General features: G+C 72.0%; 50 protein-coding genes, 1 tRNA gene and 1 pseudogene (2 of these 52 cut by a window edge). 21 read left to right on the top strand and 31 right to left on the bottom strand.

The window, feature by feature from the left end:
- The 4 genes from PUR53_RS34985 to PUR53_RS34970 all read right to left on the bottom strand — a co-directional run.
- Positions 1-145, bottom strand: the 5' portion of a protein-coding gene (locus tag PUR53_RS34985; protein WP_329897622.1) for a DUF202 domain-containing protein. 188 nt of this gene lie to the left of the window's left edge; only the first 145 of its 333 coding nucleotides appear in the window; its start codon is at positions 143-145; its stop codon lies off the left edge, out of view.
- Positions 142-534, bottom strand: a complete 393-nt coding sequence (locus tag PUR53_RS34980; protein ID WP_329897623.1) for a YidH family protein — start codon at positions 532-534, stop codon at positions 142-144. The genes PUR53_RS34985 and PUR53_RS34980 overlap by 4 nt, the downstream gene beginning before the upstream one ends.
- Positions 535-544: 10 nt before the next feature.
- A complete protein-coding gene (locus PUR53_RS34975; protein WP_329910868.1) occupies positions 545-1,078 on the bottom strand; it encodes an NUDIX hydrolase in 534 nt (177 codons plus the stop codon).
- A 229-nt stretch (positions 1,079-1,307) separates the two neighbouring features.
- The gene (locus PUR53_RS34970) at positions 1,308-2,201 is read right to left on the bottom strand and encodes a DMT family transporter (protein ID WP_329910867.1); all 894 of its coding nucleotides are present in this window, start codon (positions 2,199-2,201) and stop codon (positions 1,308-1,310) included.
- Between the two features lie 313 nt (positions 2,202-2,514).
- On the opposite strand from PUR53_RS34970, the gene PUR53_RS34965 reads away from it, so the two are divergent.
- From PUR53_RS34965 to PUR53_RS34955, 3 genes are all read left to right on the top strand, one after another.
- Positions 2,515-4,170: an FAD-binding dehydrogenase gene (locus PUR53_RS34965; protein ID WP_329897626.1), complete on the top strand. Its 1,656-nt coding sequence runs from the start codon at positions 2,515-2,517 to the stop codon at positions 4,168-4,170.
- A 105-nt stretch (positions 4,171-4,275) separates the two neighbouring features.
- Positions 4,276-5,055, top strand: a complete 780-nt coding sequence (locus PUR53_RS34960; protein ID WP_329897627.1) for a molybdopterin-dependent oxidoreductase — start codon at positions 4,276-4,278, stop codon at positions 5,053-5,055.
- On the top strand, positions 5,039-5,662 hold the full coding sequence (locus tag PUR53_RS34955; RefSeq protein ID WP_329897628.1) for a cytochrome b/b6 domain-containing protein: 624 nt from the start codon (positions 5,039-5,041) through the stop codon (positions 5,660-5,662). Before PUR53_RS34960 ends, PUR53_RS34955 begins: the two co-directional genes overlap by 17 nt.
- Before the next feature lie 52 nt (positions 5,663-5,714).
- Here PUR53_RS34955 and PUR53_RS34950 read toward each other — a convergent pair.
- Both PUR53_RS34950 and PUR53_RS34945 read right to left on the bottom strand, forming a co-directional pair.
- Positions 5,715-7,111, bottom strand: a pseudogene (locus tag PUR53_RS34950) (GntP family permease).
- A gap of 72 nt (positions 7,112-7,183) precedes the next feature.
- Positions 7,184-7,702, bottom strand: a complete 519-nt coding sequence (locus PUR53_RS34945) for a gluconokinase (RefSeq protein WP_033531625.1) — start codon at positions 7,700-7,702, stop codon at positions 7,184-7,186.
- Positions 7,703-7,845: 143 nt separating this feature from the next.
- On the opposite strand from PUR53_RS34945, the gene PUR53_RS34940 reads away from it, so the two are divergent.
- The gene (locus PUR53_RS34940; RefSeq protein ID WP_329897630.1) at positions 7,846-8,547 is read left to right on the top strand and encodes a FadR/GntR family transcriptional regulator; all 702 of its coding nucleotides are present in this window, start codon (positions 7,846-7,848) and stop codon (positions 8,545-8,547) included.
- Between the two features lie 28 nt (positions 8,548-8,575).
- Here PUR53_RS34940 and PUR53_RS34935 read toward each other — a convergent pair whose 3' ends face one another.
- The 5 genes from PUR53_RS34935 to PUR53_RS34915 all read right to left on the bottom strand — a co-directional run bounded on the left by PUR53_RS34935 (position 8,576) and on the right by PUR53_RS34915 (position 15,261).
- A complete protein-coding gene (locus PUR53_RS34935; protein ID WP_329910866.1) occupies positions 8,576-9,103 on the bottom strand; it encodes a ferredoxin in 528 nt (175 codons plus the stop codon).
- A complete protein-coding gene (locus PUR53_RS34930; protein ID WP_443078126.1) occupies positions 9,100-9,537 on the bottom strand; it encodes a YchJ family protein in 438 nt (145 codons plus the stop codon). The genes PUR53_RS34935 and PUR53_RS34930 overlap by 4 nt, the downstream gene beginning before the upstream one ends.
- Positions 9,538-9,556: 19 nt before the next feature.
- Positions 9,557-10,939, bottom strand: a complete 1,383-nt coding sequence (locus PUR53_RS34925; protein WP_329910865.1) for a M1 family metallopeptidase — start codon at positions 10,937-10,939, stop codon at positions 9,557-9,559.
- Positions 10,940-11,016: 77 nt separating this feature from the next.
- The gene (locus PUR53_RS34920; protein WP_329910864.1) at positions 11,017-14,892 is read right to left on the bottom strand and encodes a Pls/PosA family non-ribosomal peptide synthetase; all 3,876 of its coding nucleotides are present in this window, start codon (positions 14,890-14,892) and stop codon (positions 11,017-11,019) included.
- 284 nt (positions 14,893-15,176) lie between these two features.
- Positions 15,177-15,261, bottom strand: a tRNA-Leu gene (locus PUR53_RS34915).
- A gap of 199 nt (positions 15,262-15,460) precedes the next feature.
- On the opposite strand from PUR53_RS34915, the gene PUR53_RS34910 reads away from it, so the two are divergent.
- From PUR53_RS34910 to PUR53_RS34900, 3 genes are all read left to right on the top strand, one after another.
- Positions 15,461-16,786 carry a M20/M25/M40 family metallo-hydrolase gene (locus PUR53_RS34910; RefSeq protein ID WP_329897635.1) on the top strand — a complete coding sequence of 442 codons (1,326 nt, stop codon included), beginning with the start codon at positions 15,461-15,463 and terminating at the stop codon, positions 16,784-16,786.
- A gap of 155 nt (positions 16,787-16,941) precedes the next feature.
- Positions 16,942-17,175: a chaplin ChpH gene (gene chpH, locus PUR53_RS34905; protein WP_033531632.1), complete on the top strand. Its 234-nt coding sequence runs from the start codon at positions 16,942-16,944 to the stop codon at positions 17,173-17,175.
- Positions 17,176-17,308: 133 nt separating this feature from the next.
- A complete protein-coding gene (locus PUR53_RS34900) occupies positions 17,309-18,280 on the top strand; it encodes a chaplin (protein ID WP_329897636.1) in 972 nt (323 codons plus the stop codon).
- 70 nt (positions 18,281-18,350) lie between these two features.
- Here PUR53_RS34900 and PUR53_RS34895 read toward each other — a convergent pair whose 3' ends face one another.
- Positions 18,351-18,539: a DUF5703 family protein gene (locus PUR53_RS34895; RefSeq protein WP_005485166.1), complete on the bottom strand. Its 189-nt coding sequence runs from the start codon at positions 18,537-18,539 to the stop codon at positions 18,351-18,353.
- 48 nt (positions 18,540-18,587) lie between these two features.
- Here PUR53_RS34895 and PUR53_RS34890 point away from each other — a divergent pair, with 48 nt between their 5' ends.
- Positions 18,588-19,274 carry a hypothetical protein gene (locus PUR53_RS34890; protein WP_329897637.1) on the top strand — a complete coding sequence of 229 codons (687 nt, stop codon included), beginning with the start codon at positions 18,588-18,590 and terminating at the stop codon, positions 19,272-19,274.
- A gap of 145 nt (positions 19,275-19,419) precedes the next feature.
- On the opposite strand, the gene PUR53_RS34885 is transcribed toward PUR53_RS34890, so the two are convergent.
- Positions 19,420-21,744 (bottom strand): helix-hairpin-helix domain-containing protein, encoded by a 2,325-nt coding sequence (locus PUR53_RS34885; RefSeq protein WP_329910863.1) that lies wholly within the window; start codon positions 21,742-21,744, stop codon positions 19,420-19,422.
- Positions 21,741-22,724: an aldo/keto reductase gene (locus tag PUR53_RS34880; RefSeq protein WP_329897639.1), complete on the bottom strand. Its 984-nt coding sequence runs from the start codon at positions 22,722-22,724 to the stop codon at positions 21,741-21,743. The genes PUR53_RS34885 and PUR53_RS34880 overlap by 4 nt, the downstream gene beginning before the upstream one ends.
- Positions 22,725-23,039: 315 nt before the next feature.
- Between PUR53_RS34880 and PUR53_RS34875 the strand changes: the two genes are divergently transcribed.
- Complete coding sequence (locus tag PUR53_RS34875; protein ID WP_329897640.1) at positions 23,040-24,095, top strand: LLM class F420-dependent oxidoreductase; 1,056 nt, start codon at positions 23,040-23,042, stop codon at positions 24,093-24,095.
- Positions 24,096-24,374: 279 nt separating this feature from the next.
- On the top strand, positions 24,375-25,163 hold the full coding sequence (locus PUR53_RS34870) for a ferritin-like domain-containing protein (RefSeq protein ID WP_329897641.1): 789 nt from the start codon (positions 24,375-24,377) through the stop codon (positions 25,161-25,163).
- Between the two features lie 94 nt (positions 25,164-25,257).
- On the opposite strand, the gene corA is transcribed toward PUR53_RS34870, so the two are convergent.
- Positions 25,258-26,253 (bottom strand): magnesium/cobalt transporter CorA, encoded by a 996-nt coding sequence (gene corA, locus PUR53_RS34865; RefSeq protein WP_329910862.1) that lies wholly within the window; start codon positions 26,251-26,253, stop codon positions 25,258-25,260.
- A 73-nt stretch (positions 26,254-26,326) separates the two neighbouring features.
- On the opposite strand from corA, the gene PUR53_RS34860 reads away from it, so the two are divergent.
- From PUR53_RS34860 to PUR53_RS34840, 5 genes are all read left to right on the top strand, one after another.
- A complete protein-coding gene (locus PUR53_RS34860) occupies positions 26,327-27,013 on the top strand; it encodes a histidine phosphatase family protein (protein WP_329897643.1) in 687 nt (228 codons plus the stop codon).
- Between the two features lie 96 nt (positions 27,014-27,109).
- Positions 27,110-27,700 (top strand): DUF3090 domain-containing protein, encoded by a 591-nt coding sequence (locus PUR53_RS34855; protein WP_086797757.1) that lies wholly within the window; start codon positions 27,110-27,112, stop codon positions 27,698-27,700.
- On the top strand, positions 27,664-28,521 hold the full coding sequence (locus PUR53_RS34850; protein ID WP_329910861.1) for an SCO1664 family protein: 858 nt from the start codon (positions 27,664-27,666) through the stop codon (positions 28,519-28,521). Before PUR53_RS34855 ends, PUR53_RS34850 begins: the two co-directional genes overlap by 37 nt.
- 248 nt (positions 28,522-28,769) lie before the next feature.
- Entirely contained in the window at positions 28,770-29,999 is a 1,230-nt protein-coding gene (mshC, locus tag PUR53_RS34845; protein ID WP_329897645.1) for a cysteine--1-D-myo-inosityl 2-amino-2-deoxy-alpha-D-glucopyranoside ligase, read from the top strand.
- Between the two features lie 389 nt (positions 30,000-30,388).
- Positions 30,389-31,414 carry an SMP-30/gluconolactonase/LRE family protein gene (locus PUR53_RS34840; protein WP_443078127.1) on the top strand — a complete coding sequence of 342 codons (1,026 nt, stop codon included), beginning with the start codon at positions 30,389-30,391 and terminating at the stop codon, positions 31,412-31,414.
- Between the two features lie 120 nt (positions 31,415-31,534).
- Here the strand turns inward: PUR53_RS34840 and PUR53_RS34835 are convergent, their stop codons facing one another.
- From PUR53_RS34835 to PUR53_RS34800, 8 genes are all read right to left on the bottom strand, one after another.
- Complete coding sequence (locus PUR53_RS34835; RefSeq protein WP_329897647.1) at positions 31,535-32,557, bottom strand: PAC2 family protein; 1,023 nt, start codon at positions 32,555-32,557, stop codon at positions 31,535-31,537.
- A 158-nt stretch (positions 32,558-32,715) separates the two neighbouring features.
- Positions 32,716-33,387, bottom strand: a complete 672-nt coding sequence (locus PUR53_RS34830) for a FadR/GntR family transcriptional regulator (protein WP_239752981.1) — start codon at positions 33,385-33,387, stop codon at positions 32,716-32,718.
- 158 nt (positions 33,388-33,545) lie between these two features.
- Positions 33,546-34,844: an amidohydrolase gene (locus PUR53_RS34825; protein WP_329897648.1), complete on the bottom strand. Its 1,299-nt coding sequence runs from the start codon at positions 34,842-34,844 to the stop codon at positions 33,546-33,548.
- A complete protein-coding gene (locus PUR53_RS34820; protein ID WP_329910860.1) occupies positions 34,841-35,668 on the bottom strand; it encodes a nucleoside phosphorylase in 828 nt (275 codons plus the stop codon). Before PUR53_RS34820 ends, PUR53_RS34825 begins: the two co-directional genes overlap by 4 nt.
- A complete protein-coding gene (locus PUR53_RS34815) occupies positions 35,665-36,615 on the bottom strand; it encodes an ABC transporter permease (protein ID WP_329897650.1) in 951 nt (316 codons plus the stop codon). The genes PUR53_RS34820 and PUR53_RS34815 overlap by 4 nt, the downstream gene beginning before the upstream one ends.
- Positions 36,615-37,676 carry an ABC transporter permease gene (locus PUR53_RS34810; RefSeq protein WP_329910859.1) on the bottom strand — a complete coding sequence of 354 codons (1,062 nt, stop codon included), beginning with the start codon at positions 37,674-37,676 and terminating at the stop codon, positions 36,615-36,617. The genes PUR53_RS34815 and PUR53_RS34810 overlap by 1 nt, the downstream gene beginning before the upstream one ends.
- Position 37,677: 1 nt before the next feature.
- Positions 37,678-39,234 (bottom strand): ABC transporter ATP-binding protein, encoded by a 1,557-nt coding sequence (locus PUR53_RS34805; RefSeq protein WP_329910883.1) that lies wholly within the window; start codon positions 39,232-39,234, stop codon positions 37,678-37,680.
- Between the two features lie 139 nt (positions 39,235-39,373).
- Positions 39,374-40,474: a BMP family ABC transporter substrate-binding protein gene (locus tag PUR53_RS34800; protein ID WP_329897652.1), complete on the bottom strand. Its 1,101-nt coding sequence runs from the start codon at positions 40,472-40,474 to the stop codon at positions 39,374-39,376.
- Between the two features lie 346 nt (positions 40,475-40,820).
- Between PUR53_RS34800 and mtnA the strand changes: the two genes are divergently transcribed.
- Positions 40,821-41,852, top strand: a complete 1,032-nt coding sequence (gene mtnA, locus PUR53_RS34795; protein ID WP_329910858.1) for an S-methyl-5-thioribose-1-phosphate isomerase — start codon at positions 40,821-40,823, stop codon at positions 41,850-41,852.
- A 94-nt stretch (positions 41,853-41,946) separates the two neighbouring features.
- Here mtnA and mtnB read toward each other — a convergent pair whose 3' ends face one another.
- From mtnB to PUR53_RS34780, 3 genes are read right to left on the bottom strand one after another with little or no spacing between them, the layout of a single operon-like run.
- Entirely contained in the window at positions 41,947-42,555 is a 609-nt protein-coding gene (gene mtnB, locus PUR53_RS34790; protein ID WP_329910857.1) for a methylthioribulose 1-phosphate dehydratase, read from the bottom strand.
- Positions 42,552-43,286 carry an acireductone synthase gene (gene mtnC, locus PUR53_RS34785; RefSeq protein WP_329910856.1) on the bottom strand — a complete coding sequence of 245 codons (735 nt, stop codon included), beginning with the start codon at positions 43,284-43,286 and terminating at the stop codon, positions 42,552-42,554. The genes mtnB and mtnC overlap by 4 nt, the downstream gene beginning before the upstream one ends.
- A complete protein-coding gene (locus tag PUR53_RS34780; RefSeq protein ID WP_329897656.1) occupies positions 43,283-43,882 on the bottom strand; it encodes a 1,2-dihydroxy-3-keto-5-methylthiopentene dioxygenase in 600 nt (199 codons plus the stop codon). The genes mtnC and PUR53_RS34780 overlap by 4 nt, the downstream gene beginning before the upstream one ends.
- A 530-nt stretch (positions 43,883-44,412) precedes the next feature.
- On the opposite strand from PUR53_RS34780, the gene PUR53_RS34775 reads away from it, so the two are divergent.
- The 4 genes from PUR53_RS34775 (at position 44,413) to mtnK (ending at position 49,394) form a co-directional block, all read left to right on the top strand.
- On the top strand, positions 44,413-45,522 hold the full coding sequence (locus PUR53_RS34775; RefSeq protein ID WP_329910855.1) for a substrate-binding domain-containing protein: 1,110 nt from the start codon (positions 44,413-44,415) through the stop codon (positions 45,520-45,522).
- A complete protein-coding gene (locus tag PUR53_RS34770; RefSeq protein WP_329910854.1) occupies positions 45,509-47,062 on the top strand; it encodes a sugar ABC transporter ATP-binding protein in 1,554 nt (517 codons plus the stop codon). The genes PUR53_RS34775 and PUR53_RS34770 overlap by 14 nt, the downstream gene beginning before the upstream one ends.
- A gap of 94 nt (positions 47,063-47,156) precedes the next feature.
- Positions 47,157-48,203, top strand: a complete 1,047-nt coding sequence (locus PUR53_RS34765) for an ABC transporter permease (protein WP_329910853.1) — start codon at positions 47,157-47,159, stop codon at positions 48,201-48,203.
- Between the two features lie 15 nt (positions 48,204-48,218).
- Entirely contained in the window at positions 48,219-49,394 is a 1,176-nt protein-coding gene (mtnK, locus tag PUR53_RS34760) for an S-methyl-5-thioribose kinase (protein ID WP_329910852.1), read from the top strand.
- On the opposite strand, the gene PUR53_RS34755 is transcribed toward mtnK, so the two are convergent.
- From PUR53_RS34755 to PUR53_RS34735, 5 genes are all read right to left on the bottom strand, one after another.
- On the bottom strand, positions 49,380-49,952 hold the full coding sequence (locus PUR53_RS34755) for an SMI1/KNR4 family protein (protein WP_329897661.1): 573 nt from the start codon (positions 49,950-49,952) through the stop codon (positions 49,380-49,382). The genes mtnK and PUR53_RS34755 overlap by 15 nt on opposite strands.
- A 204-nt stretch (positions 49,953-50,156) precedes the next feature.
- Positions 50,157-51,773, bottom strand: a complete 1,617-nt coding sequence (locus PUR53_RS34750; RefSeq protein WP_329897662.1) for a glycerol-3-phosphate dehydrogenase/oxidase — start codon at positions 51,771-51,773, stop codon at positions 50,157-50,159.
- Between the two features lie 56 nt (positions 51,774-51,829).
- The gene (gene glpK / locus PUR53_RS34745) at positions 51,830-53,368 is read right to left on the bottom strand and encodes a glycerol kinase GlpK (protein WP_329897663.1); all 1,539 of its coding nucleotides are present in this window, start codon (positions 53,366-53,368) and stop codon (positions 51,830-51,832) included.
- A 101-nt stretch (positions 53,369-53,469) separates the two neighbouring features.
- Entirely contained in the window at positions 53,470-54,267 is a 798-nt protein-coding gene (locus PUR53_RS34740) for an MIP/aquaporin family protein (RefSeq protein WP_329897664.1), read from the bottom strand.
- Positions 54,268-54,589: 322 nt separating this feature from the next.
- The gene (locus tag PUR53_RS34735) at positions 54,590-55,354 is read right to left on the bottom strand and encodes an IclR family transcriptional regulator (RefSeq protein ID WP_239752964.1); all 765 of its coding nucleotides are present in this window, start codon (positions 55,352-55,354) and stop codon (positions 54,590-54,592) included.
- Between the two features lie 394 nt (positions 55,355-55,748).
- Between PUR53_RS34735 and metH the strand changes: the two genes are divergently transcribed.
- Positions 55,749-56,852 carry the beginning of a methionine synthase gene (gene metH / locus PUR53_RS34730; protein ID WP_329897665.1) on the top strand. The gene runs 2,424 nt beyond the window's last position, so only the first 1,104 of its 3,528 coding nucleotides appear in the window; its start codon is at positions 55,749-55,751; its stop codon lies off the right edge, out of view.

Genomic DNA, 56,852 nt, shown 5'->3' with positions numbered 1-56,852 from the left:
GCTCGCCGTGCAGCGCGGACTTCACCGCGAGCACGGCGATCACAGCCCCCGTGAGGGTCGTACGGCGCCAGGCGAGCCGGGTGCGCTCGGGCTGGAGGCCCGGGTCGCGGTCGGGGGACGCCGGGGGAGCGGCCGGTGTGCTCACCCCTCCCACCCGAGCAGTACGACGGCGACCATCGCGACGGCGACCACGGCGACGACGAGGCCGAGCAGCGCCGGGAACCGCGACACCGGCAGGTCCTCCCCGCGCCGCATCGCCCGCTCGCAGCGCACCCAGTGGTTGACCGCCCGGAGCGCGCACAGCACCCCCGCGGCCAGCAGGGCGAGCGCGAGCCCGACCCGCCAGCCCCAGCGCAGGTCCGGCAGGAACTGGTCCACCGCGAAGCCGCCGCCGATCAGCGCGAGCGAGGTGCGCAGCCACGCCAGGAACGTCCGCTCATTGGCCAGGGAGAAGCGGTAGTCCGGGGTTCCGCCGTCCTTCCGTACGTCCTCGGGGACGAACCAGAGCCGGACGTTCCGTACAAATTCGATCACGTGCAGGACACTACCGGTCGGCTTCGAAGCCTCCGCCGCCCCTGTGCTCCTTCAGCCGCTCGTACGCCGCCGTCCCGTCCGGCACCCACTCCCACTCGCCCAGCCGCCGCTCCACCTCGGCCTCCGTGAGGAACTCGTGCCAGGCGACCTCCTCGACCTGCGGGCTCACCGGCGACGTGCAGCGGACCTCGTACACGGCCGACCACCAGGTGCGTCCCGCCCCGTCGTCGTACAGGAACTTGAACAGCGGGTCGGGGCGCGGCAGCCCCGGGACCCCCAGCTCCTCCTCGGCCTCGCGCAGCGCCGCGTCGTCGTAGGACTCGCCCGCGCCGACGACGCCGCCCACGAACATGTCGTACAGCGACGGGAAGACCAGCTTCGTCGCGGTACGCCGATGCACGAAGACCCGCCCCTCGGCGTCCCTGGCCAGCACGAACACGGCCCGATGCCGCATCCCCCGGGCATACACCTCCCCCCGCGGTGCCTGCCCGATGACCTGGTCCTTCTCGTCCACGATGTCGAGGATCTCGTCGGCGGCGCTCATGCCCCCATCCAAGCAGGGCGGAACGAGGAAGAGCTTTTCGGCTGCCGGCCCGGTGGGGCTTCTCGCGCAGTTCCCCGCGCCCCTAAAAACCCAGGCCCTGCGGGCCTGAAAAGCACGGGGCGCAGCCCCTGCTTTTCAGGGGCGCGGGGAACTGCGCGAGCAACCACGACCCACCCGCACCCGCCGACGAACCCGCACCCCCACCCCCTCACGCGCCCGCCCCGCCCCCTCACGCACCCCGCAGCTCCCGAACCCGCCCCACCCCGGCGGAGCCGCATGGCATGGCCGGATGCATCCCGAGCAGCACCACCCCCACCACCACCCCCGCCAGCCCCACGCCCTCCCACGCGAGCGCCCCCGCATCCATCCGCAACCGGTCCCCCAGGAACCCCACCCCGCACACGATCCCCGCCAGCGGCTGCGCCGCCGTGAGCGCCGGCAGGGACATCCGCAACGGCCCCGTCTCGAACGCGCTCTGCACCAGCACCAGACCGGTCACGCCGAGCGCAGCGACCCCGTACGGCTGCCACGAGGTGAACAGCCCGCCCCAGCCGGACTCGACGAACAACTGCCCGCTGACCCGCGTGAGCGCGTCCTGCACGCCGTACAGGAGCCCGGCGGCCACCGCCGGCAGCACCGGCGCGGCACTCAGCCGCGACCGCTTCGCGTACGCCGCGAGCAGCAGCGCGAGCCCCACCATCATGCCGATGATCAGCCACTGCCGAAACGGTCCGCCGACCGCCGCCCCGCCCTCCGGCCGCCCGGCGACGATGAACGCGGTGACACCGCCCGCGAGCAGCAGCAGCCCCGCCCAGCCCTGGCGGCCCAGCGGCTGCCGGGTCTGCCGGCGGGAGAGGGCCAGCGCGAAGAGCAGGTTCGTGGCGAGGAGCGGCTCGACGAGCGTGACCTCGCCCTGACCGAGCGCGATCGCCCCGAGTGCCATGCCGCACACCATCAGGGCGATGCCGCCGAGCCAGCGCGGCACCCGGATCAGGTCGAGCAGCAGGCGGAACGAGAGGAAGTCGCCCAGCGGGGCGCGCTCGGCGGCCTGCTGCTGCAGCACGAAGCCGAAGCCCAGACAGCAGGCGGCGCCCACCGAGAGAAGGAGAACGAGAACCGACACGCGGAATACCTCGGGTCGTCGGACGGGCCGCGGCGGACGTCCCCGAGGGGTTTCCGCTCGGCATCCCGATCGGAGGGTGATTTGTGCCCCGATGGGTGGCCCGCTATGTATTCGGCCGACTGTAGCGGCCTCACCGGGGGCTGTCCGTAAGAGGAGACACATCTCGGCAGTTGACTAGGTCACGCCTTCTGCCGAAGGATCTGATCCCAAAGCTGCTGACCGGCCGGTAACAAAGCGGGGGTCGTGCCCGGCCCGTTCGGCGTGCCCCCGTTCGCCCCCGCTTGCCTGACCCGTTCCCGAGAGGACGTCCTCCATGTCGTACGACGCAGATGTGATCGTGATCGGGGCGGGCCTCGCCGGGCTCGCGGCGACCGCGGAGCTCGTCGACGCGGGCCGCAAGGTGATCCTCCTCGACCAGGAGCCGGAGCAGTCGATCGGCGGCCAGGCGCACTGGTCGTTCGGCGGGCTCTTCTTCGTCGACTCGCCCGAGCAGCGCCGACTGCGGATCAAGGACAGCCACGCCCTCGCCCTCCAGGACTGGATGGGCACGGCCGCGTTCGACCGCGAGGAGGACCACTGGCCGCGCAAGTGGGCCGAGGCGTATGTGAACTTCGCGGCCACCGAGAAGCGGTCCTGGCTCCACCAGCAGGGCGTCCGCTTCTTCCCGGTGGTCGGCTGGGCCGAGCGCGGCGGCTACGACGCCAACGGCCACGGCAACTCCGTCCCGCGCTTCCACATCACCTGGGGCACCGGCCCCGGCCTCGTGGCCCCCTTCGAGCGGCGGGTGCGGGAGGGTGTGGCCCGGGGGCTGGTCCAGCTGAAGTTCCGGCACCGCGTGACGGGCCTGTCGCGCAGCGCGGGCTCCGTCGACACCGTCACCGGCGAGATCCTGGAACCGTCGACGATCGAACGCGGTCAGCCGAGCGGCCGTGAGGTCACCGGCGCCTTCGAACTGAAGGCGCAGGCCGTGATCGTCACCTCCGGCGGCATCGGCGGCAACCACGACCTGGTCCGCGCCAACTGGCCCGAGCGCCTCGGCAAGGCACCGGAGAAGATGATCTCCGGTGTCCCGGCGCACGTCGACGGCCGGATGCTCGGCATCGCCGAGGAGGCGGGCGCGCGCCTCATCAATCGCGACCGCATGTGGCACTACACCGAGGGCATCCAGAACTGGAACCCCATCTGGGAGAACCACGGCATCCGCGTCCTCCCGGGCCCGTCCTCGCTCTGGCTGGACGCCCGCGGCAAGCGCCTGCCGGTGCCCCTCTTCCCCGGCTTCGACACCCTCGGCACCCTCGAACACATCATGAAGACCGGTTACGACTACACGTGGTTCGTGCTCGACCAGAAGATCATCGGCAAGGAGTTCGCCCTCTCCGGCTCCGAGCAGAACCCCGACCTGACGGGCAAGTCCATCAAGGACGTCTTCATCCGGGCCCGCGCGGACGTCCCCGGCCCGGTGAAGGCCTTCATGGACCACGGCGTCGACTTCGTCGTGGAGAAGGACCTCGGCTCCCTGGTCCGCGGCATGAACGCGCTCACCAAGGAACCACTGATCGACGAGGCCGAGCTGCGCCGCGAGATCGTCTCCCGGGACCGCGAGGTCGCCAACCCCTTCACCAAGGACCTCCAGGTCATGGCGATCCGGGGGGCCCGCAACTACCTCGGCGACAAGCTCATCCGCACCGCCACCCCGCACCGCATCCTCGACCCCAAGGCGGGCCCGCTGATCGCCGTCCGCCTGAACATCCTGACCCGCAAGACCCTCGGCGGCCTGGAGACCGACCTCTCCTCCCGGGTTCTCACCGAGGGCGGCGACCCGCTGGAGGGCGTGTACGCGGCGGGCGAGGCCGCCGGCTTCGGCGGCGGCGGCGTCCACGGCTACCGCTCCCTGGAGGGCACGTTCCTCGGCGGCTGCCTGTTCTCGGGCCGCACGGCGGGCCGGGCCGCGGCGAAGGCGACGGGCTGATCCGCGTCCCGCGGGCCCCTTCGCGGAGGTTCCGGCGGGTGAGGAATTCCGTCGAATTTCCGCCGTTCCTGGCACGACGGGGGCGGCGGATGTTCGAATCAGTGGGTGAACCCTGAACATCCCGAAGCGCGGGAAGCGCCGACGGAGCACCTCGAAGACCAGGAGGAGCGGGGCGGCCGGGAGCCGGGCCGGCCGATCGGCCGCCGTATCCTCCTCGGAACCCTCGGGCTCGGCGCCCTCGGTGTCGTCTCCGCGCCGGTCCTCCAGCGCGGCATGGAGGCGTTCCTCGGCGAGGCGGCCCAGAAGGACCCCACCGGACTGACCGGCCTGCTCCCCAACGGCGGCGGCTTCCGCTACTACTCGGTGACGGCGTCCGTTCCCCGCAAGTCCGCCGCGAACTACCGCCTCACCGTCGACGGACTGGTGGACAAGCCCGCCTCGTACAGCCTCGCCGACCTGCGGGCCCTCCCGCAGACCCGAATGGTCAAGGACGTCCAGTGCGTCACCGGCTGGCGCGTGCCGGACACCCCGTTCGAGGGCGTACGGCTCTCCGTGCTGCTGGACGCGGCCGGGGTGCGCCCCTCGGCGACGGCGGTCCGCTTCACCTGCTTCGACGGGGCGTACAGCGAGAGCCTCACCCTGGAGCAGGCCCGCCGCGCGGACGTCCTGGTGGCCCTGCGGATGCAGGACAAGGACCTCGGCCACAACCACGGCGGCCCGGTTCGCCTCTACGTCGCCCCCATGTACTTCTACAAATCGGCGAAGTGGCTCTCCGGCATCGAGGTCACCGAGGAGGTCGAGCCCGGCTACTGGGAGGAGCGGGGCTATGACATCGACGCGTGGGTCGGCCGATCGAACGGGCGGGACGATGAACCGACGACTTGAGGAGCGGCCGGTCGTCACGGACTCCCGCGTCCCGCGCTTCACCGCCGCCGAACGCTGGATCCACCGGACGACCGCCGCCCTGATGGGCATCTGCGTGGCGACGGCGGCCTGCCTCTACCTCCCCGCCCTCGCGGAACTGATCGGCCGCCGGGCCCTGGTGGTGACGGTCCACCAGTGGACGGGCCTGCTGCTGCCGGTCCCGGTCCTGGCGGGCCTCGCCTCCCGCGCGTTCCGCGCGGACGTCGGCCGCCTCAACCGCTGGGGCCCGCACGACCGCCTCTGGCTCCGCGCCGCCCGCCGCCGGGCCCCGGGCCCGCGCCCCGCCGCCAAGTTCAACGCCGGGCAGAAGCTCTACGCCGCCTGGATCGCCGGCGCCACCCTCGTCATGCTCGCCACGGGCCTGATGATGTGGTTCACCCATCTCACCCCCCTGATGTGGCGCACCAGCGCGACCTTCGTCCACGACTGGCTGGCCCTGACCATCGGCATCGTCCTGGCCGGCCACATCGGCATGGCCCTGGGCGACCCGGAGGCCCGCCGGGGCCTGCGGACGGGGTCGGTGAGCAGGGAGTGGGCGGAGAGCGAACACCCGCTGTGGCGGCCGTAGACGCGACGGTCACAGCGGATGCTCCCTCGGACAGGACCTGCTCCCGTACCGCCTAGATGATCAGCGACAGCAGCAGCACGATCGCCCCTGCCACCACCGAGATGATCGTCTCCATCACCGACCAGGTCTTGATGGTCTGGCCGACGCTCATCCCGAAGTACTCCTTCACCATCCAGAAGCCGGCGTCGTTGACGTGGCTGAAGAAGAGGGAGCCGGCGCCGATCGCGAGGACCAGCAGGGCCGTGTGCGTGGTCGACATGTCCGCGGCGAGCGGGGCCACCAGGCCCGCCGCCGAGATCGTGGCGACCGTGGCCGACCCGGTCGCCAGCCGGATCGCCACCGCGATCAGCCAGGCCAGGACGAGCGCGGGGATCGACCAGTCCTCGGAGATCTCCAGGATCATCTGCCCGACCCCGGAGTCGATGAGTGTCTGCTTGAACCCGCCGCCCGCGCCGACGATCAGCAGGATGCCCGCGATCGGCGCGAGGGACTTCTCGACGGTCGACCCCAGCCGCTCCTTGGTGAACCCGGCCGCCCGCCCCAGCGTGAACATGCCCACCAGCACGGCCGCGAGCAGCGCGATGAGCGGTGAGCCGACGACGTCGAAGACCCGCTGCACCATGGTCTCGGGGTCGTCGACGACGATGTCCACGAGCGCCTTGGCCAGCATCAGGACGACGGGCAGGAGGACGGTCGCCACGGTCGCGCCGAAGCCGGGCCGCTTCTCCAGCTCCTCCGAGGGCCTCGCCTGGATCATGCGCTCCGGCACCGGGACGTCCACCCAGCGCGCCGCGTACTTCGAGAACAGGGGACCGGCGATGATCACGGTCGGTATCGCGACGAGCAGGCCCAGCGCCAGCGTGACGCCCAGGTTGGCCTGCACCGCGTCGATCGCGACCAGCGGTCCGGGGTGCGGCGGGATCAGCCCGTGCATGACCGACAGACCGGCCAGCGCCGGGATGCCGATGCGCATCAGCGAGTAGTTGCCGCGCTTGGCGACCATCAGCACCACCGGGATCAGCAGCACGATCCCGACCTCGAAGAACAACGGCAGCCCGATCACCGAGGCGATCGCACCATCGCCCACGGCATCGCCCGCCCCTGGGCCCTGGCGAGGATGGTGTCGACGATCTGGTCGGCGCCCCCGGAGTCCGCCAGCAGCTTGCCGAGGATCGCGCCCAACGCGATGAGCACACCGACCCCGGCCACGGTCGTCCCGAGCCCGGTGGTGAAGCTGGCGATCGCCTTGTCCAGCGGCGCCCCGGCGAACGCGCCGAGCGCGAGCGAGCCGATGGTCAGCGCCAGGAAGGCGTGCACCTTGAACCTGGTGATGAGCACGACGATCACGGCGATGCCCGCCAGTACGGCGATGCCCAGCTGTGCGTGCCCCGCCGAGGTGATCGGCTCGACGGGGTCCGCTGCCAGCAGCTCGACGTTGAGTCTGGTCACGGTGATTCCTTGGTCGGTGGGTTTCGGGGGAGGTGGGGGAGGGACGGAAGGAGGAGGCGGCGCGCCGAGGGCCTACGACGACGCCGGATCGAACTCCCGCAGCGCTGCGACCGCCCGCTCGGCGATCTCCTCGGGCGCGCCCGACACGTCGACCGTGACGCCCGCCTCGTCCGCCTCCAGCGGCTGCAGCGTGGCGAACTGCGAGTCGAGCAGCGCCGTGGGCATGAAGTGGCCCTGCCGGTGGGACATCCGGTCCTCGATGAGGGCCCGGTCACCGGCGAGATGCACGAAGACGACATCGGGCGCCGCCGCCCGCAGCCGGTCCCGGTAGGCACGCTTCAACGCGGAGCAGCTGACCACCCCGCCGAGTCCCGCCCGGTCGTGCGCCCAGGTGCCGATGGCGTCCAGCCACGGCCCCCGGTCCGCGTCGTCCAGGGGTGTCCCGGCCGACATCTTGGCGATGTTGGCCTCGGGGTGGAAGTCGTCGCCCTCGGCGTAGGGCACGCCGAGCCGGGCCGCGAGCAGGGGACCGATCGTGGTCTTCCCGGTCCCCGCCACGCCCATCACCACGACGACCTGAGGGGTACGCATCACTACCTCGCTGTCTTCGTCGACATCTGAGACGTCACCCGACGTCGACGACACTGAAACCCATTAGGTACGACGAATTCAAGCCCTCGACACAAATAAGTCTGACTTTTTCTCCGTTGCCCCCTCCTCGTACCCTGATCCCCATGACCACACCGGGCCGGGGGCTGCACGGCCGAGTTCTGGAGACCCTCGGACCGGCGATCACGGCGGGCGAGTACCCACCGGGCAGCGTGCTGCGCACGGACGAACTCGCCCAGACCTTCGAGGTCTCCCGCTCCGTGATGCGCGAGGCGGTCCGCGTGCTGGAGTCCATGCACCTGGTCGAGTCCCGCCGCCGGGTCGGCGTGATCGTCCGCCCGTCCGCCGAGTGGAACGTCTACGACCCGCAGGTCATCCGCTGGCGCCTGGCGGGCGCGGACCGCGCCCGCCAGCTGCGCTCCCTCACGGTCCTGCGATCCGCCGTCGAACCGATCGCCGCGGGCCTCGCCGCGCGGCACGCCACCGCCGAGCAGTGCGCCGCGCTCACCGAGTGCGCCATCGGCATGGTCGCCAACTCACGCGGCCACAAACTGGAGGGCTATCTCCGGCACGACGTCGTCTTCCACCGCCTGATCCTCGACGCCTCCGGCAACGAGATGTTCGCCCGCCTCGGCGACGTCGTCGAGGAGGTCCTCGCCGGCCGCACCCACCACGCCGTGATGTTCCACGACCCCGACCCCGTCGCCGTCACCCTCCACGTCCAGGTCGCCGAGGCCATCCGCGAACGCGACGCCTCCCGAGCCGAACGACTCACCAGGGAGATCACCGAGGGCGCCCTCCAGGAGCTGGACATCCTGGCGCCGTGAACGCACGACCACGGCAGGACGCCCGGTCCTACAGCGCGGGCAACCGGTCCTCGGCGCCCGGCGACCGCCGCTCCTCCAGCCAGTACAGATACACCCGCAGGTCCGTGGCCAAGCCGTCCGCGATGTACGCCTCGAAGTCCCGAACGGCCGCAACGATCCCCTGCCCCGACCGGGCGTCGAACTCCGCCCACTCGCCCCTGCGACCGGCCAGGTACTCCGTGACCCGTGCCCGCCCCCGCCACCACTCGCGCACCAGGTCCGACGTCCACCACGCGTCCCCGTCGCAGGCGTAGCAGGCGAACGGATCCGATCTCGCCGCCTCGACCAGCCGGGCCGTCTCCGCGGGCGTCCTGGGCTGGCGGTACACGTACTCGGACGCGTGCTCGCCGCCGTAGAGCACATGGGCGGGCGCGTGCAGCCGCCCGGTCCAGCAGTTGTCGGTGTCGGCGCCGTACAACGGCCCCGGCACGTTCAGCCAGAGCCGGTCCTCCCAGCGCCCCTTGAACGCCTCCCGGTCGTCGCCGACGGACGTGAGCGGGTCGAAGTAACGGGTCATGACTCCGGGAACTCGCCGTCCACGTACACCCACGCCCCGTCCACCCGCTCGAAGCGGCTGCGTTCGTGCATCGAGCCGCCGCGGTACGAGGCGCGGAAGGTGACGGTGCCGCTGGTGTGGAAGGCGGAGCCGTCCCGGGTCTCCAGGATCTCCAGGCCGGTCCAGCGCATCGTCGTGTCGAAGGCGACGTCGGCGGGCCGGGTGCGGGGATGCCAACTGCGCAGCAGATAGGCCTCGTCGCGCACGACGAACGCGCTGTACCGGGACCGCATCAGGGCCTCGGCGGTCGGCGCGGCGGCGCTCCCGGAGTGGTAGCGCCCACAGCAGTCCTCGTAGGTCCGCGGCAGCCCGCACGGGCACGTGCGAGGGACCGGCGAAGCGGCCCGCGAAGCACTCTTCGACCTGGCCCTGGAACCACTGCGGCGCGACGACATGGCAGTCATTGTGCCCGCTCTACGCCGAGCCCGCGTTCGTCGGCGGATACGGCGGTCGCGCCGGCGTCCCGGGCGCCCTCGGGGAGGGCAGGGGCGGCAGCGCCGGCTCCCGCAACCAGGCCCGGAACAGGGCGTCCAGCGGCCCGTCGGCATAGCGGCCGGCGTGCGCCGTGAAACCGGCCGTCGTCACGGCACCGCCGCGGTGGACGGTCGCCCAGCCGCGCAGCATCCGGAAGAACGCCTCGTCACCGAGGGCACAGCGGACAGCGTGGACGGTGAGACCGCCGCGCTCGTAGAGCCGGTCGTCGAACATCAGCTTGCGGCCCGGGTCGGCCAGCCGCAGGTCCTGCGGCAGCGCGGCGAGCTTCTGGTGCGCGGCGGCGGCCAGTTGCTGCGCGCTGCGCCCGCCGGAACGCTCCGACCACAGCCACTCGGCGTACTTGGCGAACCCCTCGTTCAGCCAGATGTGCCGCCAGTCCGCGATGGACACGCTGTTGCCGAACCACTGGTGCGCCAGCTCGTGCGCCACCAGCCGCTCCGAACCCCGCGCCCCGTCCACGTGGTTGGCGCCGAACAGCGACAACCCCTGGGCCTCGACCGGGACATCGAGCTCCTCCTCGGTCACCACCACCGCGTACTCCCCGAACGGGTACGGCCCGAAGAGCTCCTCGAACAGCTCCATCATGGCGGGCTGCCGCGCGAAGTCCCGCGAGAACTCGGTGAGCAGGTGCGCCGGGATGTGCCCGTGCTGCGGCACCCCGCCCGGCCGCGGATCGCCCAGCAGCACCGTCTGGTACCGCCCGATCGACAGCCCCACCAGATAGCTCGACGTCGGCGCCGACTGCTCGTACACCCACGTCGTCGTGGACGCCTTCGCCGTACGGGTGAGCAGTCGCCCGCCCGCCACCACCTGGTACGCCGAGGGCGTCGTCACCGAGATCTGGTACGAGGCCTTGTCGGCGGGCCGGTCGTTGCACGGATACCAGGACGGCGCCCCGACCGGCTGGCTCGCCACCAGTGCCCCGTCGGTCAGCTCCTCCCAACCGAGCCCGCCCCAGGGGCTGTTGACCGGCTTGGGATTGCCCGACCAGTGCACCTCGACCGTGAACGCGGCCCCGGGCCGGATCGGCTTGGCCGGCCGGATCCGCAGTCTGCCGCCCCGGTGCGAGTAGTGCGGCGCCCGCCCGTCGACCCGCACCCGCCCGATCTTGAAGTCGGCCAGGTTCAACTGGAACTCGGCGAGCGCTGCCCGGCCCGCTATGGCGTTGAGCCGCGCGGTGCCCGACAGCCGGTTCGGCCCCGGCCGGTAGTCCACAGCCAGCTCGTACCGATGCACCCGGTAACGGGAATCGCCGTTCGCCGGGAAGTACGGGTCCGGACCCACTGACTGCTGAACCGCCACTGCCGCTTCTGCTCCCCGCTCCGCTCTCGTACGACGTCCATCGTCCCCCGGGTTCCCCGGCGCCGCACGAGCCGCGTTCAGCGGCGCCATGACTCGATCGGGTTGCCCAGCCACCGGGTGTCGTCGGGAACGGACTCCGCGGCCATGACCAGCGACGCCGGACCCAGCGTGGTGCGGGCCCCGACCACGCTGCCGGGCAGGACGATTCCGCCCGGGCCCAGGGTGGCACCCTCACGGAGCTCCACAGTATCCGTCCGCAAGATCCGGTCGTGGAAGAGGTGGGTCTGCAGGACACATCCCCGGTTCACCGTGGCCCCGTCGCCGAGCGTCACGAGGTCGGCCTCGGGCAGCCAGTAACTCTCCACCCACACCCCCTTGCCGATCCGCGCGCCCAGCCCGCGCAGCCACACGTTGAGCACCGGCGTACCGGGCACCGCCCCGGCCAGCCACGGCACCGCCAGCACCTCCACGAAGGTGTCCGCCAGCTCGTTGCGCCACACGAAACCGCTCCACAGGGGATGCTCACCCGTGCGGTGCCGCCCCACGAGCAGCCACTTCGCGACCACGGACACCAGGCCCGCCTGCACACCCGCCCCCAGCAGCACGACGCCGCCCCACAGCCACGCCCAGCCGCCCAGCGCGCTCAGCGCCGCCACCGTCAGCAGCGCGAGCCCCGCCGAGCAGAACACCGGCACGATCCGGCACAGCTCCACCAGCGCCCGCGCCCACAGCAGCCGCGCCGGCGGCTCGTACGTCAGGCTCTGGTCGCCGCCGGCCGCCGCCCGGGGCAGCTTGACCGGCGGCAGCCCCAGATACGAGCTGCCCTTCTTCGCCTTCTTCGGCGTCGCCGACAGCACCCCCACCAGACCGCCGTCCGGCACGGAACGCCCCGGCGCGGTCATCCCCGAGTTCCCCAGGAACGCCCGCCGCCCGATCTGCGCCCGCCCGATCCGCATCCAGCCCCCGCCGAGTTCGTACGGCGCGGTCAGGGTGTCGTCCGCGAGGAACGCCCCCTCCCCGACCGTCGTCAGACTCGGCAGCGCCAGCACCGTCGACACCTCCGCGCCCCGGCCGATCCGCATCCCGAGCAGCCGCAGCCACACCGGCGTGACCAGGCCCGCGTACAGCGGGAACAGCGTCTCCCGCGACTTGTCCATCAGCTGGGTGACCGTCCACGCCTGCCAGCCGACCCGGCTGTGCGTGGGATGCGTACCCTCCCGCAGCCCGAGGCTCAGCAGCCGCACGGCGATCAGCAGCAGCAGCGCGTACGCCGCCCCGAACGCGAGCGTGGCGGGCACCAGCCCGAGCGCCGCGCCCCGCAGGGCGCCGCCGAGCCCGGCCTCCGGATCCACGAACAGACTCAGCACGGCCAGCGCGGCGACCCCGGCGAGCACCGGCAGCGCGGTCAGCCCGACCCCGCTCACCCCGTACGACGCCCGCCAGAACAGGCCCCGCTGCGGCCGCTCCTTGGGCCAGTTCCGCTTCGCCTTTCCCAGCTTGACCGCCGGCGCCCCGGCCCAGCGCTGCCCGGTGGGCACCTGGCCGACCACGGCCGACCCGGGCGCCACCTCGGCCCGCTTGCCGACCCTGGCCCCCGGCAGCAGCATGCTCCGCGTCCCCACGACCGCGCCGGCGCCCACCTTGACCGGCCCGATCTCCAGCCGGTCCCCGTCGAGCCAGTATCCGGAGAGGTCCACCTCGGACTCCACGGCCGCGCCCCGCCCGAGCTTGAGCATCCCGGTCACCGGCGGCAGCGCGTGCAGATCGACATCGGCCCCGACCTTGGCGCCCAGGGCACGCGCGTACCGTTCCAGCCACACCCCGGTCAGCGAGGTCGCCCCGCTGAACTCGGCCAGCCGCTCGGCCGCCCACAGCCGCAGGTGCACGCCCCCACCGCGCGCGTACCGACCGGGCTCGACGCCGCGCAGCAGCAGCCGCGCCCCGCCCGCCGCGATCGCCAGCCGCCCCGGCGGGGTGAAGAACAGCACCGCCCCGACCGCCACGGCCCACCAGGGCGCGGTCGGCAGCCAGGCGTAGGACCCCAGCAGATTCCCCAGCGCCGTCAGCGGGACGACCCACCGCAGGGCGAGCAGGGTGAACAGGGGGAACAGCAGCGCGAGCTGGACGATCCGCGCCCGCACCGGCACGGGCGCCACGGCCCGCCGCGCCCCGTCCTCGCCGCCCGACTCCTCCAGGTACCGGGCCAGCTTCCTGAGCGTGGGCCGCTGGTAGACGTCCACCACCGCGACGCTCGGGTACCGGGTCCGCAGCCGCGTCGTCAGCTGCGCGGCGGCCAGACTGCCGCCGCCGATGGCGAAGAAGTCGTCGCCCGCGCCGCCGACCGGGATCCCCAGCACCTCGGCCCACTGCTCGGCGAGCCACGCCTCGGTTCCGTACAGCTCCTCGGTGGGACCGGCGGTCTCCAGGTCCGCGAGCGGCCACGGCAGGGCGTTCCGGTCGACCTTCCCGGACGTCCGGGTCGGCAGCTCCGCCACCGGCGCCAGCAGCGGCACCAACGCGGCCGGCAGCTCGGCCCGCAGCTTCTCCACGGCCGCCGCGTGGTCCCAGCCCTCCTGCGTGACCACATAGCCGACGAGCAGCTGGTTGCCGCTCCGCGCGGTCCGTACGGCCGCCGCGGCGCCCGCGACGCCGGGCAGCGCCTGCAACGCGGCGTCGACCTCACCCAGCTCGATCCGCCGGCCGCCGAGCTTGATCTGCTCGTCGGCCCGCCCGAGGAAGATCAGCCCCTCGGGCTCGGCCTTCACCAGGTCACCGCTGCGATAGGCCCGCTCCCAGCCCAGTGACTGAAGCGGCGCGTACTTCTCCGCGTCCTTCTCGGCGTCGAGATACCGCGCGAGCCCGACCCCGCCGATCACGAGCTGCCCGCTGCCGCCCATCGGCACCGGCTCCCCGGCCTCGTCCACGACGGCCAGCTCCCACCCGTCGAGCGGCAGCCCGATCCGGATCGGCTCCGCACCGGACATCAGCGAGGCGCACGCGACGACGGTGGCCTCGGTCGGCCCGTACGTGTTCCAGACCTCCCGCCCCTCCGTCACCAGCCGCTGCGCCAGCTCCGGCGGGCACGCCTCACCGCCGAAGATCAGCAGCCGTACGTCGTTGAGGGTCTCGGGCTCCCACAGCGCGGCCAGCGTCGGCACGGTCGACACGACCGTGATCTCCTGCTCCACCAGCCAGGGCCCCAGATCCGCGCCGCTCCTGACCTGCGCGCGCGGCACCGGCACCAGACAGGCGCCGTACCGCCAGGCCAGCCACATCTCCTCGCAGGACGCGTCGAAGGCCACGGACAGCCCGGCCATCACCCGGTCCCCGGGCCCGATCGGCTCCTCGGTCAGGAACAGCGCCGCCTCGGCGTCCACGAACGCGGCGGCACTGCGGTGGCTGACGGCCACGCCCTTGGGCTTGCCGGTCGACCCGGAGGTGAAGATGATCCACGCGTCGTGCTCGACCCCGGGCCGCGCGGCGGGGGAGTCGGACGCGCCGTGCACGGTCATTTCGTGCCCGGCCCCGATGACGGCCCGCACCTCGGCCTCGCCGAACACCAGCTCGGCCCGCTCGTCGGGGTCCTCGGCGTCCACGGGCACATAGGCGGCCCCGGCGGCCAGCACCGCGAGGATCGCGACATACAGCTCGTTGGTGCCCGACGGCACCCGCACCCCGACGCGGTCCCCGAGTCCGACCCCGGCGGCTCCCAACCGTCGCCGCAGGCTCTCCACCTCGACGGCCAGCGCGCGGTAGGTCAGCCGCCGCTTCCCGTCATCCAGCGCGGGCTCGTCCGGGTACGACCGCACGGACGCCTCGAAGACGTCGACGAGGGTGCGGGGGGAGGCCGCGGGACCGGCCGAGAAACGGGCCACCTTGCCGAACTGCCCGGCTCCCTCGACCAACTCTCCGTCGAGCAGCGTCAGGTCAGGACTTTCGTATACGGCGGCCATCGGATCCTCGCCTCTCGAACCCGGACCATCCGGGGGCGCCGGAGGGGCCACAGGTCTGCCTGGGGATATTTCCGTACCGGTGCCGAACAAGCCCCATACTCTAGTGCTCGGGTGACTACGGCCTGTCGTGTCGGCCAAGCGGAGGCATCCGCAGAGCGGCCCGCAGGGGACGCCCGAACGGGCTGTGACCTGCGCTTTCTCGAGCAGCGAGAGATATGTCCCACATTTCGCCACCATCAACGCACGAAGGCCGCGACCCTGGGGTCGCGGCCTTCGCCACTGTGTGTCCGAGGGGGGACTTGAACCCCCACGCCCGATAAAGGGCACTAGCACCTCAAGCTAGCGCGTCTGCCATTCCGCCACCCGGACAAGGTGTCTGTCGTGCGGGGCTCTCCCCGCGGCGACGAAGGAAACATTACCAGGCTTTCGAGGGCCCCCGATCACACCCCGTCCCCGGGGCGGCCCGGCGTGAACGGCGTGTGACGGGCCGGTCCCGGTCTTGGGACGGGCGGTGGGGCAGGAGGAGGATGAGGGGGAACCACCAGCAGCGACAGCGGGAGGAACCAGCGTGAGTGAGACGGACACGGGCAGGCACGTGACCGGCGAGGACGAGGTCGTCGACCTCTGCCGCGAGCTGATCCGGATCGACACCAGCAACTTCGGTGACCACTCGGGCCCGGGTGAGCGCAAGGCCGCCGAGTGGGTCGCCGAGAAGCTGGCCGAGGTGGGCCTGGAGCCGAAGATCTTCGAGTCGCACCCGGGCCGCGCCTCCACGGTGGCCCGCATCGAGGGCGAGGACCCGTCCCGGCCCGCGCTGCTCATCCACGGCCACACCGACGTCGTCCCGGCCAACGCGGCGGACTGGACCCACCACCCGTTCTCCGGCGAGGTCGCCGACGGCTGTGTGTGGGGCCGGGGCGCGGTCGACATGAAGGACATGGACGCCATGACGCTGGCGGTCGTCCGCGACCGGCTGCGCAGCGGTCGCAAGCCCCCGCGCGACATCGTGCTCGCCTTCCTCGCGGACGAGGAGGCCGGCGGCACCTACGGGGCGAAGCACCTCGTCAAGAACCACGCCGACCTCTTCGAGGGCGTCACCGAGGCGATCAGCGAGGTCGGCGGGTTCTCGTTCACGGTGAACGAGCAGCGGCGGCTCTATCTGATCCAGACGGCCGAGAAGGGCATGCACTGGATGAAGCTGACCGTGGCCGGAACGGCGGGCCACGGCTCGATGATCCACCGCGACAACGCCATCACCGAACTGTCGGAGGCCGTCGCACGCCTCGGCCGCCACCAGTTCCCGGTACGGGTCACCAAGACCACCCGCGCCTTCCTCGACGAACTCGGCGACGCCCTCGGCACCACGCTCGACCCGGAGGACATGGAGGGCACCCTCGCCAAGCTGGGCGGAATCGCCAAGCTCATCGGCGCGACGCTGCGCAACACCGCCAACCCCACCCAGCTCGGCGCCGGTTACAAGGTCAACGTCATCCCGGGTGAGGCCACCGCGCATGTCGACGGACGGTTCCTGCCCGGGTTCGAGGAGGAGTTCCTCGCCGACCTCGACAAGATCCTCGGCCCCAAGGTGCGGCGCGAGGACGTGCACTCCGACAAGGCGCTGGAGACCTCCTTCGACGGAGCGATCGTGGACGCCATGCAGTCCGCGCTGCTCGCCGAGGACCCGGCCGCGAAGGCGGTCCCGTACATGCTCTCCGGCGGTACGGACGCCAAGTCCTTCGACGACCTCGGCATCCGGGGCTTCGGCTTCGCGCCGCTGAAGCTGCCGCCGGAGCTGGACTTCGCGGGCATGTTCCACGGCGTCGACGAGAGGGTGCCGGTGGACGGCCTGAAGTTCGGTGTGCGCGTCCTCGACCGTTTCATCGACGCGTCCTGACCCGTCCTGACCTGTCCGGCACTTAATTCGGCCGGGCGTACGAAGGCCGACCGTGACGAGTGAATCCGACCATAAGCTCGTAGCTCCATTACTCCCTCCTCGTTACAGGTGATGCGACTCGCTACTTGGAGTCGCTTTGCCAACAAGGAGGAACAATGCTCAAGAAGGTCGTCGCCGCTGCGGCTGCCACCGGTGGTCTGGTTCTCGCGGGCGCGGGTCTGGCCGTCGCCGACGCCGGGGCTCAGGGTGCCGCCGTCGGCTCCCCGGGTGTCGCGTCCGGCAATGTCGTCCAGGTGCCGGTTCACGTCCCCGTGAACGTGTGCGGCAACACGATCTCGGTGATCGGGCTGCTGAACCCCGCCTTCGGCAACACCTGCATCAACAAGTGACGTTGTGCCTCACCCGGTGAGGGTCTGAACAAACCGTCGGCCCCGGAGTGCGCGCCATGCACTCCGGGGCCGTTCGGTCTCCCGACAAGGTGTACAAGATCACAACATAGGGCTTAAGGCAGGTAATTCAGCAATGCGACAGGTCACCCGCAAAGGCCTCATGACGGTGGCGGCCGCGTCCGGGGTCTTCGCCGCGGCCGGAGGCATGGCGCACGCCGACTCCGGCGCGCAGGGCTCCGCCACCAACTCGCCGGGAGTGCTCTCCGGCAACACCGTGCAGGCGCCGGTGGAGGCCGAGGTCAACGTCTGCGGCAACACGGTGAACGTGGTCGGGCTGCTCAACCCGGCGGCCGGCAACAAGTGTTCCAACGGCGGCGGCAAGCACGCAGGCGGCGGCCACGGCGACCAGGGCCACGGTTCCTCGCACGGTGGTTCCCAGGCCCGGGGTCACGCCAGTGACTCGCCCGGCGTGGCCTCCGGCAACGTCGTGCAGGCCCCGGTGCACGCGCCGGTCAACGTCTGCGGCAACAGCGTGAACGTGGTCGGCGTCGGCAACACGGCCGTGGGCAACGACTGCTCGAACGGCTCGGGCGGCGGCTACGGCGGCGGTTACGGCGACGACGGCCACGGTCCGTCCTACGGCGGCTCCCACGCCGGCGGTCACACCGGTGACTCGCCGGGTGTGGCCTCCGGGAACCACATCCAGGTTCCGGTCCACGTGCCGGTCAACGTGTGCGGCAACAGCGTCAGCGTGGTCGGCATCGGCAACGGGGTCGCGGACGACGACTGCGGGAACTCGGGCGGCGGAGGGGCGCACGAGAACCCGGGCGGCGGCACGCAGAACCCGCCGGGCGACTCCGAGGAGGCGTCCCCGCAGGCTCCGGGCAAGCCCGGCGGGCCTGGCGGTCCGGGCACGCCCGGCGGCGAGGTCCCCGGCGGTGACACCAACACCCCGGGCACGCAGACCGTCACCCAGCCCGACGGTGCCGCGCAGCTGGCCCAGACCGGCGGCGACCTGCCGCTGGGGCTGATGCTCCCGGTGGGTGCGGGGGCGCTGATCGGCGGTGCCCTGATCTACCGCAAGGCACGCGCCGCCGCGCTGTAACCGGACCCGGCGTCCACGAAACGGAGCGGGCCCCGCACCCGCGGGGCCCGCTCCGTTTTGTTCCGCCCACTCACCATGTGGCGCGCACCTGGCGGATGATCCGTCGGCGCAACCGCACCCTGCGGCTGCCGTCACGCAGCAGGCTCAGTCGGTCCAACTCCCAGTGTCCGTACTCGGCATGGTCCGTCAGCAGGCGTGTGGCGTCCTTGCGGGAGACCCCGCGCGGTACGTACACGTCGACAAATTCGTATTCCGGCATCGGTATCTATTGTGCGGGCTGGGGCCCGGTACGGATAGCGTCTGCACTATGTCTGATGCTGCGCAGCCCACCGCTGCCGAGGTACGCGCCGCCGCCGAGGCGGTCAAGACCGCGCTCGACCGCCACCTGGCCGCGGTCGAACGCCGGTCGGGGGAGGACGACCCGGCCGTCTACGAGGCGTTCAACGAGCTGGCCGCGGCCGCCGAGGAGTACGACGAACTGCTCTACGACCGCTATGACGAGGTCACTCCCTTCGAGATCCCCGGCACCGAGGACAGGCCGCCGTACATCGGCCCCGACGAGCCCGGCGCGCTCAGTGTGCTGATCCGCCGCGACTACACAGTGGGCGAGCCGCAGCGGCTGCTGGCACAGGCGCAGCGCGTGGAGGCGGCCGAGGAGCCGACCGCCTCCGAGGGGGCGGCGAGCACCGTGCTCGGCGCGCTCGGCGTGCTGTTCGGTGAGTTCGAGCCGGACGAGATCGCCTCCCGGCACAAGGAGTTCGGTCTGGAGGAGGGTGACTCCACGCTCTGGGTGACCGCCTCGGACGACGCCGCCGAGCCCGGGGAGTGGCTGGAGGCGCCCTTCGAAGGGGTCGACACGCAGCTGACCGTCTGCCGCTTCGACGTCAGCGCGGTCTTCGACGACGAGCCGGACGACGACCTGGATGACGACATCGCGCCGGAGGCGGAGCTGGACGAGGACGAGGATCTGGAACCGCTGGACGTGGACCGGTAGGGGGTCGTGGGGGCGTCCTGTGGCGGGGACGCCCCATGGGGCTCGGGGCTGCTCGTCGTCGGCGGCCTCGGGTCGTCCGTGGTTGCTCGCGCAGTTCCCCGCGCCCCTGGAGGACGGCCCTGCGGGCCGCCCGAGGGGCGCGCTGTCAATCGGTCGGCGGGACCTGGGCCTTGAGCAGCGCCGGCAGTCGGGTCGTGCGGGGCTTCGGCGGGATCTCGGCGACCGCGCGGGGCAGGGCCTGTTCCACCCCGTGCACGACGGACAGGTGCCGCTCGGCTCGGCCGAAGGCCGTGTAGACCCAGGGGCGCGTGAGGGCCTGCGCCGCGTCACCCGGCAGGACCACCACCGCAGCCGGCCACCGATGCCCCACGGCCTGATGCGCGGTCAGCGCCCACCCGTGCCGCACGGTCTGCTCGACCCGCTCCTTCGGTACGACGACGGCCACGCCCGCGCACTCCAGGTGTAGTCCCTCGGCGTCGGCCTTCACCACGCGGCCGGGCGTCGTACGGCCCGGCGCGGGGGAGTGGGCCACGCGGTCGCCCGGGTCGAAGCCGCCGAAACGGCCCGGACCGGGGTTCAGCCGCTCCTTGAGCGCGGCGTTCAGCGCACGCGTACCGGCGGCGCCCCCATGACCGGGGGTGATCACCTGCACCTGCTCCGCGGGGATCCCGAACGCCCTCGGCACCGAGTCCACGACGAGCTGCGCGGTCCGGTGCACGGCCTCACCGGCGTCCCGCACCGGCACGATCACGACCTCCTTGCCGGGTGCGTCGACCTGGTTCAGCTCGCCGATCCCGATTCCGGAGACCAGTTCTCCGATCGGCCCGGGGTCGGGCGTCCGCGATGCCACCTGCGGGCAGGCCCGGGCGGCGAGCAGGTCGGCGAAGACCCGGCCCGGCCCGGCGGACCACAGCACCCCCGGGTCGCCGCTGAGCACCAGCCGGGCCCCGTCGGGCAGCGACTCGGCGAGCAGCGCGGCCGTCTCGACGTCCAACTGGGGCGCGTCCAGCACCACGAGAAGGTCCAGGTCGAGGGCGCCGTCCACGTCACGGCCGGGTCCCTCGGCACCGGACAGCAGCCCGGCGAGGGTCGCCACGACGGTGTCGCCCGCCTCGACCGTGTCGTCCCCCTCAGCGGGCTCGCCGTCGGCGGAGCCCAGCTGTGAGGCGAAGCGTCGTCTGCCGTCCGCGCTGTGCGTCGCCGCGTACGCCCGCAGGCCCAGCGACCGGGCGGCCGTGACGAGCGCCGCCGGTTCGGCGCGAGCGGCCTCGCCGCCGGTGTGCAGCACGAGCCCGTGTCCGGCGACGGCGCGGATCAGCTCGGCGGCGGAACGCGGGGCCGACGCCGCTGCCGAGGCCCAGTCGGTCGGATCCTCCTTGGGCAGGGAGTTCATGAGGCGGGCGAGTCCGTCGGCGAGGCTCTCCTCGGCGAGGGCGTAACGCTCCAGGCCGATGAGGACACGCACCGGGCGCTCCTCCTCCGCCTCGTCACCTTCACCCTCACCCTCGCCGTCGGTGTCGGTGTGCGCGGAAGCGGATGCGGGGGCCGGTGCGGAACGGGTCGCGGCCGGGGCGTCGTCCAGCGCGTCCTGGAAGACCAGGGCCTCGCCCTCGGCCACGGTGCTCTGGACGGCCTCGTCGGGGTCGGGGACGGCACGCTGACCGAGCGCGGCGACCAGGGCCGGGGCCTCCAGCGCCGTGTGCCCGGCCACGGCCGCCTGCTCCAGCAGCCATACGGTGACCGCCCGGCCCCGTCGCTCGTCGTCCGGGCCGCACTCCGCCCCGAGCAGGGCCCGCGCGAAGCCGTCCGCCTGCTCGGGCCGTACGCCCGGCACGCGCAGCAACTGCCAGGGGTCCTCCCGTAGCCGGGCGCCCGCGCCCTCGCCGAGCGCCTCGGCGACCTGCGGCACCAGCGCCTCGGGTGCACCGCCCTCGGCCAGCACCGCGCGCACCACATCGACCGTCTCGCCGGAGGGGGCCGCCGCGCCGGCCGGGGGCGTCATGGGCTGTGGTCGCCGCACCGGTTCCTCCGCGGGCCGACGCGGCGTCGGCTCCGGCCCGTCGAAGACGGTGGCCGTGGGCTTCTGGCCGCCCTCGACGGCCCGCACGGCGGCCAGCAGGTCGGCAGCCGTCCCGCTGAGCTTGGCCCCGCTCGTGATCGGTGCCCCCTTCTCCGCCTTGCGCCGCTCGATCCGCTCCCGCTCCAGCCGCTGAGCCGCCAACTCGGCCTGGGCCTCGGAGACTTCGGGCGCGGCTCCGGAGGTTTCGGCGGCACCGGCCTGGACCTCGGCACCGGCCTCGGCTTCGCTATCGGCTTCGTTGTCGACTTCGGCGGTGTCGGCCGTCTCGCTGTCCCCGGCAGAGCCTTCCGGAGCGGCCCCGGCGGCTGCGTCGTCGGGCGCGGCGGAGGCCGTCGTGTCGCCTCCTCCTCCCGGCTCGTCCGTCCCCGTGGTCGAGGGCTCCGTGCTCACAGCGTGCTCCAGTCGTGATCGGGATAGCGGTGCACGGGCGCCGACACGTCGTCGAGAGCCCGGCAGATCTCGTCAGGAAGACTAAGGGTCTCCACTGACAATGCCCCCGTGAGCTGCAGCGCGTTGCGCGCGCCGACGATGGGCGCGGCCACGCCCGGCCGGTCGCGCACCCAGGCGAGGGCCACCTGGAGCGGGGTGACGGCGAGACCGTCCGCGGCGGTCTGCACCGCCTCCACGATGCTGGTCGCCGTCTCGTCGAGGTACGGCGCGACGAACGGCGCCATGTGCTCGGAGCCGCCCCGGGAGTCGGGGGGCGTGATGTGGCGGTACTTGGCGGTCAGCACCCCGCGCCCCAGCGGCGACGAGGGCAGCAGACCGACGCCGAGGTCCAGCGCGGCGGGCAGCACCTCGCGCTCGATGCCGCGTTGCAACAGGGAGTACTCCAGCTGCGTGCTGGCCAGGCGGGTGCGTATACCGGGGGCCGCGAGCTGCCAGGTGGCCGCCTTCGCGAGCTGCCAGCCGCAGAAGTTGGAGACCCCGACGTACCGGGCGCGACCGCTGCTGACGGCCAGGTCGAGGGCCTGCAGCGTTTCGTCGAGCGGCGTCTCGGGGTCGTAGGCGTGGATGTGCCAGAGGTCGACGTAGTCCGTGCCGAGGCGGGCGAGGGAGGCGTCCAGGGCGGCGAGCAGGTGGCCCCGGGAACCGTCGAAGCGGCGGTCGGGGTCGGGGACGCTGCCGGCCTTCGTGGAGATGACCAGGTCGCGGCGGGGCACCAGCCCGTCCATCAACTGCCCCAGCAGATACTCGGCTTCGCCGTCCCCGTACACGTCCGCCGTGTCCACGAGGGTGCCGCCCGCCTCCCAGAACACCTTCAACATGTCCGCGGCGTCATGCTCGTCCGTGTCGCGGCCCCACGTCAGGGTGCCGAGCCCGATCCGGGACACGCGCAGGCCGGTACGGCCGAGATGCCTCTGCTCCATGAACGCCGACATTACTGGCCAGGGTTGGTCACGTGGGGGCCTGTGGATAACCGATTTGGCGGTGCGGGTTCGTCGTCCGCGGCCAAGTGGGGGCTGGTCGCGCAGTTCCCCGCGCCCCTCAGGACGGCCCTGCGGGCCGATCTTGAAAGGCCGCAGGCCTTTCAAGGGCGCGGGGAACTGCGCGGGCAACCACGACAGACCCGCGCTCGCCCGACAACCTCCGCCTCCCGAGCTCCCTCGCCCCCTCGGCGGAGCGCAAGGGTAGGGTCGGCGGAAACAAGGACGTTACCGATGGGTAAGGGAAGGCGGGTCTCTATGAAGCTCGGGATCAACCTCGGCTACTGGGGCGCCGGAATGGACGGGGACAACCTGGCCGTGGCCCAGGAGGCCGACCGGCTGGGGTACGCGGTGTGCTGGGCGGCGGAGGCGTACGGCTCGGACGCCGCCACCGTGCTCAGCTGGGTCGCCGCCAAGACCGAACGCATCGACGTGGGCTCGGCCATCTTCCAGATCCCGGCCCGCCAGCCCGCGATGACCGCGATGACCGCCGCGACGCTGGACTCGCTCTCCGGCGGCCGTTTCCGGCTCGGCCTCGGTGTCTCCGGACCGCAGGTCTCGGAGGGCTGGTACGGGGTCAAGTTCGACAAGCCGCTCGCCCGCACCCGCGAGTACGTGGAGATCGTCCGCAAGGCGATGACCCGTGAGCGCCTGTCGCACGACGGCGAGCACTGGACGCTGCCGCTGCCCGGCGGCCCCGGCAAGCCGCTGAAGCTAACCGTGCACCCCACCCGCGAGCACATCCCGCTGTACATCGCCGCGATCGGCCCGAAGAACCTGGAGCAGACCGGCGAGATCGCCGACGGCGCCCTGCTGATCTTCCCCTCGGCCGCGCACCTGGAGGACACCGCGATCAAGTACCTGCGCGCGGGACGGGAGAAGGCAGGCAAGACCCTCGAAGGGTTCGACGTCTGCCCGACCCTGCCGCTGGCCGTCGGTGACGACAAGGACGTCGCGACGCTCGCCGACACCTTCCGCCCGTACACCGCGCTGTACGTCGGCGGCATGGGCAGCCGCAAGCAGAACTTCTACAACCAGCTCGCCCAGCGCATGGGGTACGAGAAGGAGGCCGCCGAGATCCAGGACAAGTACCTGGCCGGCGACAAGACCGGGGCCGCGGCGGCCATCCCGCACGAGCTGATCGACCAGACGACGCTGCTCGGCTCCGTGGAGCGCATCGCCGACCGGATGAAGGCCTACGCCGAGGCCGGGGTCACCACCCTCACCCTCGCCCCCGCGGGCTTCACGCTGGACGAGCGGATCGCCTCGCTCCGGGCCGGCACCGAGGCCATGGAGCTGGCCGGGCTCGCGTAACCCGAACGGCGCAACGGCCGACGCGCGCCGGAACCGGCCGGAATCGGCCGGACGGCGGGGGCGGAAAGTTCAGCGGCCGTGGTGGGGGCTCGGGGGTCTTCCCCGCCACGGCCGTCACGAAGGACAACGCGGCGCGACCCGCTCGGTTACGCGTTCGCGCCGCCCCGGCATCCTTCGTTCGGCGGATTTGTCCGACACAGCTGTTGCCCGGCTCCTGGTACCCCATTTGACTCGTTTTCTGCAGGACCCTGCCAGGCCCCCTGCAGAGAGGTGCCTCCGATGCTTTCGGCCAAGAGTCTGTTCCAGGAGATCGTCGACAACGACGAGTCGTTCCGGCTGTTCTGTTCGATCGCCGCCAGCGGCGAGACGCAGGGCGGCTGGGAGAACGCGCGTATCGCCGCGCTCGTCCCGCAGAGCGAGCGCGCACTCGCACCGAAGATCACCCGCCACGGTGCCGACGAGGACAAACACGGGCGGATCTTCAACGCCCTCATGAAGAAGCGCGGCCTCCAACCGGTGGAGGTCCCGCCCGAGACCGACTACACCGTGCTCCTCGAACGTCGCGGCATCGGTCTCGCGCACGAGAAGCTCAAGGCCGACCAGGCCCTCACCCTGCGGGACATCATCGTCTACCTGTCCCACAGCCGGGTCACCGAACAGCGCGCCGCCGACCAGATGGTGATGCTCCGCAAGCACTTCGCGGACCACCCTGAGATCGGCAAGGCCGTCCGGATGATCTCCGACGACGAGGACAACCACCTCGCCTACACCCACGAGGAACTGCTGCGCTACGCGGCCGCCGGACACGGTCGTCTGATCCAGCGGACCCTGCGCGAGTGCGCCCTCGCGGAGATCGCCGTCTACCGGGACGTCAGCCTCGCCGTGATGGACCGGATGGGGCGCGTCCTCGGCTGGCCCAGGGCGAAGGCGGCCGTCCTCGCCGCGGGCATCCACGCCGCGTACGCGTACGAGCGGGCGGTCGGCTGGCGTCGCATGGTGACGCTGACGATGCCGGAACGCCGCGACGCCCTGGGTGGACCGGCGACCGCCGCCCCCGAGTTCGCCTGAGGATCTCGCACACCCGTCACGCGCGCGTGGGGCCGCACCGTCCGCCCACGCGCGCGTACGGCCCAGGAACGGCGTCCCGGGGGCGGGTTGGTCGCTACAGCCAGCCCCGGCGCTTGAAGAGCCGGTACACCAGCACCTCCGTCATGACCATCAGAGCCATCAGCGCCGGGTACGACCACACCCAGCGCAGTTCGGGCATGTGCTCGAAGTTCATGCCGTAGACCCCGGCGGCCATGGTCGGGATCGCGGCCATGGCCGCCCAGGCCGAGATCTTCCGCATGTCGTCGTTCTGGCGGACGCTCATCTGCGCGAGATGCGCGGAGAGGATGTCGGAGACCAGTCGGTCCAGACCCTCGACGGACTCGTTGACACGGGTGAGGTGGTCGTTGACGTCGCGGAAGAAGGGCTGGGCACTCTCCTCGACGAAGGGCACCGCGGGGGCGGAGGTGCCGTTGCCCGAGAGTCGGACGAGCGGTGCGGCGAGGGGGCCGGTGGCCCGGCGGAACTCCAGGACCTGGCGTTTGAACGTGTAGATCCGGGACGCCGTGTTCCGTGAGCCGCCGACGTCGGGGGAGAAGACCTCCGTCTCCAGTTCCTCCAGGTCGGTCTGGAGCTCGGTCGCCACCTCCAGATAGTGGTCGACGGTGGCGTCCGTGATCGCGTACAGCACGGACGTGGGCCCCTTGCCGAGCAGTTCGGGCTCCCGCTCCAGACGACGGCGTACGACGCCCAGGGGCGAGCCCTCGCCGTGGCGGACGGTCACCACGAAGGCGTGGCCGAGGAAGACCATCACCTCGCCGGTGGTCACGGTGTCGCTGGACGGCTCGTACACGACCGGCTTGAGCACCATGAACAGCGAGTCGTCGTACACCTCCAGCTTGGGCCGCTGGTGGGCCTTCAGGGCGTCCTCCACGGCCAGCGGATGCAGCGCGAACTCCTCGGTGACCAGGGCGAACTCCTTCTCCGACGGCTCATGCAGGCCGATCCACACGAAGCCGCCGGAGGCGCGGGCGGCGGCCAGGGCGTCGGAGAGGTCATCGGGGCCCTCGGTGCGGTGCCCGTCGCGGTAGACGGCACAGTCGACGATCACGGGGAGTTCCTTTCGCAGAGCCTTGTCCACAGGGCCGGGGGACGCCGTCGGGCGGGCGTCTAGGCTGGGGCGCATGCCCACGTTGATCCTTGTCCGGCACGGACGTTCCACCGCCAACACCGAGGGTGTGCTCGCCGGGTGGACGCCCGGGGTCGCGCTCGACGAGCGAGGCGCCGCGCAGGCCGCGGCGCTGCCCGGCCGCCTCGCCGGGCTGCCGATCGCCGAGGTCGTCACCAGCCCGCTCCAGCGCTGCCAGGAGACGATCCGGCCACTGCTGGACGCCCGGCCCGGACTCGCCGCGCACACCGAGGAGCGCATCGGCGAGTGCGACTACGGCGACTGGTCCGGACGCAAGCTCGCCGAGCTGAACGACGAACCGCTGATGGAGGTCGTCCAGGCGCATCCGACGGCCGCCGCGTTCCCGGGCGGTGAGTCGATGCGGGCCATGCAGCACCGGGCAGCGGAGGCGGTCCGGGAGTGGAACGCGCGCGTGGAGCGCGAGCACGGCGCGGACGCCGTGTACGTGATGTGCTCGCACGGCGACATCATCAAGTCGCTCGTCGCGGACGCACTCGGACTTCATCTGGACCTCTTCCAGCGGATCTCTGTCGAACCGTGTTCCATCACCGCGATCCGTTACACCCGACTCAGGCCGTTTCTCGTCCGCCTCGGCGACACCGGGGACTTCTCGTCCCTGGCGCCGCGCGAGGAGCCCCCGAGCGGTGACGCGACCGTGGGGGGCGGTGCGGGGGCACCGTGATCGTCAACCGCAGTAGGGTGAAGCGGTCGCGGCGGCGCTGAGCAAGTCAGCAGCCGACGCGGCCGGTCCCGACGTCGATTCCAATGGAGACAGGACGTGTCCCGTCAGGTGTTCCTCTACGACCCCCCGGACCGCTTCGTGGCCGGTACGGTCGGGCTGCCCGGGCGCCGTACCTTCTTCCTGCAGGCCTCCTCCGGGCAGCGCGTCACCAGTGTCGCCCTGGAGAAGACCCAGGTCGCCGCGCTCGCCGAGCGCATGGACGAACTGCTGGACGAGGTCGTGCGGCGCAGCGGCGGCAGCGCCGCGGTGCCGGCCGTGGCCCCCACCGAGGTGTCGGACACGGCGCCGCTGGAGACCCCCGTCGAGGAGGAGTTCCGGGTCGGCACCATGGCCCTGGCCTGGGACGGCGACGAAGAGCGGATGATCGTCGAGGCGCAGGCCCTGGTCGAGCTGGACGCCGACTCCGAGGAGGACCTGGCCGAGGCGGAGGAGCGGATGCTCCAGGACGAGGAGAACGGACCGCCGATGCTCCGCGTCCGCCTCACCGGCTCCCAGGCCCGGGCCTTCGCCAAGCGCGCCCTCGACGTCGTCAACGCGGGGCGGCCACCGTGCCCGCTGTGCAGTCTGCCGCTCGACCCGGAGGGACACGTATGTCCGCGCCAGAACGGATACCGGCGCGGGGAGTGACCTCCTCCGCCGAGCCGGCGCCCACCCCGCCGGCCGAGCCGTCGGTCAGGCTGCTGGCCGAGGGCGAGCTGACGGTGCGCGGGCAGGTGCGGGAGGCGTCCAACGCGGTGCTGTACTGCACGGTCTCGCACGAGGGCCGCGAGGCCGCCTGCGTCTACAAGCCCGTCGCCGGGGAGCGGCCCCTGTGGGACTTCCCCGACGGGACGCTCGCGCAGCGGGAGGTCGCCGCGTACGAGGTGTCCGAGGCGACCGGCTGGGGGCTCGTCCCGCCCACCGTCCTGCGCGACGGGCCGTACGGGCAGGGCATGTGCCAGCTGTGGATCGAGGGCGCGCCCGGGTCCGAGCTGCTGGCCCTCGTCGACGGCGAGGAGGCCGGGCAGGGCTGGAAGGCCGTCGGCTTCGCGGAGGTCGGGGACGGCGAGACCGCGCTCCTCGTGCACGCCGACGACCAGCGGCTGCGGCGGCTCGCCGTCCTCGACGCGGTCGTCAACAACGCCGACCGCAAGGGCGGGCACCTCCTGCCCGCCGCCGAGGGGCGGCTCTACGGCATCGACCACGGAGTGACCTTCAACGTCGAGAACAAGCTGCGGACGCTGCTGTGGGGCTGGGCGGGGGAGCCGCTCACGGAGGAGGCCGTGGGTGTGCTGGAGCGGCTGCGGGACGGGCTCGGCGAGGGCGGGGCACTGGCCGCGAAGCTCGTCGCGTTGATCACACCGGCCGAGCTGGACGCCACGCGGGAGCGAGTGGCCGCGCTGCTGAAGAGCGGACGCCACCCGGAGCCGAGCGGCGAGTGGCCGGCGATCCCCTGGCCCCCGGTCTGAGGGCGCCCACCGCGGTGGGCCGAGGGCGGTTCCGCTGCTCGGCGGTCACGAGGCGCCGCTGCGCCCACCCGTGCCGCCCCAGCGGCACGACTGCCCGCAGAGAGACAACGACGGGACGCGCGCCCCGTCAGGGGGGCGGGGAACTGCGCGACCAGCCACGTACTGGCCGGCAGCCGCAGAACAAGGCGGTACCCCCGAGTGCCCGGGCGCCCGGCATGGCAACGCGGCGATCGGGTTAGGCTCGTGGCATGCATGCCTGGCCCGCTTCTGAGGTCCCCGCCCTGCCCGGCAAGGGCCGCGACCTTCGGATCCACGACACCGCGACCGATGGGCTCATCACCCTTGACCCCGGTCCCGTCGCCCGTATCTACGTCTGCGGTATCACCCCGTACGACGCGACCCACATGGGTCACGCGGCGACCTACAACGCGTTCGACCTCGTTCAGCGCGTGTGGCTCGACACCAAGCGGCAGGTTCACTACGTCCAGAACGTGACGGACGTCGACGACCCCCTGCTGGAGCGGGCCGAGCGCGACGCCATCGACTGGGTGGCCCTCGCCGAGAAGGAGACCGCCCTCTTCCGCGAGGACATGACCGCCCTGCGGATGCTCCCGCCCCGCCACTACATCGGCGCGGTCGAGGCCATCCCCGGCATCGTTCCGCTCGTCGAACGGCTCCGTGACTCCGGCGCCGCCTACGAACTCGAAGGGGACATCTACTTCTCCGTCGAGTCCGACCCCGACTTCGGCAAGGTCTCACGCCTCGACGCCGCCACGATGCGGCTGCTCTCCGCCGAGCGCGGCGGCGACCCGGACCGCCCCGGCAAGAAGAACCCGCTCGACCCCATGCTCTGGATGGCCGCGCGTGAGGGCGAGCCCAGCTGGGACGGCGGCTCCCTCGGCCGCGGTCGGCCCGGCTGGCACATCGAGTGCGTCGCCATCGCCCTCGACCACCTCGGCATGGGCTTCGACGTCCAGGGCGGCGGCTCCGACCTCGCCTTCCCGCACCACGAGATGGGCGCCTCGCACGCGCAGGCGCTGACCGGCGAGTTCCCCATGGCCAAGGCGTACGTCCACGCCGGCATGGTCGCGCTGCACGGCGAGAAGATGTCGAAGTCCAAGGGCAACCTGGTCTTCGTCTCCAAGCTCCGCCGTGACGGGGTCGACCCGGCCGCGATACGGCTCGCGCTCCTCGCCCACCACTACCGGTCCGACTGGGAGTGGACCGACCAGGTGCTCCAGGACGCCGTGGCCCGCCTCGACCGGTGGCGCGCCGCCGTGTCCCGGCCCGACGGACCGCCCGCCGAGGCCCTGGTCGAGGAGATCCGCGAGGCCCTCGCGAACGACCTGGACGCGCCCACCGCGCTCGCCGCGGTCGACCGTTGGGCCGCCCTCCAGCAGGAGCGGGGCGGTACGGACGAGGGCGCGCCCGGCGTGGTGTCGCGCGCCGTGGACGCGCTGTTGGGCGTCGCCCTGTGAAGCCGTTGCAGTAACGACTCTGCACAGGCGTCGCCCACGTCACACACACCACACGGACACCGCTGGGGCGCGTCCTCCGACCGGAGGACGCGCCCCAGCGCTCGTAGGCCGGGCCGCTCGTGGTCCTCGCGGGGCGGACGGCCGGTCTCCCGCCGCAAGGGACACGAAGGCGCGGTGCCTGGACGGAAGTTCACGGGGGGCGTAGGAGGAGCTGATCGGCCGAGCCGAACAGACCGTCACAATCCCGGCCGCGAGCTCTCCCGGGGCTGTCAAGGCGCTGTCGGTCGAGGGGCGAAGGGCTGCGGGGCCGGTCGGCATGTGATGGGGTGACAGACGTCAGTTGAAGCCGGACCGGCCAGCTGCCGGTCCCTTCGTGGAAGGGACGCACAGTGGCACCCCCGCTCCCCCCGCATCCCCCGCAATCCCCCTCCGCCGGCCCCGCCCCCCACCTCGGTCGGCGCAGCCTGCTCACGATGTCGGCCGCCACCGCAGGCGCGCTGCTCGTCGGGGCCTCCGCCGCCTCCGCAGCTTCCACCGCCTCCGCGACCGACTCGGCATCCGGGGACCCGTGGCCCGACGTCATCCCCCTGCCGAACGGCTTCCGTCCCGAGGGCATCACCATCGGCTCCGGCCCCTACGCCTACCTCGGCTCTCTCGGCGACGGCTCGATCTACCGCGCCGACCTGCGCACCGGCGCGGGCCGCATCATCTCGGCGGGGCCCGGTACGCCCTCCGTCGGGCTCAAACTCGACGACCGGGGGCGGCTGTTCGTCGCCGGGCGCGGTCAGGGCGCCCGGGTGGTGGACGTCCGTACCGGCAAGATCATCGCCGCGTACACGCTCACCACGAAGACGCCGACCTTCGCCAACGACGTCTTCCTCACCCCCGGTGCCGCCTGGTTCACCGACTCGTTCCAGCCCGCCCTGTACGCCCTGCCGCTCGGCCGCGACGGCCGACTGCCGGGCCAGGACGAGGTCGTCACGGTCACCCTGAGCGGCGCCTGGACCCAGACGCCGGGCGAGGTGGTCAACGCCAACGGGATCACCCGGACCCCGGACGGCAAGGCCCTCCTGGTCGTCCAGTCCGGCGTCGGTGGCCTCCACCGGGTGAACCCGAGGACCGGAGTCACGACCCTGGTCGACCTGGGGGACGCGGCCCCCCTCACCAACGGCGACGGCCTGCTGCTCCTCGGCCGGCGGCTCTACGTCGTGCAGAACCGGCAGAACGCGATCGACGTGTTCCAGCTCTCCGCCGACGGCCGCAGCGGCATCTTCGAGGGCCGCCTCAGCGACGCCGACTTCGACGTCCCGACCACAGTCGCGGCCCACAAGAACCGCCTGTACCTACCCAACGCCCGCTTCACCACGCCCCCGACCCCGGACACGACCTACGCGGTGGTGGCGATCAAATGCTGAGCACCCAGTAACTCCCGGCCCACTTCCCCGCGCCCGAAGGGGCGCGGGGAACTGCGCGACGAGCCCCCACAAACCCGCAGATCCCGCGCAGCGTCACCGCAACGGCATCCCCGGGCCCAACTACTCCTCCGACGAATCCTCGTCCTCGTCCTCGCCCTCCGCCTCGCCGGCGGCCTCCGGCCGCGACGGCTTCGGCGGCCGCGTACGCCCGCCAGGGTTCTCCTTCGGGTTCCACGCGCCTGAGCCCGTGTCACCCCCGTCGGCCGTGGCGTGCCCCCCGGCCGGACCGGCGGAGCCGGGCCCACCGTCCCGCCGCCGCAGATACCGCTCGAACTCGCGGGCGATCGCCTCGCCCGACGCCTCCGGCAGCTCCGCCGTGTCCCGGGCCTCCTCCAGCGTCTGCACGTACTCGGCGACCTCGCTGTCCTCCGCCGCCAGCTGGTCCACGCCCACCTGCCACGCGCGCGCGTCCTCGGGCAGCTCACCCAGCGGGATGCGTACGTCGATGAGGTCCTCCAGGCGGTTCAGGAGGGCCAGCGTCGCCTTCGGGTTCGGCGGCTGCGACACGTAGTGCGGCACCGCCGCCCAGAGCGAGACCGCGGGGACACCGGCGTGCGTGCACGCCTCCTGGAGGATGCCGACGATGCCCGTGGGGCCCTCGTACTTGGTCTCCTCCAGATCCATCCGCTGCGCCAGGTCCGGGTCGGACGTGACACCGCTGACCGGGACCGGACGCGTGTGCGGGGTGTCGCCGAGCAGCGCGCCCAGCACGACCACCAGCTCCACCCCCAGCTCATGGGCGAAGCCCAGCAGCTCGTTGCAGAACGAGCGCCAGCGCATCGACGGCTCGATACCCCGGACGAGTACGAGATCGCGGGGCTTGTCGCCGCCCACCCTGACCACCGACAACCTTGTCGTCGGCCAGGTGATCTTCCGTACGCCGCCGTCCAGCCACACCGTGGGACGGTTCACCTGGAAGTCGTAGTAGTCCTCGGCGTCCAGCGCCGCGAACACCTCGCCCTTCCATTCCCGGTCCAGATGCGCGACCGCGGTGGAGGCGGCGTCGCCGGCGTCGTTCCAGCCTTCGAACGCGGCCACCATCACTGGGTCGATCAGCTCGGGAACCCCCTCCAGCTCGATCACCCAGCGCCTCCTTCCGACGTGCCCTCGCGTACGCCCCAACCTTACGGCGTGCCGAGGGGCCCTCCGCAGCCCCCGTGCACGGGGGAGTGAACGGATCACTGCCCCGTTCGCACGGCACAAACACGCGTCGGCCGCCGGAGCCTCAGGTGATCAACTTCTCACAGCGACGACCGCAGCCACTGCTCCACGCTCGCGATGTGCACCGTCGCCCAGGAACGAGCGGCGTCGGCGTCGCGGTCGCGCAGGGCGGCCAGGATGGCGCGGTGCTCGTGCAGGGTCCGGCTGACGGCGTCCTCCTGGGTCAGTCCGCGCCAGATGCGGGCCCGCGTAGTGGGACCCGACAGGCCGTCGAGGAGCGAGCAGAGCACGGAGTTCCCGGAGGTCTGCACGATGCCCCGGTGGAACTCCAGGTCGCAGGCGACCAGTTCCTCCACCGACGGATCGGTGCCGAGCTTGTCCAACTGGGCCGCCAGCGCGTCCAGTTGCTGCTCGCTGATCCTCAGGGCGGCCATCGCCGTCGCCGCCGGCTCGAGTATGCGGCGCACGGCGAGGAACTCCAGGACCGTGTCGTCGCGGTGGAAGTCGACGACGAAACTCATCGCCTCCAGCAGGAGTTGGGGGTCGAGGCTGGTCACATAGGTGCCGTCGCCCTGCCGTACGTCCAGGATGCGGATCAACGACAGGGCGCGCACGGCCTCGCGCAGGGAGTTTCGGGACAGCCCGAGGTCGGCCGCGAGCTCGCTCTCCTTCGGGAGCCGGTCGCCGGGGCGCAGCGCGCCGGAGACGATCATGCCCTTGATCTTCTCGATCGCCTCGTCGGTGACTGCCATGGCGACCCCTCCCTGTCGTTTCCGGCCGTTCCGGTTGTTCAGGCCGTCCCGGCTGTCCCGGCTGTCCCGGCTGTCCCGGCTGTCCCGGTCATTCCGGCTCGTTCCGGGCGTTCAGACATCCGATGTATCAGGCCATTATGCGGGCTCCACCGGGTCCATCAGGCCAAAGCCTCCAGGTCGGCCAGAGCCGCCGCCTCGTCGAGGGTGGTGAGGACCCGCTCGCGCATCAGCACCCTCCCCTCGACGACCGTGTCCCGTACGTCCGCCGAGTGCGCCGCGTAGGCGAGGGTGGACCACGGGTCGTGCAGGGGCCGCAGATGCGGGCCGCCCAGGTCGAGCACGATCAGATCGGCCCGCTTGCCCGGCTCCAGGGAACCCAGGTGATCGCCGAGACCCAGCGCCCGGGCCCCCTCGATCGTCGCCATGCGCACCGCCTGCTCCGCGCCCACAGCTGTGGGGTCGCCGTCCGCCTTGTGCACCAGCGCCGCCTGTCGGACGGCACCCAGCACGTCCAGCGTGTTGGAGCTGACCGCCCCGTCCGTGCCCAGCGCGACCGTGACGCCCGCGCTCAGCAGCCGGGGCACCGGCGCGATCCCGCACCCCAGTTTCAGGTTCGACACCGGGCAGTGCGCGACGGAGGTCCCGGTCCGGGCCAGCGCCGCGATCTCCGGGCCGGTGAGGTCGACCGCGTGGGCGAGCAGCAGATCGGGGCCGAGCAGTCCGAGCGAGTCCAGCAGCTCCACCGGGCGCTTGCCGTGGCGCACCTCGACCGTGGCGACCTCGGTGGCGTTCTCCGCCGCGTGGATGTGCAGCAGCGCCCCGAACTCCCGTGCCAGGGCGGCTATGCCGAGCAGCTGGTCCGGGGCGAGCGTGTACGTCGAGTGCGCGAAGAGCACCGGCCGCGTCCCCGGCCGGTGGGAGCGGTCGGCGAGGTCCCGCCGGGCCCACTCCAGCCGCTCCCCGTACGCCCTGCCGTCGGCGGGATCGGGGACGTCCATGAAGGTCGGGCCGGTGTGCAGCCGCCAGCCCGTCTCGCGCGCGACCCGCTCGGCCGCCTCGTGGAACCAGTACATGTCCAGCGCGGACGTCACCCCGGCCCGCAGGCTCTCGGCGATCGCCACCCGTACCGCCGCCGCCACGTTCTTCGGCGACAGCAGCCGCGCCTCCCACCGCAGCACCCGCTCCAGGAACCCCTGGAGGGTGACGTCGTCCGCGCGACCCCGCAGCAGCGTCATCGCCAGGTGGGTATGGGCGTTGACGAGCCCGGGGAGCACCAGACAGCCCTCGGCGTCGAGGGTCTCGGCCGCCGCGTAGGCCGCGTGCAGTTCCGCCGCCGGTCCGACCGCGAGGATCTCGCCGTCCCGGACGGCGACCGCCCCGTCCCGATGCCGGGTGCCGGCCTCGTCGACGGTCAGGACGTCACCGCCGATGACCAGCAGATCGACGTGCTCGCTCACGCGGCGCCCCCCTCGACCCCGTCTCCCGCGGACCCGGCCCCCGCGTACCCGAATCCCTCGACCCCGTACGCCTCGACCCCGTCCTCCTCGGCCAGCAGCCGCAGTGCCTCCAGCGACACGACCGCGCCCCGCTCCACGCCGCGTGCGACGACCTCGCGGTGCGGGTCGTAGCCGCCGGTGGTCTCGACGTCGACCAGTTCGTCGGCGTTCGCACCGTCCACGACGAGGACCCCGCCGGCGAGAAGACCGCGCAGCGAAGCCGTCACGTACAGCGCGGACAGCTCCATCTCGATGGCCGCGAGTCCGGCACGGTCGTACGCGTCGAGCGGGATGAGGCCGGGCTGGAAGGCCGCCCTCGTCCATACGATGCCCCGATGATGCGGCGCTCCCACCTCGCGGGCGGCACGCTGGAGCGCGAGGACCGCCTCGGGGGCGGAGACGGCCGGGTACTCGGGCGGCAGCAACTGCTGGGTCACCCCGTCGTCGCGCACGGCCGCCTCGGCGATCACGAGATCGCCGTCGCCGATCCCGGGCCGCATCGCGCCGGCCGTGCCGAACCGCAGGAAGGTGCGGACCCCCGCGTCCGCCAGCTCCTGGAACAGCAGGATCGCGCCTGGACCGCCCACCCCGTGCGAGGCGACCACGACCGGCACACCCTTCCAACTCCCGCTGAACACACGGTACTCACGGTGGTACGACACCTCCTCGGCGCCGTCCAGCAGCGCGGCGACCGCCGCGGCGCGCGCCGGGTCGCCGACCACGACCGCGCGCGGCGGCAGCCCGGTCCTGGGTATGCGGGTGATGGGCAGGAGGTCCTGTGTCATGCGGTGGCTCCCGAGCGATTCGTGCCGGTGCTGCGTGCGCCGGTGCTGCCTGAGCTGGTGCTGCCTGTGCTGCTGCCTGTGTTGTTTGTGCTGGTGCTGCGACCGGTCCGGCGACGGCGGCGGGCCGTCGTCAGGAAGAGGGCGCCGAGCGTGACGACGTACGGCGCGGCGTCCGTCGCCTGCTGCGGCAGCCCGAGCCCCTGGAGGCGGAAGCCGGCCGCCTCGGCGAGACCGAAGAGCAGGGCCGCGAGCAGCACGCCGAGCGGCAGCGCGCGGCCGAGCATCACGGCCACCACGGCGATCCAGCCCCGGCCCGCCGTCATGTTCTCGGAGAACAACGTGACGTTCCCCAGGGCGAGTTGGGCGCCCGCGAGCCCGCACAGCACACCGGAGACGAGCACCGCCGCGTACTTGTACCCGGCCGGGGAGACCCCGAGCGTGGCCGCCGCGTCCGGCGCCTCGCCGACCCCGCGCAGCCGCAGCCCCCACACATGGCGGGAGAGCGCGAGCGCGGCGACCCCGACGGCCGCCCACGCCAGGTACGCCAGCGGGGAGAGCCCGCCGATCAGTGGGAGCCCGGCGAGCGACGGATCGTCGAACGTGCCCTGGACGCCGAAGACGGTGCGGAGCAGGAAGCTGGTCAGGCCCACGGCGAGGAGGTTCATGGCGATGCCGAGGACCACCGCGTCCCCGCGCAGGGTCACCGCGCCGACGGCCAGGACGAGGGAGTACGCGGCCGCCGCCAGCGCCGCCGCGAGGACACCGAGCCACGGGCTGCCGGTGAACCAGCTGGTCGTCACCGCCGTGAAGCAGCCCAGCAGCATCATGCCTTCGAGGCCGATGTTGAAGACGCCCGCGCGCTCGCACAGGGCGCCGCCGAGCGCGGCCAGCAGGATGGGGGTGAGCGCCCGCAGCGCGGACATCAGGAGATCGGAGTCGAAGAACATCACGCGGCCGCCTTCCGCCGGTCCCGCCCGCCGAACCACCGTCGCGGGAACCGCGACCGGGCCGCCAGGAACACGATGACGACGGCCTGGAGCACCTGTGTCAGCTCGCGCGGCACCTCGGTCGTCCGCTCCATCGACAGCCCGCCGACCTGGAGAACCGCGAAGAAGAACGAGGCGAGGAGCGTGCCGAGCGGCGCCGCCGCCGCGAGGAGCGCGGCCGTCAGCCCCGTCCAGGTGTAGCCGGGGGCGGTGAGCGAGCCGTCCAGGAAGCGGTACGGGAAGCTCAGGACCCCGATCGCGCCGACCAGCCCGGCCAGCGCGCCCGAGACCGCCAACAGCTTTAGCGTCAGCCCCGCCCGCTCCACACCGGCGTACGCCGTGAAGCGCGGGTTGAGGCCGGTCATCCGGATCTCGTAGCCGAGCGCCGTGCGCCGGTCGGTGAACCAGTACGCGACCCCCACCAGCACCACCAGCACCAACCCCGCGGTCACCGTCGATCCGCCGAATGCGGGCAGCGCCACGCCCTCCGGGAGCCGGCGCGTCTGGGGCAGGCTGGAGCCGGGCTCCTTGAGCGGATAGCGGGCCAGATAGGAGGCGAGCGACACCGCCGGATAGCTGAGCAGAAGGCTGCTGACCAGCAGGGGAACACCGAGCCGGTTCTCGCACAGCGCGGCCAGGGCGGCGTACGCGGCGCCGGCCCCCATGCCCGCCAGCAGGGCGAGGACGACGGTGAGCGGGGCCGGGAGCGGCGAGTACAGGCCGGTCACGGCGGCCGTGATGCCGCCCAGCACCAGCTGCCCGTCGCCGCCGAGGTTGATCAGCCCCGCGCGGAGCGGGATCGCGAGCGCCAGGGCCATGCCGAGCACGCTCGTCCCGGTGGTGAGCGTCGAGCCGATGCCGTCGGCGCCGAGCGAACCGGTCAGGACGGCGCCGTACGCGGTCAGCGGGTCGGCGCCCGTGCCGAGCAGGAACAGGGCGCCGATGAGGACGCCCGCGAGGACGGAGAAGGCGACGGGGGAGCGGAGGACCGCTGTCAGCCGGTCCCTGGGTATGGGGTTCATGTCAGTGCCCGGCCTCCACCGGTGCGGTGCCGCCTCCGGCGGCGCTCGTGGTGCCGGTGGTGTCGTCGGCGTCGTCGAGGTCACCGTGCGCGCCGCTGCCGCCGGCCATCGCCAGACCCAGCACGCCCTCGTCCGCGTCGGCCTTGTCGTACGCGGCGGTCACCCGGCCCTCGTACATGACCAGTACCCGGTCCGACAGTCCCCGGATCTCGCTCAGTTCGGCGGAGACGAGGAGGACCGCGTGACCGGCGTCGCGGTGGGCGATCAGGTCGTCGTGGATGTTCTGGACCGCGCCGATGTCGACCCCGCGCGTGGGCTGCTCGACCAGCAACAGCGGTGCCTCATGGGCGAGTTCGCGGCCGATGAGGAGCTTCTGCAGATTGCCGCCGGACAGCGCCGACGCGGGCGCCCCGGGGCCCGGCGTCCTGATGCCGAACCGCTCGATCAGCCGCCGGGCGTGCTCGCGTACGGCGGTGGGCGCGAGCAGACCGATCCGGGACCCGGCCGACAGCGACGTACGGTGATGCCCCATGGCCAGGTTCTCCGCCACGGACGCCGCCGGTGCCGTCCCCACGGCGTGACGGTCCTCCGGCACGTACGCGAGGCCCCGGGCGCGCCGTTCGGTCGCCGAGGCGTGGGTGACGTCCTCGCCCCGCAGCCGGATCCGGCCCGAGACCACCGGGCGCAACCCGGCGAGGGCCTCGACCAGTTCGCTCTGGCCGTTGCCGGCGACGCCCGCGATGCCGAGGATCTCCCCGGCGCGGACGGTGAGCGTGACCTCGCGCACCCCGTCGGTGGTGAGGCCGTCGACGTCCAGCACGACCGCGCCCGGGGTGCCGGGCGCGTGCACCCGGTCCAACTCCACCGCGCGGCCCGTCATCGCCGCCGCGATCTCGTCGGCGGTGGTGTCGGCGGTGCGCAGCCGGGCCACCACCCGGCCGTCCCGCAGCACCGTCACGTGGTCGCTGCCCTCCAGCACCTCGCGCAGCTTGTGCGTGACGAGGATCACCGTACGGCCCTGCGCCGCCAGCGACTTGAGCACCGCGAACAGGGCGTCGGCCTCGGCGGGCGTCAGCACGGCCGTCGGCTCGTCCAGGATGAGGGTGCGGGCGCCCCGGTGCAGCAGCTTGAGGATCTCCACGCGCTGCCGCAGCCCGACCGGCAGCTCGCCGACCCGGGCGTCCGGGTCGACCACCAGGCCGTGGTCCGCGCCGAGTTCACGGACCCGACGACGGGCCGCGGCCCGGTCCACCAGGCCGAAGCGGCGCGGCTCGGCGGCGTACACCACGTTCTCGGCGACCGTCAGCGAGTCGAACAGCTTGAAGCTCTGGTGGACCATGCCGAGCCCGGCGGCCATCGCGGCGGCGGGCCCGGCGAAGGAGACCTCGCGCCCGTCGAGCCGGATCGTGCCGGCGTCCGGGCGCTCCATGCCGTACAGGACCGACATGAGCGTGGACTTGCCCGCGCCGTTCTCGCCCATGAGGGCGTGGATCTCGCCGGGCCGGACGGTCAGGTCGACGCGGTCGTTGGCGAGGGTGCCGGGATAGCGCTTGGTGATGCCGAGGAGTTCGACGGCGAGCGGGGTGGCGGCGCGGGCGGCCGGGACCTCCGCGCCTGCGGCGGGGGTGTCCCCCTTCGACACCCCGGCCGCCTTCGGCACCCCGTCCCCGTGCCACGCCCCGGCCCCCGCCGTATCGTCAGGCGGCCGCGGGGTCATCGACCTTCAGCTCTCCCGACACGATCCGGTCGCGCAGCGCCTCGACCTTCTTCAGCACGTCCTCGTGGTCGGCGATCACGCACTGGGACGACTCCACGCCGTCCTCCAGACCGGTGAGAGTGATACCGCCCTCCTTGAGCCCGTACGAGACCGTGCCGGTCGTGCCGTCGAGGACCCGCTCGATCCCCTTCTCCACCGCGACGTCCGTCCGCTTGACGACGTTGTCGACGACCGTGCCCGGCGCCGAGGGGCACTGGTTGACGTCGACGCCGTACGCGAACGCGCCCTTGGCCTTCGCCGCCTCGAACACGCCGTAGTTGCCGGCCGCGGCGGCGGCCATGAGGTGGTCGTAGCCCTTGGCGAGCAGGGAGTTGGCCTGTTCCTTGGCGCGGGCGGAGTCGTCGAACGGGGACTGGCCGCCGACGAAGCGCGTCGAGGTCTGCGTCTTGGCGGCGACATGCTTGGCACCGGCCGCGAACGGGTCGCTGAAGCGGCGGAACTGGGGCGTGTCCAGCACGTCCACGGCACCCACCTTGCCGCTCTCGCTGAGCAGACCCGCCTCCGCGCCCGCGAGGAAGACACCCTCGTGCTCACGGAACACCGCGCACGACACGTTCTCGAACGTCTTCTCCGTGCACGCGTCCACGAGCAGGAACTGCTGCTTCGGGTGGGCCTCGGCCTGCTGGGCGACCAGGTCCGCGAACTCGAAGCCGACCAGCACGATCACGTCCGGCCGCTCGTCCACCGCCGCTTGCACGTTCTGCTGCTGCGAGGCCGAGTCCGTGGACTCGTAGACCTTCTGCGAGCCGTCGTGCGCCTTCGCCGCCGCCTTCACACCGGTGACGGCGTTCTTCAGGAACTCGTTCTGGCCGACGGCGTCCGGCGTGACGAGCGTGAAGCTCCTGTCGCTGCCACCACCGGCGGCGGCGTCGGCGGAACCGTCCTTCTTCGCGGCGGCGTTGCAGGCGGTGGCCAGCAGGACGGTGCCGGTGGCGAGCGCGGCCAGCCGGAGCGAGCGGCGGGATCCGCGGGTGGGACGGGCGGAACGGGTGACGTCGGTGACGCCGGCGGTACGGGACATCGGGGGGCGACCTTCCGGAGCATGCGGCAAGGGCCGGGCGCGTCATCGTCGACGAGCCCTGGAAAGGGGCGGAGCGCTGTGGGGGAGGAGCGGCGGGGCGCCGAAGCGGTCTTGGGACCGGCGTCAGCGGCGACAGCCGTCGCTCGCGCAGCGGCCGTGGTCGAGGAAACGGCGCATGGTGAGCAGCACGGATCCTCCCTCACATCGGCCTACGGGCTGCGGGCGGTGCTGGACTGTAACACCGCTTTCCGGACGCACGCTCCGCCGTCTCGAACTGTGGTTCCCGACGGTTCTCCGAGGTCATGTACGGTGTCGGGCACCTTCGGAACACCAGGAGTGCCCCGCTATGCCCCAGGAACTGCGCGCCGTCGACTGGACCGGAAACAGCCTTGCGCTCATCGACCAGACGGTCCTGCCGCACCGCACCGAGACGGTCGAGATCCGTGACGTCGACGCCCTGGTCTCCGCCATCCAGCGCCTCGTCGTGCGTGGTGCTCCCGCGATCGGGGCCGCGGGCGCGTACGGGGTGGCGCTCGCGATCCTGGAGGGCGAGCGGGAGGGCTGGTCGGCCGAGGAGGTACGGGCCGCCGTCGCCCGGGTCCGCGAGGCACGGCCGACCGCCGTGAACCTGATGGTGTGCGTGGACCGCGTCATGACCCGCTTCGACGAGGGGCTGGACGCGGTGCTGGAGGAGGCGGCCGCCGTCCAGCGCGAGGATGTCGAGGCGAACCGGGCGATGGGGGCGCACGGCGCCGACTGGCTGCTGAAGCGGGTGGGCGCCGACCGTCCGCTGCGCGTGCTGACCCACTGCAACACGGGGGCGCTGGCAACCGCCGGATGGGGTACGGCACTTGGTGTCATCCGCGAGCTCCACGCACGCGGCCGCCTCGAAGTCGTCTACGCCGACGAGACGCGTCCCCTCCTCCAGGGATCCCGCCTGACCGCCTGGGAGTTGGTCCAGGAGGGCATCCCGCACTACGTCCAGGCGGACGGCGCCGCCGCCGGCACGATCCTGCGGGGTGAGGTCGACGCGGCGATCGTGGGCGCGGACCGCATCGCCGCCAACGGCGACACCGCCAACAAGGTCGGCACGGTGGGCGTCGCCCTCGCCTGCGCCGACGCGGGCATCCCGTTCGTCGTGGCCGCCCCCACCACGACGGTCGACCTCGCCACCGCCTCCGGATCCGACATCCACATCGAACTCCGGGGCGAGGACGAGGTGTTGGAGTGGGGCGGCATCCGCACGGCCCCGGCCGGGTCCCGGGGCCACAACCCGGCCTTCGATGTGACCCCTGGCCGTCTGGTGACCGGGCTGGTCACCGAGAGGGGCGTCCTGGAGGTCTCGGCGGGCGAACTGCCGGGCGAGCGCCTGCGGTAGACCCGCCCGTAACCCAGCCTCTGTCCCGTCCGCCTCACCGCACACGAGAAGGCGGCCCCGATCACCTCGACCGGGGCCGCCTTCTGACGTGCCGTCAGCGCTCGGACAGCTCCAACTCCAGCAGCCACTCGACCACTTCGGTGTGATGGCGCGCCTGGCGAGGGTTCGCGCCCCACACGTACAGTCCGTGGCCCGCGACGACGACGGCCGGCATGCGTGGGTCACGGGCGGCCTCCAGGCGGTCGCCCAGCACCTTCATGTCCTGGCTGTTGGCGATGACCGGCAGGGTGACCTCGACGTCGTGGGCGGACTGGCCGACGCCCTTGAGCATCTCCAGGTCCTTGAAGACGATGCCCCCGGGCTCACGACGACCCATGGCGACCGAGGCGACCGTGTGGACGTGGACCACGGCCCCCGCCCCGGTCAGCGCGGCCACGCGCGCGTGCAGTTCGGCCTCGGCGGACGGCTTGCCTCCCCGCACGGCGGCACCGCCGCCGTCCACCAACACCACGTCCGCGGGCGTCAGTTCACCCTTGTCGTGCCCGCTCGCGGTCACCGCCAGCCGCAGCGGATCGCGCGAGAGCACCACCGACAGATTGCCCGAGGTGCCGCGCATCCAGCCGAAGGAGGCGAAGCGGGCCGACTCGGCGGCCAGAACGGCTCCCGCCTCCTCCAGGTCGAGTGCCGAGATCTCGGTGGTCATGCGGTGCTCCTCGTGATGGTGATCTCGTCGAACGTCCCCGCCTGCGCGTGGTCGCCGACGCCTTGCTCGTAGTACGGCTCCCCGGGCCGCCGGACCCCGACGGTCCGCCAGCCGGCCTCCCGCGCCGCGTCCAGCTCGCCGGGCCGGTCGGAGAGGAAGAGGACGCGGTCGGGGGTGGCGGCGAGACCGAGGTCCGAGGCGATCGTGCGGTACGACTCCGCCTCCTGCTTCGGCCCGGCGTTCTCCGTGTCGTACAACCCATCGAGAAGCGGCAGCAGATCGCCCTCGGGGCTCGACCGGAACCACGCGCGCTGGGCGGCCACGGAACCCGAGGAGTACACATGGAGGCGTACGCCCGCCGCGTGCCAGGCGCGCAGGGCCGGCACGACGTCGTCGTAGAAGTGGGAGACGAGGTCGCCGCGCGCGAAGCCCTCGGACCAGATGATGCCCTGGAGGGTTTTCAGCGGGGTTGCCTTGCGGTCCTCGTCGAGCCAGGAGTTGAGCGCCTTCTCGACACGGGCCGCGTCCGCGTCCGGCTCGGCGATGAGCTCCCGCACCTGTGCGACGGCCCGCGCCACGTCCGGATCGCCGCTCCGCTCGGCGAGCAGCGCTCCGAAGCGTGAGCGGGAGTACGGGTAGAGCACGTCGACGACGAACCCCGTGGCGCTCGTGGTGCCCTCGATGTCGAGCACCACGGAGTCGAGGGAGCCGATGCCGAAGTCCAGGCTCACGCCGCGGCCTTGTCCTGCCGGTACCCGGCGTCGATCGTGTCGTAGTCCGGGAAGCGGGAGGCGATGGTGGAGCCGGTGAAGTTGCCGATCCAGCCGTCCTCCTCGTGGAAGAACCGGATCGCGGTGAACGAGGGCTTGGTGCCCATGTCGAACCAGTGGGTGGTCCCGCGCGGCACGCCCAGCAGGTCGCCCTTCTCGCAGTAGACCGCGTGCACCTCGCCGTTCACGTGCAGATAGAAGATGCCGGAACCGGAGACGAAGAAACGGACCTCGTCATCGTCGTCGTGGGTGTGCTCCTGGAGGAACTTCTCCCGCGCGGCCTTCGCCTTCACCGGGAACTCGGGGTCGTCGCTCGGGTGGAGGCCGAGGACATCGACCGTGGTGAAGCCCTCCTCGGCATTGAGCCGCTCGATCTCCGGGCCGTACGCGGCGAACACGGTCGCGCTGTCCGCGTCGAACGGGACGTCCTCCCGGATCGGCCACTGCTCGTAGCGCACCCCGAGCGGCGCGAGCGCGGACGCGATCTCGACGGGGTCGGCGGTACGGCGCACCACGGTCTCCGGTCCGGACTCGGGCCAGGTGGTCAGCAGGGTCATGAGAGCAACTCCAGGAGTCTGGAAGGGGTGTCCGGATACCGAGACGAGCACCCGGACGGCTGGGAAGGGGGGAAGGTGAGGGGCGAGCGACCGGTCAGGCGTGACACGGCGCGCCGGGACAACAGCGCATACCGGGCATGCGCTGCGCCGTCGCGTCGGATGTCGTCATCGGGGCCTCACTGTGGTGCCGGTCGGGTGCCGGTACCGCGATGGTAACGCCGGTCCATGTACCAGCCATGTGTGACGTAGTCGTTGTCTCACGTGTTGAGAAACCGCTCTCATTGCTTTGACGCATGGCTGAAATCGTTCTCATGATCTGCGTATGAAGACGCTGCTGCTCGTGCGGCGGCTGTACGTGGACCTGCTCCGGTCGACCACGGCCAGCTGTCGCTGACCACTCCCGGAGCCCCGACGCGCCCTGCTGTCCCGGGCGTTCACCGTGCACCTCGTCATGGTCACGGTGGCGCGTTTTCGCCCCCGCTCCGGGTCGAGTACTCCCTTCCCCCTTTCGCACCGCACCTGGAGCCGTCATGTCCCGTTCGTCCCGCCGTACCCGTCTCCCGCTCGCCGCCCTCTCCCTCGCCTCCGCCTCGGCCCTGCTGCTGTCGGCCTGCTCGCAGTCCACCGACGCCTCCAAGGGCACCGGCGACACCGCCGCCAAGGCCTCCGCCGCCACCGGCGACAAGCCCGCCCCCTTCAGCGACGGCGCCGTCAAGGTCGCCCTGGTCAGACAGAGCGGCGCCGGCGACTACTTCGAGCAGTGGGGCAACGGTGCGAAGGCGCAGGCCAAGGCCCTCGGCATCGACCTCACCGTGTACGACGCCCAGGCCGACAACGCCAAGCAGGCCACCGACCTGTCCTCGGCGATCAACTCCGGCGCCAAGGCGATCATCATCGACCACGGCTTCCCGGCGACGATCCAGCCGGAGATCGACAAGGCCGTGAAGAAGGGCATCAAGGTCGTCGTCTACGACGTCGAGACCGACACCAAGGGCGTTGTCTCCACCCGGCAGAACGACGCGAGCATGGCGCAGGCCGTCCTCGACGTGATGGCGAAGGAGGTCGGCAAGGACGCCAAGGTCGGCTATGTGAACGTCGCCGGCTACGCGGCCCTCGACAAGCGCGACACCGTCTGGAAGTCCACCGTCGAGGCCCAGGGCTGGAAGCAGGCCTTCAAGGTCGGCAAGGTCACCGACTCCACGGCCACCGACAACGTTCCCCTCGTCTCCGCCGCCCTCACCCAGAACTCCGACGTGGCGGGCGTCTTCGCCCCCTACGACGAGCTGGCCAAGGGCGCCGTCCTCGCCGTGCAGAACAAGAAGCTGCAGGACAAGGTGAAGGTCTTCGGTGCCGACGTCTCCAACGCCGACATCCAGGCCATCACCGCCGAGGGCAGCCCCTGGGTCGCGACCGCCGGCACCGACCCGTCCGCCGTCGGCGCCGCCGTGGTCCGCACGACCGCGCTGGAGCTGGCCGGTCAGCTGAACAAGACCTCCGTCGAGTTCCCGGCCGTCGCCATCACCCAGGACTTCCTGCGCGAGAAGAAGATCGAGAACATGGACCAGCTGCGGAAGGCGCTGCCCGCGCTGAACCTGTCGCAGGTCTCGACCGCCGACTGGATCTCGAATGTCGCCCACTGACACCGGCCTCGGCAAGCCTGACGGCGGCGAGGGCATCGCCGCCGTCAGCCTGCGGGACGTCAGCATGGCGTTCGGCGGCAGGACGGTGCTCGCCTCCGTCTCGCTGGACATCGCACCGGGCAGCGTGGTCGCGCTGCTCGGCGCGAACGGCGCCGGCAAGTCCACCCTCATCAAGATCCTGTCCGGCGTGCACACGGACCACGGCGGGCTGGTACGGATCGCAGGGGAGCCCGCGGCCCTCCAGTCGCCCCTGGCTGCCCGCCAGTTGGGCATCCAGACCGTCCACCAGCGCATCAGCGAGGGCGTCGTCCCCGGCCTCACCGTCGCCGAGAACCTCGTCTTCGAGGAGCTGGCGCAGAGCCGGGGCAACCCGTTCCTCAACGGGAGCAGGCTGCTCGCCCGCGCCCGGGAGATCCAGGCCGCCCTCGGCCTCGACTGGTCCGACGCCGTCCTCAGGCGGGACGTCACCGAACTCGGCATCTCCGACCGCCAGTTGCTGATCCTGGCCCGCGCCCTCGCCACCCGCCCCCGCCTGCTGATCCTCGACGAGCCGACCTCCGCGCTCTCCGCCGCCGAGGCCGAGCGCCTGTTCGCACTGGTCGAGCGGATGCGGGCGGACGGCATCGCGGTCCTCTACGTCTCCCACCGCCTCGGTGAGATCGACGCCCTCGCCGACCGACTGGTCGTCCTGCGGGACGGCCGTCTCACCGAGGACCAGACGCGCCCCTTCGACTGGGACGCCGCCCTGCGCGCGATGCTCGCCCAGGCACAGGAGACCACCACCGCCCGCCCGGTCCGCGAGGGCGACCAGGGCGACGTCGTCCTCTCCCTGCGGGGCGTCCGCCTCTTCGAGGGCCGCACCCCGCTGGACCTCGACCTCCGCGGCGGTGAGGTCACCGGTGTCGTGGGCCTGCTGGGCGCCGGCAAGACCGAACTGGCCCGGGGCCTCTTCGGCGCCGAACCCTTCACCACCGGCACGGTCGAGCTGGACGGAAAGGCCTACGCGCCCCGCCGCCCCGCCGACGCCATCCGAGGCGGCGTCCACCTCGTCCCCGAGGACCGGCACGCGGACGCCCTCGTCCCCGGCTGGTCGGTGGCCCGGAACATCTCCCTGCCGTTCCTGAAGTCCTTCTCCCGGCTGGGCCTGATGAACACGGCCCGGGAGAACGCCCTCGGCCGCGACACGATCGACGCCCTCGGTGTCGTCGCCCGCGACGAGCACAGCACCGTCGAGGAGCTGTCCGGCGGCAACCAGCAGAAGGTCGTCGTAGGCCGCTGGCTCGCCGAGACCCCCCGCGTCCTCATCCTGGACGAGCCGTTCCGAGGCGTGGACATCGGTGCCCGCCGCGACATCGGCCGCCGCGCCCGCGCGCTCGCCGCCGAGGGCGCCGCCGTGCTCGTCCTGTCCGCCGACGTCGACGAGGTCCTGGAGGTCGCCGACCGGGTCGTCGTGCTCGCCGCCGGAGAGATCCACCTCGATGCCTACGGCGAGGACGCGGAACGCGACCGCGTCATCCAGACCATCTCGGCGTCCGTGTGACCCCGGCCCGCCGCGCAGCGGCCCCAGCCCCGGGACCGGCACCCGGACCAGGACCAGGACCAGGACCAGGACCAGGAAGTCCGAGGAAGCACCCATGACCACCACCCAGAGCACCGAGGTCCCCACCAAGGCGGCGCTCCCGCCCGGCACCTCCACCGCCGTACGCGTCCAGAACGCCGTCATCAAGTACGGCTTCATCTTCGTCACGGTCGCGCTCTTCGCGTACTTCGCGCTCAGCGAGGGCTCCTTCCGCGAGTCGGCGACCCTCCTCGACACCCTCCGGTACGTCTCCGTCGCCGCCATCCTCGGCCTCGGCGTCACCCTCACCATGGCCGTCGGCGGCATGGACATGTCCGTCGGAGCGGTCGCCGGCCTCGGTGTCTCGGTCGCCGCCCAGAGCATGGTCGTCTTCAACCAGATCGGCACGGTCGCGATCCTCGCCGTCCTCGCGGCGGGCGCCCTCGCGGGCCTCCTCAACGCGCTGCTGATCGTCGTCCTGAAGATCCCCGACATGCTGGCCACCCTCGGCACCATGTTCGTCATCCAGGGCACCAAACTGATCCTCGTCGACGGCCAGTCGATCACCCCCGGCATGACCCTGGAGGACGGCACCACCGCCCCCGGCAGATTCACCGCCGGCTTCCTGAAGATCGACCGGGGCACGATCCTCGGCATCCCCATCTCGGTCCTCGTGTTCGGCGCGCTGACCGTCGCCGCCTGGGTCTTCCTGGCCCGCACCCGCTGGGGCCGCGTCTTCTACGCGATCGGTGCCAACCCCGAGGCCTCCCGCCTGGCCGGCATCCGCGTCGGCGCGTACCGCGCGCTGGCGTACGTCCTCTCCGGCGTCCTCGCCTCCATCGGCGGCCTGATCCTGGCCTCCCGCATCGGCCAGGGCGACGTGAGCGCCGGCACCTCCCAGTTGCTGGAGGCGGTCGCGGTCGCCCTCGTCGGCACCTCGGTCCTCGGCCGGGGCCGCCCGAACGTCTGGGGCACCGCTCTCGGCGCGGTCCTCATCGGCATCATCACCACCGGCCTCACCATCAAGGGCCTGCCGTACTACACCCAGGACGTCGTCGAGGGCGCGGTCCTCATCCTCGCCCTGGTCTTCAGCTTCACCTTGTCCAAGCGCCGTACCGCATAAGGGAGTTCACCGACCATGGGCTACCGCATCCTGGAGACCGACGACATCCCCGCGTATCTGCGCGAGCGGGGGCACTGGGAGGACGTGGACGACATCACCGTCCGCGAGGTGTCGGACGGCAACGTCAACCGCGTCTTCCTCGCCTCGAACGCGGCCGGCACCCGCAGCCTCGCCCTCAAGCAGGCCCTGCCCTGGGTCCGCGTCGCCGGCCCCTCCTGGCCGCTGAGCCCCGACCGCGCCGACGCCGAGGCCCGCGCGTACGAGCAGCTCGCGAAGGTCGCCCCCGACGAGATCCCCGGGATCCACGGCTACGACCCCGAGAACTACGCCCTCGTGATGGAGGACCTCTCCGACCTGGAGGTCCTGCGCACCCTCCTCAACGAGGGCGCCTCGTACGGCCCGCACACCTCGCCCCAGATCGGCCGTCTCGTCGCCCGGCTCTCCTTCGCCACCAGCGACTTCGGCATGACCTCCGCCGACCGCAAGGCGCTGCTCGCGGCCTCGGTCAACCCCGAGCTGTGCAAGATCACCGAGGATGTCGTCCTCTCCGAGCCGTACATCGAGCACGAGCACAACCACTGGCACCCGGGCCTGGACGACCTGGCCACCGCGTTCCGTGCCGACAGCCGGCTGCGCACCGAGGTCGCCGACCTGCGCCATGTCTTCATGACGAGCGCCCAGGCCCTCCTGCACGGTGACCTCCACTCCGGGAGCGTCATGGTCGGCGCACGCGAAGGCGCCCATGTCGTACGGGTCTTCGACCCCGAGTTCTCCTTCGTCGGCCCCATCGGCTTCGACCTCGGCCTGTACTGGGCGGGCGCGCTCGTCTCCGAGGAACGGGCCCGCGCCCTGGGGACCCTGGCGGACCACGGCGACCAACTCCGGCTCTCCTGGGAGGCCTTCGAGACCGAGTTCCGGCGCCTGTGGCCCACCCGCGTCGACACCTTCTTCGACGACGCCTACCTGGACCGCTTCCTCGCGCGCGTCTGGACCGAGTCTCTCGGCTTCGCCGGCACGGAGATCGTCCGCCGCATCATCGGCTTCGCCCACCTCACGGACCTGACGACGCTGGAGGATCCGGTCCCTGCGTCGCGCCGGGCACTGCTGCTGGGCCGTGAACTCATCCTCCGCCGTACGGAGCTGACCTCACCGGACGCCGTCCGCGACCTCGTCGCCTCACCACTCGGCTGACTCGGCGTCGAACCACTCCTTCCCGGCGGCCCAGTGCGCCACCCAGCCGCCGAAGCCGGGCGCGGAGGTCGTATGCCCGAACTCTGCGCCGAACGGCATGGCACCCACGTCGGTGACGTGCCATATGTGTCCCCGATGGGGGCCGCTGACGACGAGATGCCAGTTCATGGCGCAGCCGTCCGTGCCGAGCACGATCGAGCCGTGGTTGTAGACCCTGTCGACGGCCTCGTCCAAGTCGTCGTACGGGCCCTCGTCCTCCTCCCACAGCCACGGCGCGGTGAGCGGGAACGGCGCGCCGAGAGCCCGGTCCGCGCCGTCGTCGCCCCAGTCCGCCGGCAGCTCGGCCAGCCCCACGAGCCCGTACTCGGGCGGCCCCTGGAACGAGCCGTTGGAGATCTCCGCCACGAACGTCCGGTACGGCTCGGGGAGCACCACGGAGTGTTCCGCCTCGAAGGCGCGCACGGCGGCCCAGCCGAGCGCCGACTCCCCGCCGTCGTCGACGGCGAAGGCCGCGCGCAGGGCGGCCAGTTCGGCGGGGTCGGCCTGATCGATGTTCATGCGGTCATGAAAGCACCCGGCACTGACAACCGGGCCGACGACGAAGGCGATTAAAACGACTAAGGCGCTGAAGGGCACGAAGCCGACAAAGGGGCGGCTCCGTCGAGGGAGCCGCCCCTTCACCGTGGTCCGACCCCAGAGCGGAAGGGGCCGACCCTCTCGGTGCCGGCCCCGGTCAGGGGAGGGGCCGGCACCGACATCCGGTCACTTCTTGTCGAGCAGGTCCTGGACCTTCGCGCGGACCTCGTCCGTGGCCAGGCCCCGTATCGTCAGCGTCGTCCGGCGGCGCAGGACGTCGTCGGCCGTCTCGGCCCACTCGGTGTCGCGGGCGTAGACGACCTGCGCCCAGATCTCCGGCGCGTCCGGGTGGACCCGCTCGCCCAGTTCGGGGTTCTCGTTGGCGAGCCGGGCGATGTCGAAGGCCAGGGAACCATAGTGCGTGGCCAGGTGCCGTGCCGTGTCGGCGCCCATGCGCGGGCCCGGCGCCGGACGGTCCACCAGCAGCCGGTGCGCGACCGCCCGCGGGTTGGCGACACCCGGCAGCGGCAGCTTCTTCGGCAGCGAGGCGACCGGCTCGAAGTCCTCGCCCAGCGGGTGCCCCGGCAGCGCCTCCAGCTTCTTCATGATGGTGCGGCCGATGTGGCGGAAGGTCGTCCACTTGCCGCCCGCGACGGACAGCATGCCGCCCCGGCCCTCGGTGACGACCGTCTCCCGCTTGGCCTTGGCGGTGTCGCCGGGCCCGCCCGGCAGCACCCGCAGACCGGCGAAGGCGTAGGTGATGAGGTCACGGTCGAGCTGCTGGTCGCGGATGGAGAACGCGGCCTCGTCGAGTATCTGGGCCGTGTCCTTCTCGGTGACCGCGACGTCCGCCGGGTCGCCCTCGTACACCTCGTCGGTCGTGCCGAGCAGCAGCATGTCCTCCCAGGGGAGGGCGAAGGTGATGCGGTACTTGTCGATCGGGGTGGCGAGCGCGGCCTTCCAGGGAGCGGTCCGCTTCAGCACCAGGTGCGCGCCCTTGGACAGGCGGATGGACGGGGCGGCGTTGGGGTTCTCCATCCGGCGCAGGTGGTCGACCCACGGCCCGGTCGCGTTCAGCACCAGCCGCGCGTCGACGCCGAACTCGTCGCCGGAGAGCCGGTCGCGCAGCTCGGCACCGGTGACCCGGCCCCGGGTGAAGCGCAGCCCGGTGACCTCGGCGTGGTTCAGGACGACAGCGCCCGACTCGACGGCCGCGCGGACCGTCATCAGGGCCATCCGGGAGTCGTTCATCTGGTCGTCGCCATACACGGCGACGGCCTTGAGGTTGTCGGTGCGCAGCTCGGGCACGTCCTGCGCCGCCTTGGCGGGGGAGAGGAGGTGGCCGACGCCGTCACCGAACGCCGAGAGCGCGGAGTAGGCGAAGACGCCCGCCCCGAGCTTCGCCGCGCCGTGCGGCCCGCCCTTGTACACGGGGAGGTAGAACGTGAGCGGGTTCGCCAGGTGGGGGGCCACCTGGCGGGAGACCGCACGGCGCTCGAAGTGGTTCTCCGCGACCAGCTTCACCGCGCCGGTCTGCAGATAACGCAGACCGCCGTGGAGCAGCTTGGAGGAGGCGGAGGAGGTGGCGCCGGCGAAGTCGCCGGCGTCGACCAGAGCCACCCTGAGCCCGGACTGCGCGGCGTGCCAGGCGGTGGAGATGCCCAGGATGCCGCCGCCGATCACGAGGAGGTCGTACGACGCCTTGGCGAGCTGCTCCCGGGTCTCGGCACGGCTCGGGTTCGAGCCGGACGCCGGGCGCGTCCCCAGGGCAGGCAGGGTCTGCAGGGTGGTCTGACTGGTCATGTCGGGTTCTTACTCCTCAATCAGAGCCGGACGAACGGAGCCTTCGTGGGCCCCGCTCAGCTCTCGTCCTCGATCCAGCCCATGGTCCGCTCGACGGCCTTGAGCCAGCTCTTGTACTCACGGTCGCGGGTCTCCGCGTCCATACGGGGGGTCCACTCGGCGGCCCGGCGCCAGTTGGCGCGCAGGTCGTCGGTGCTGGTCCAGAAGCCGACGGCGAGACCGGCGGCGTAGGCGGCGCCGAGGCAGGTGGTCTCGGCGACCATCGGACGGACCACGGGGGCGTCCAGGAAGTCGGAGAGCGTCTGCATCAGCAGGTTGTTGGAGGTCATGCCGCCGTCGACCTTGAGGGCCGCGAGCTCGACGCCCGAGTCCTTGGTCATGGCGTCCGTGATCTCACGGGTCTGCCAGGCCGTGGCCTCCAGGACGGCGCGCGCGAGGTGCGCCTTGGTGACGTACCGGGTGAGACCGGCGATCACACCGCGGGCGTCGGAGCGCCAGTACGGGGCGAACAGACCGGAGAAGGCCGGTACGAAGTACGCGCCGCCGTTGTCCTCGACCGAGAGCGCGAGGGTCTCGATCTCGGCGGCGGTGGAGATGAGCCCCATCTGGTCGCGCATCCACTGCACCAGCGAACCGGTGACGGCGATCGAGCCCTCCAGCGCGTAGACCGGCTTCTGGTCGCCGATCCGGTAGCCGACGGTGGTCAGCAGACCGCTGTAGGAGTTGATGATCTTCTCACCGGTGTTCAGCAGCATGAACGTTCCGGTGCCGTACGTGGACTTGGCCTCGCCCTCCTCGAAGCAGGTCTGGCCGAAGAGGGCCGCCTGCTGGTCGCCGAGCGCGGAGGCGACCGGGATGCCGCCCAGCAGGTCACCGAGACGGCCACCGGTGACCTCGCCGTACACCTCGGCGGAGGAGCGGATCTCCGGGAGCATCGACAGCGGGACGCCGATGGACTCGGCGATCTTCTCGTCCCACTGCAGCGTGTGCAGGTTCATCAGCATGGTGCGGGAGGCGTTGGTGACGTCGGTGTAGTGCTTGCCGCCGTCGACACCGCCCGTCAGGTTCCAGATGACCCAGCTGTCCATGGTGCCGAAGAGGATGTCGCCGGCCTCGGCGCGCTCGCGCAGGCCCTCGACGTTGTCGAGCAGCCAGCGAGCCTTCGGACCGGCGAAGTACGAGGCCAGCGGCAGACCGGTCTCACGGCGGAAACGGTCCTGCCCGACGTTGCGGCCGAGCTCGCGGCAGAGGGCGTCGGTACGGGTGTCCTGCCAGACGATGGCGTTGTGGACGGGCTCACCGGTGTTCTTGTCCCAGAGCAGCGTGGTCTCGCGCTGGTTGGTGATGCCGATGGCCTTGATGTCGTCACGGGTGATGCCGGCCTTCTCGATGGCCCCGGCGACGACCTCCTGGACGTTCGTCCAGATCTCGGTGGCGTCGTGCTCGACCCAGCCCGGCTTCGGGAAGATCTGCTCGTGCTCCTTCTGGTCGACGGAGACGATGCGTCCGTCGCGGTCGAAGACGATGCAGCGGGACGAGGTCGTGCCCTGGTCGATGGCGGCGATGAAGGGGCCGGCGGTGTGGGCGTCGGTCACGGTGTGCTCCTGAAAGGTCAACTGGTCAACGGGCTGTACGTACGGCGCGTGCTGAGCGTTCCGCGGGACGGGCCCCGCGGAACGGCGGCTCAACGGGTTTCTCAGGCGAATGCGACGTTGTAGAGGCCTGCGGCGATGGCGGCACCGATCAGGGGGCCGACCACCGGGACCCAGGCGTAGCTCCAGTCCGACCCGCCCTTGTTGGGCAGGGGCAGCAGGGCGTGCACGATGCGCGGGCCGAGGTCACGGGCCGGGTTGATCGCGTAACCGGTCGGGCCACCGAGGGACAGGCCGATGGAGACCACGACGAGCGCGGTGACCAGGGCGCCGAGGGTGCCGAGGCCCTTTCCGGAGTCGTTCAGACCCTGTGTGAGCACTGCCAGGACCAGCACGACGGTGCCGATGACCTCGGTGGCGATGTTCAGGACCGCGTTGCGGACCTCCGGGCCGGTGGAGAAGATGCCGAGCACGGGGCCGGCGCCCTTCTCCCGGGCCTCGACCGACTTGGCCTTGGCGCGTGTCTCCGCGTCACCGGCGATCTCCTCGTCGGTCAGGTGCGCCTGGAACTGTCCGTAGTAGGCGATCCAGACCAGAGCCGCACCGATCATGGCGCCGAGCAGCTGCCCGCCCCAGTAGATCGGGACGTCGCCCCACTCGATGCCGTCCTTCTTCAGCGCGAGCGCGAGGGTCACGGCCGGGTTCAGATGGGCGCCGGACAGCGGCGCGGAGGTGTAGACGGCCGTCAGAACGGCAAAACCCCACCCGAAGGTGATGGCGAGCCAACCGGCGTTACGGGCCTTGGAGGCCTTCAGTGTGACGGCCGCGCAGACGCCGCCGCCGAGCAGGATGAGTATGGCGGTACCGATGGTCTCGCCGATGAAGATGTCGGAGCTGGACACCCGCGACTCCTTTGTCCTTCGTCCAGGGGAAAGAGTTCGGCCCTTGGCGTTGTCACACTCTAGCGCGTATTGCCGGTAGGTGTTCGACAATGTCGACCGATGGACGGGAGTCTTGCTCCGGCGTTACGGGCACGTCAAGAGCTGAGTTGTCGAAAACGCGATCGTTATTGATCGAACCGGCTCGTCGATCTTGGGGCGGCCGCCGGGGCGCCCACCTGGGCACCTTGGCGCACACGCGCCCGCACGCGCTTCCGCACACGCGTACGGCGAAGGCCGGGACACGTCACGGTGTCCCGGCCTTCGCCGTGTCGGTGGTAGGCGGTCAGAACCGCCCGGCGCCCAGGTCCCGCGAGACCGCGCGGGCGCAGTCCCGCACGGCCGCGATCAGCTCGGGGCGCAGCTCGCCCTCGCGGCACAGCCGCTCCACGGCGCCGGTGATGCCGACCGCGCCGACGGGCATCCGCCGCCGGTCGTGGATGGGTGCCGCGATGGACGCCACGCCCTCCCAGGTCTCCTCGACGTCGGCCGCGTACCCGCGCGCGCGGGTGATGTCCAGGACGCCCTCGAAGTCGTCCAGCGCGTGCACGGTCCGGTCGGTGAACGCCTTGCGCTCGCTCTCCAGCACCTCGCTGTGCGCCACCGGGTCGTAGGCCGACAGGACCTTGCCCAGGGCCGTGGAGTGCAGTGGCTGCATGGCCCCTATCTCCAGGACCTGCCGGCTGTCGTCGGGCCGGAACACGTGGTGCACGATCAGCACGCCCTGCTGGTGCAGCACCCCCAGGTGCACGCTCTCGCCGCTGGAGCGGGCCAGGTCGTCCGTCCAGACCAGGGCGCGCGCCCGCAGCTCGTGGACGTCCAGGTACGTGGTCCCGAGCCGCAGCAGCTCGGCCCCCAGCTGGTAGCGCCCCGAGGCGTCGTCCTGTTCGACGAAGCCCTCCTGCTGGAGCGTGCGCAGTATGCCGTGGGCGGTGCCCTTGGCGAGGCCCAGCGACGAGGCGATGTCCGACAGGCCGAGCCGCCGTTCGCCGCCCGCGAGCAGGCGCAGCATCGCGGCCGCCCGTTCGAGCGACTGGATGTTCCGTGCCATCGCCGTCCTGCCTCCGTCCCCTTCGGCCGCCGTACGCGACTGAACTTCCATCGTTCGGCAATGTCGAACACTACCGGTCGTTGCCGACCTCTCGCTAATGGCCGTCACCAGCTTTTCGGCCACGCTCGCCGAGCGGTGGCGCTCTCGTGTCCGTCCGGTGCGCCTCCGGTGCCCCTGGGGTGCCCATGTGGCCGTGGGGTGTCCGAAGCGTGCCGGAGTGGTGTCCGTCGTTCTTTTCGTCGTCGGAGTAAACCGCACCCGGGCGGGTGCGCCACGCCGGTCCGCCCCGTGGACGCCCCTGACCATCCGCGCCGCTCCGGGCTAGGCTTGCCGCGTGCGCCTTCCGCTGGGAGGGCGCAAAGCCGACAGCCGTCGCACTCCAGGGAGCAGCTCCATGGCCTCGTCGCCGAACACGTCCCTCACGTCCGCCGCCGCAGGCCGGGCCCGATCCGAGGCCCTCCGCGAGGCCCTCGCCACCCGTGTGGTGGTCGCCGACGGCGCGATGGGCACGATGCTGCAGGCGCAGGACCCCACACTGGAGGACTTCCAGCAGCTGGAGGGCTGCAACGAGGTCCTCAACGTCACCCGCCCCGACATCGTCCGCTCGGTGCACGCCGCGTACTTCGACGCGGGCGTCGACTGCGTGGAGACCAACACCTTCGGCGCCAACCTCACCGCACTGGGCGAGTACGACATCCCCGAGCGCACCGCCGAGCTGTCCGAGGCGGGCGCCCGCATCGCCCGCGAGACGGCCGACGAGTACGCCGCCCGCGACGGACGGCAGCGCTGGGTCCTGGGCTCCATCGGCCCCGGCACCAAGCTGCCCACCCTCGGCCACACCACCTTCACCGCCATCCGTGACGCGTACCAGCAGAACGCCGAGGGCCTGCTGGCCGGCGGTGCCGACGCGCTCCTGGTGGAGACCACCCAGGACCTGCTGCAGACCAAGGCCTCCGTCATCGCCGCCCGCCGCGCGATGGAGACCGCCGGCTACGACGTTCCCCTGATCGTGTCGGTGACGGTCGAGACGACCGGCACGATGCTCCTCGGCTCCGAGATCGGCGCCGCGCTGACCGCGCTGGAGCCGCTCGGCATCGACATGATCGGCCTGAACTGCGCGACCGGCCCCGCCGAGATGAGCGAACACCTGCGCCATCTGGCCCGCCACTCCCGCATCCAGCTCTCCTGCATGCCCAATGCCGGACTGCCGGTGCTGACCAAGGACGGCGCCCACTACCCGCTGACCGCCCCGGAGCTGGCGGACGCGCAGGAGAACTTCGTTCGCGAGTACGGTCTCTCCCTCGTCGGCGGCTGCTGCGGCACCACCCCCGAGCACCTGCGCCAGGTCGTCGAGCGGGTCCGGGACATCACCCCCACCGCCCGCGACCCGCGGCCCGAGCCCGGCGCCGCCTCCCTCTACCAGAGCGTGCCGTTCCGCCAGGACACCGCGTACATGGCCATCGGCGAGCGCACGAACGCCAACGGGTCGAAGAAGTTC

Origin of the sequence: Streptomyces sp. SP18BB07 (genome assembly GCF_036322545.1) — a bacterium.
Taxonomy (GTDB): domain Bacteria; phylum Actinomycetota; class Actinomycetes; order Streptomycetales; family Streptomycetaceae; genus Streptomyces; species Streptomyces deccanensis.
The sequence above is the reverse complement of the archived record's forward strand: the minus strand, read 5'-3'. Positions and strand labels throughout refer to the sequence as shown.

Excerpts from the sequence above, each read along its gene's own strand:
- PUR53_RS34975 (WP_329910868.1), bottom strand. The coding sequence starts at position 1,078 with ATGAGCGCCGCCGACGAGATCCTCGACATCGTGGACGAGAAGGACCAG.
- PUR53_RS34965 (WP_329897626.1), top strand. The coding sequence starts at position 2,515 with ATGTCGTACGACGCAGATGTGATCGTGATCGGGGCGGGCCTCGCCGGG.
- PUR53_RS34955 (WP_329897628.1), top strand. The coding sequence starts at position 5,039 with ATGAACCGACGACTTGAGGAGCGGCCGGTCGTCACGGACTCCCGCGTC.
- PUR53_RS34945 (WP_033531625.1), bottom strand. The coding sequence starts at position 7,702 with ATGCGTACCCCTCAGGTCGTCGTGGTGATGGGCGTGGCGGGGACCGGG.
- PUR53_RS34940 (WP_329897630.1), top strand. The coding sequence starts at position 7,846 with ATGACCACACCGGGCCGGGGGCTGCACGGCCGAGTTCTGGAGACCCTC.
- PUR53_RS34935 (WP_329910866.1), bottom strand. The coding sequence starts at position 9,103 with ATGACCCGTTACTTCGACCCGCTCACGTCCGTCGGCGACGACCGGGAG.
- PUR53_RS34930 (WP_443078126.1), bottom strand. The coding sequence starts at position 9,537 with ATGTCGTCGCGCCGCAGTGGTTCCAGGGCCAGGTCGAAGAGTGCTTCG.
- PUR53_RS34920 (WP_329910864.1), bottom strand. The coding sequence starts at position 14,892 with ATGGCCGCCGTATACGAAAGTCCTGACCTGACGCTGCTCGACGGAGAG.
- chpH (WP_033531632.1), top strand. The coding sequence starts at position 16,942 with ATGCTCAAGAAGGTCGTCGCCGCTGCGGCTGCCACCGGTGGTCTGGTT.
- PUR53_RS34900 (WP_329897636.1), top strand. The coding sequence starts at position 17,309 with ATGCGACAGGTCACCCGCAAAGGCCTCATGACGGTGGCGGCCGCGTCC.
- PUR53_RS34895 (WP_005485166.1), bottom strand. The coding sequence starts at position 18,539 with ATGCCGGAATACGAATTTGTCGACGTGTACGTACCGCGCGGGGTCTCC.
- PUR53_RS34890 (WP_329897637.1), top strand. The coding sequence starts at position 18,588 with ATGTCTGATGCTGCGCAGCCCACCGCTGCCGAGGTACGCGCCGCCGCC.
- PUR53_RS34880 (WP_329897639.1), bottom strand. The coding sequence starts at position 22,724 with ATGGAGCAGAGGCATCTCGGCCGTACCGGCCTGCGCGTGTCCCGGATC.
- PUR53_RS34875 (WP_329897640.1), top strand. The coding sequence starts at position 23,040 with ATGAAGCTCGGGATCAACCTCGGCTACTGGGGCGCCGGAATGGACGGG.
- PUR53_RS34870 (WP_329897641.1), top strand. The coding sequence starts at position 24,375 with ATGCTTTCGGCCAAGAGTCTGTTCCAGGAGATCGTCGACAACGACGAG.
- PUR53_RS34860 (WP_329897643.1), top strand. The coding sequence starts at position 26,327 with ATGCCCACGTTGATCCTTGTCCGGCACGGACGTTCCACCGCCAACACC.
- PUR53_RS34850 (WP_329910861.1), top strand. The coding sequence starts at position 27,664 with ATGTCCGCGCCAGAACGGATACCGGCGCGGGGAGTGACCTCCTCCGCC.
- mshC (WP_329897645.1), top strand. The coding sequence starts at position 28,770 with ATGCATGCCTGGCCCGCTTCTGAGGTCCCCGCCCTGCCCGGCAAGGGC.
- PUR53_RS34830 (WP_239752981.1), bottom strand. The coding sequence starts at position 33,387 with ATGGCAGTCACCGACGAGGCGATCGAGAAGATCAAGGGCATGATCGTC.
- PUR53_RS34820 (WP_329910860.1), bottom strand. The coding sequence starts at position 35,668 with ATGACACAGGACCTCCTGCCCATCACCCGCATACCCAGGACCGGGCTG.
- PUR53_RS34815 (WP_329897650.1), bottom strand. The coding sequence starts at position 36,615 with ATGTTCTTCGACTCCGATCTCCTGATGTCCGCGCTGCGGGCGCTCACC.
- PUR53_RS34810 (WP_329910859.1), bottom strand. The coding sequence starts at position 37,676 with ATGAACCCCATACCCAGGGACCGGCTGACAGCGGTCCTCCGCTCCCCC.
- PUR53_RS34800 (WP_329897652.1), bottom strand. The coding sequence starts at position 40,474 with ATGTCCCGTACCGCCGGCGTCACCGACGTCACCCGTTCCGCCCGTCCC.
- mtnA (WP_329910858.1), top strand. The coding sequence starts at position 40,821 with ATGCCCCAGGAACTGCGCGCCGTCGACTGGACCGGAAACAGCCTTGCG.
- mtnB (WP_329910857.1), bottom strand. The coding sequence starts at position 42,555 with ATGACCACCGAGATCTCGGCACTCGACCTGGAGGAGGCGGGAGCCGTT.
- PUR53_RS34780 (WP_329897656.1), bottom strand. The coding sequence starts at position 43,882 with ATGACCCTGCTGACCACCTGGCCCGAGTCCGGACCGGAGACCGTGGTG.
- PUR53_RS34775 (WP_329910855.1), top strand. The coding sequence starts at position 44,413 with ATGTCCCGTTCGTCCCGCCGTACCCGTCTCCCGCTCGCCGCCCTCTCC.
- PUR53_RS34770 (WP_329910854.1), top strand. The coding sequence starts at position 45,509 with ATGTCGCCCACTGACACCGGCCTCGGCAAGCCTGACGGCGGCGAGGGC.
- PUR53_RS34765 (WP_329910853.1), top strand. The coding sequence starts at position 47,157 with ATGACCACCACCCAGAGCACCGAGGTCCCCACCAAGGCGGCGCTCCCG.
- mtnK (WP_329910852.1), top strand. The coding sequence starts at position 48,219 with ATGGGCTACCGCATCCTGGAGACCGACGACATCCCCGCGTATCTGCGC.
- PUR53_RS34755 (WP_329897661.1), bottom strand. The coding sequence starts at position 49,952 with ATGAACATCGATCAGGCCGACCCCGCCGAACTGGCCGCCCTGCGCGCG.
- PUR53_RS34750 (WP_329897662.1), bottom strand. The coding sequence starts at position 51,773 with ATGACCAGTCAGACCACCCTGCAGACCCTGCCTGCCCTGGGGACGCGC.
- PUR53_RS34735 (WP_239752964.1), bottom strand. The coding sequence starts at position 55,354 with ATGGCACGGAACATCCAGTCGCTCGAACGGGCGGCCGCGATGCTGCGC.